The organism is Stenotrophomonas maltophilia group sp. SKK55 (assembly GCF_057179845.1).
The window spans coordinates 1-56,194 of record NZ_JBXUHP010000007.1 but is presented as its reverse complement, the minus strand read 5'-3'; the positions used below and the strand labels follow the sequence as shown (position 1 = coordinate 56,194).

Below are 56,194 nucleotides of genomic sequence, written 5' to 3'. Positions count from 1 at the left end.
GAGATCCGCTCGAGTTGATCGCCCGCATGCTCGTCGGTGGAAGTTTCCGCGAGCCATCGAACGGCCGGTCGTCCATACAGCCACTGACGTCCTCCGACATTGCAGCTGCCGTCGGGCTGATGCGGGATCCAGTTGCCAAGCAGGTAGCCGTAGCGGTTGCGCTGCGGGGACAGGGAGTGTCCTTAGCATCGCTAGGGTGGAAGCTAACTAGGCGTGTGATGCGACAGGTCCAGTGCGAGCGTCGAAATGGAGCCGCGTTTGCGCTACGACTGGATGAGCCAGCGGACCGTTGGCGGATGCGTTTGGTGCTGCAGGATGCCGTTAGCGATTTGGTGTGGCCGGAAAAGAAGATCGCATCGCAAGCAGCCGCGAAAGCGGCAAAGATGCGAAAAAGCGACTACCTTCGCGTCTATTCTTTAGCTACTTCTGTGATCAGACAGGCTCTGGAAGATGGTCGGGCCGAGTTTAGGCTGCGGGTGTTTGGGGAATGCCGGCATGTTTAATAGAACGTTGTTGTGTGGGACCATTCGGTCTGGACTACATGCGGTCCGCTCGGGGGGACTATGGAAGATGAGAAAGGGGCGTTGGTTAGTACATGGCACTGGCTAAGGAGCCGACAGTGGGGTGCTATTGTCATCTCTCTGGCAGCCATAGCCATCGTCGTTGTTCGTGTCCGATATCCGGACAGTATCAAGCTCGAAGCAGTGGACTTGGCTTTTGTCGCTATCGCCCTGCTTCCATGGCTGCGCTCGGTCGTGAAGTCAGTGGAACTTGCTGGTGTCGGCAAGCTGGAGCTGCAAGACGTTAATAGTGTGGGCGACCGCATCGAGGAAGCAGATCTTCCGCGCCCTGGCGATGCCACAACTGCGGGGGCGGAGCCGCACGTCGAGGAAGTCGTGTCTAAGCCTGAGGAACGCCGCACTGATGAATCGTATGCCAAATGGGCAAAGGAGGAAGTGGATTCAAAAACCACCGGAGAAGGCGAAGCTGATCATTTGTTCAGATCAAACTGGTCGTTCTATAAAGACTACTTGAAGGAAAAGGAATCAGTGTTCGATGACCTTCGGAATGCAACATCGACACTTCCCGACGAATCGAAGAATCATGCTCGAATTGCCGGACTCAAGATGCTTCTAAAGCGATCCTTGCGGGAGCTTTGCAGGGCTAACGACATCGCTCCGCGGGTTTCGACTAGGGCGATCATTGAAAGTCTCAGCCGTGCGAAGGTCTTTACGCCAAAGCAAGCCAACGCCGTTCATGAGGCGCTCCAACTCTTAGATGCTGCATTAGGATCGGTTGGGAGCAGCTTGGCCATGGCGCGAACTATTGATATCGCTCACAGAGTCCTAGAATCTCTGAACTTTATGATTGCAGCGGCTGATGGGGCGAAAAAGTCTCCCCAAGATTCGTCATTCTTCAAGATTAATACTAGCCTGAGATCAACAAGGGTTGAATCGGATCAGGCTAAATCAAGCCTTGGTGGGCCGGACCCACGAGGGGGCTGAAGACGCTTTTCTGTAAGGAACCTTACCGCAGTCGCCGCGAAACTTACCGCATTCGCGCGAATGCGGTAAGGAACCTTACCGCAGTTGCAGTAGGAACCACAGTTCGTGTCCAATTGGGACCATGGGCGACAAAGTGCATAACGGGGTGTACGACTGCAATGGGCGCTGGGCCCTCGGTCGATGCTACGTATACGTGTTGATGGCTCGCGACGCGCAAGGCCCCATGTACGTGAAGATCGGAGTAAGTGACGATCCTTACTCGCGAATTGGAGCGATCCAGACGGGATGTCCAATCCCTTTGGTCAGGGCGGGCATGGTCAAGTGCATGAGTAGGGCACAGGCCAGATTGATTGAGAAGGAACTTCACGTTGAACTGGCGCCGTTCGGCTCCAATGGTGAGTGGTTCCGATTCGATTGGGCTAATGTGGCTCACAAGCAGGCACTAAACGTCGCCATCGAGGCCCATATGTCCAGAGTCAAGGACTGGGCGCTTGAGGATGTGGACCTTCAGAAGGTTTTTGCCATGAAGCGTCTCATCGAGGCTCATCGGAAGAACGCATATCGCGAGAAGCGCCGACGAACGACAGCTGTAAGGACTGCGGCCGGAATCTAGAAGGTTGTGGCGGCCGCAGGCCTGGACTCGGGAGGTCCAGGCCTGCGGTTCGTTGTTGCTGAGTGCGAAGCCCGATCATCAAACAGAGCGACGCCCCGATGCCTGCCAGCAGCGGGGCGCCGCCGCAGTACACGCGTTTCAGCCGCGTGCCATTGGCCTAAGCTCTGCCGCTCTCCGGAGAGCGCGCGCAGTTTGCTTAACGAATGTCGCACAGGTTGAGACTTGAAGACAAAGACATTGTTCCCCTGGCCGGGCGGTAAGACACGCCTGGCGAAGCACCTGCTGCCGCTGATCAACGAGCGGCCCCATACCTGCTACGTCGAAGCCTTTGCTGGCAGCGCCGCCATGCTGTTCGAGCGTGCACCGGCCAAGATTGAAGTTCTGAACGACACGCACGGAGAGCTGGTGAGGTTGTACCGAGTGGTCGCCAACCACCTGGACGAGTTCGTTCGGCACTTCCGGTGGTCGCTGACCAGCCGGGAAATGTACCGTTGGGCCCAACTGCAGCACGTCGACACGCTTACCGACATCCAGCGTGCCGTGCGGTTCTACTACCTGCAGAAACTGAGCTTTGGCGGAAAGGTAGATAGTCAGTCGTTGGGTGTAGGCCCGACGGCAGTGAAGCGCATCAACCTGCTCCGGTTGGAACAGGATCTCAGCGATGCCCACCTGCGGCTGCAAGGTGTAGTGATTGAGCAGTTGCCGTGGCAGCGCTGCATCGAGAAGTATGACCGACCCGAGACGTTGTTCCTTCTCGATCCTCCCTACTGGGAGACGACGGGCTATGGAAGCGAGTTCGGTATGGATCAGTACGAGCTGCTGGTAGAAACCATGGCCCGGCTCAAGGGCAGGGCAATCCTGACCATCAACGATCATCCCGCTATGCGGGCACTGTTCGACCGCTTCACTCGCGTCAGTGTCCCAATCCGCTACACCGTTGGCGGCGGTGTGGGTGTTGCGCGGAGCGAGCTCATTTATACAACCTAGCCGGACATCGGGTCTGGCTGGGTCTCGTGCTCTGCCTACGTGGCGGGGCTGAACCTATGCAGGAACCAAAATGACGCAGATCACACCCCAACAGGCTGGCGGCGTGAACGTCGTGGCCTTTCTCGACATGCTGGCTTGGTCCGAAGGGACAGACAACGGCAGGCAGCCCACGAACGACCGCGGCTACGACGTGCTGGTCGGTGGCGGCTTGTTCCGGGGCTACGCCGACCATCCTCGCGTGCTGGTGGACCTGCCGAAGCTCAAGATCCAGTCGACCGCAGCCGGCCGCTACCAGCTGCTGCGCCGCTACTACGATGCCTACAAAAAGACGCTCGGCCTGAAGGACTTCTCGCCTCTGAGCCAGGACCTGATTGCGTTGCAGCAAATCCGGGAGCGCCGCGCGCTGCCGCTGATCCAGGCGGGCAAGATCGAGGACGCCATCAAGGCCGTCCGCAAGATCTGGGCGAGCCTGCCCGGCGCGGGGTACGGCCAGCACGAACACAAGCTGGCCGACCTGCTGGCGGTTTACCGCAAGGCCGGCGGGACGGTGGCGCCATGATCGGGGTCGACGTGGATTGGCAGGCAATCGGCACCGCCGTCGGCGGCCTGATGGTTGGGGCTGGCGGTGTGGCGCTGTGGTGGCGCAAGCAGTTCGTAGAGACAGCCAGAGAAGGAGCCGAGGTCAACGTGATCCAGCTGATGCGCGAGGAAGTGACCCGGCTGGGCGAAAGGGTTGGCCGCATGGAGGCCAGGGAACTGCGCCTGATCCGCCACATCTACCGGCTGGAAGGGTTGATGCGCGCGGCCGGCTTGGAGCCGCCGCCGTTTGACCCGGACAGCGACACCATCAGGGCAGGAGGGTCCGAATGAACCGAATCACCATCGCGGTTGCTGCCTTCGTCCTGTGGTCAGGCGCAATGTTCGGTGCTGGCTGGGCGTGGCGTGGCGACCGGGCCGATGCCAGCGACGCCACCCTGCGCGCCGCCGGCGCATCGGCAGTCGCCGACCAGGTGAACGAGACCCGTGCCACCGAGCAGAGCAAGGCTCTGCAGCTGGCCGACATTGGAGCTAAGCATGAAGAAGACCGCACTGCGGCCGCGACCGTCCCCGCTGCTGTTGTGGCTGACCTGCGCGCTGGGCGTCTCCAGTTGCGCGACGACCTCGCCACCTGCCACACCGCTCGCCTGTCCGAAGCTGCCGCCGGCGCCGCCGAACGTGATGCGCGAGCCGAATTACGTCCAGAGGTTGTCGGAGCTGCTGTTCAGATCGTCACCGACGCCGACGACCAGCTCCGAGCATGCCAAGCAGTGATCCGGGTGGATCGCGATCAGCACTGACCGAAATCTGGAGTCAACTTTTATCTGAGGGCCGCCTTGAGCGGCCCTCTGCCGTTTTGGTGCCTCGGATAGGCCGTTGCACCGACTACCGCCGCAAAGGCAACAACTAAGGAGCAATTCAATGAGCAAGAACGAACACAAGGACGACTACATGATGCAGCGCGCAGGCGGTGGCACGATCGATCAGCCGATGGACGATAGTGGCTGGCAGGTCAGCGGCAGCGTCGTGAACGAAAATGGGCGCCCCGTGGGTGCGAGCTTCACCGGCAACATCGACGGCACCGCCGTCAGCGGTGAGGTAAAGACGGGCAATGCGCAGGTCAAGGTGGGCGAGAACGACTCGTTCCTGAATCTGAAGTACCAGAACGAACGCGTCACTGGTACGGTCGGCTACGGCGTGGGTAACGAAGAGGCCCGACTGACCGGCACCTTCGACAGCAACGGCAAGCTGTCTGGCTCCGCCAAGGTCCAGTTCAAGAACACCGCGATCGACATCTCCCCTGCAAGTGCCGGCATCACGTATGACTTCGGCGGTGGTTGGTCCGGAAGCGTCCGACAGGAGTTCGGCGGTGGCATGGGAATCCAGTTCTCCGGCGGCTCGTCCTTTGGTGGTGGCAGCAGCTTCAGCCTGAGCCTGGGCGCTTCGGGGGGCGGTGGCGGCTCGTGGGGCGTGAATGCCAAGTTCCAGCTGATCGTGCTGACGAACTAAGGCCAGGCCCGGCCAGCGAAAGCGCTGGCCGGGCATCTACTTCTGGCGTGTCCAAGCGCCTCAGCAATGCAGGTGACAGATTCCGAGGTGCTTCGTCGATGGGACGAATTAACGGGATGGAGCGCCACATGCTGGCGCTTGGCCGGCTGAAGACCGGCGAGATGAACAAGACCGAGGCTGCGTATGCCGCGCGGCTGCGTGCGCTGCAGGCTGCGGGCGAGGTCCAGTGGCACCGGTTCGAGGGCATGAAGCTGCGCCTGGCCGACAACACGTTCTACACCCCGGACTTTGCGGTCATGGCTGCCGACGGCGTCATGGAGTGCCACGAGGTGAAGGGGCACTGGCAGGACGACGCACGGGCCAAGATCAAGATCGCAGCTTCCATGTAGCCCTTCCGCTTCATCGCCGTGAAGATCAGGCGTAAGCGGGATGGCGGTGGTTGGGAAGTGGAGGAGTTCTGATGGACCGCATTGACATCAGTGTGCGGGCAGGGCGACGGCTGCCACACGAGCAGGCGCGGGTTCTGCGGACGGGGCCCCCGAGGCTGTCCACAGCAACCGGGGGGAATTCGGACCCCGGTCAAAGACAGTTTTTCGGCCTCTGTGGTGCTCCACCACAGGGCACGGTTTTGGCGGGTTTTCCCGGGAGAAACCCAATTTTCATAGCTGAATAGGTTGCGCATCGAGTAGCACATGGCCGACATCCACGAATTCACCAAGGGCTGGTCCGTGGCCAGGCTGGCGGATGAGTTCGGAATGGACCGCCGAACGGCCAGCAAGCGGCTGAAGGAGGCCGGCGTCCCGCCGCTGACCAAGCGCGCTGGGCACGACGTCTATCGTCTGGCCGATGCAGCACCGGCGCTGGTGAACCCGGGTGCCGCGGCGTTCGGCGCGGAGGGCGTGGTCGATCCGCGCGACCTGCCGCCGATGGAGCGCCGCGCCTACTACCAGTCGGAGAACGAGCGCCTGAAGGTCGAGTCGACCATTGGGCAGCTGGTGCCGGCCGCAGAGGTCGAGGCCGACTACGCCGAGCTGGTGAAGAAGGTCGTGCAGTTCTTCGACACGCTACCTGACGTGCTCGAGCGCAAGGCCGGGCTCACGCCGGAGCAGGTGGTCAAGGTGCAGGACGAGTGCGATCGCGTCCGGCAATCCATGTACGAGGGCATCACCGATGACGACGTACGCGACAGCGCGTAGCGTGCGCCAAGGCGTTGCCGAGATGATCCGGCCGCCGCGCCGCATCAGGGTGAGCGAGGGAGCGCGCGTGCTGCAGGTGGCCAATGCCGCCGGCGCAGCCGGATCTTGGGATCCAGACACGACGCCCTACATGGTCGAGCCGCTGGACACGACCGGTAGCCGCCACTACGAGGCGGTGGTGTTCGTAGGGCCGGCGCGGTCTGGCAAGACCATCTCGCTGATCGATGCGCGCTTGGCCTACCTGATCACCTGCAACCCGGCCGACGCCATGGTTGTGCAGATGTCCAAGGATGCGGCCGAGGACTACAGCAAGACCCGTATCGCCCGCAGCATCGCCGCCAGCCCGGAGCTGCGCTCCAGGCTGAGCCCGCGTGCTCACGACGACAACATCCTGCTGAAGTTCTTCCGGTCGGGAATGTCGTTGCGCATGGGCTGGCCGTCGGTGTCGGTGCTGTCGGGCAAGGACATCCACGACGTCCTGATGACGGACGTGGACAACTACACCGGCGACCTGACTATCGACGAGTGCTTCGGCCTTGGCCTGAAGCGCACGCAGACCTACATGTCCGCCGGCATGGTGGTGGCCGAATCGAGCCCGGCAACCGACTACGCCGACGGTGCGTGGAAGCCTCTGCACCCACACCAAGGCCCGCCGGCGGCCGGCATCGCGGCGCTGTACGCGCGCGGCGACCGCCGACGCTGGTACTGGCCATGCCCGGAGTGCGGCGAGCGGTTTCAGGCAGCGCCAGGCTATGACGGCTTCGCGCTACCGCCGATGGAGGAACTGCTCGAACGGGTCGTGCTGGACGACGTGCAGAAGATGGCGCGGCATTACTCGCTTCTGCACTGTCCGCACTGCGGTGTGGGCCTGCAGCACCGGTGGAAGGACGGGATGAACCGCGGCGGCGTGTGGGCTGCGGAGGGCCAGGTCGTGCACGCCGACGGAACGGTCACCGGTGAAAGGCCGGAAGCGCGCATCGCCAGCTACTGGCTGGGTGGTGTTGCAGCCGCCTACCAGTCCTGGGAATCGCTGATCGAGCGCTACTTCCAGGCGCTGCGGACGTTCGCCACCACCGGTGAAGAGCGGCCGCTGAAGACCACGCACAACGTCGACGGCGCGATCAACTACGTGCCGATGGCAGCGCGCTCTGCCAGTGATCCGAACGAGATGCAGGAGCGGGCCGAGGTCTGGCCTGCGGGTGCTGTGCCGGCGGGCGTGCGTTTCCTGCTCGGTGAGGTCGACGTCCAGGCCAACCGGTTCGTCGTGCTGGTGCTGGGCTTCGGCATCGGGGAATCCGGGCAACTGGAGCGGTGGGTGGTCGATTCCTTCACCCTGCGCACCTCCAAGCGGGAGGACGGTTCGGGCGGCTTCCTGCCACTGGACCCGCCGAAGTACCTGGAAGACTGGGAACGCCTGGTCGAGAAAGTCATCTGCCGGCGCTACCCGCTGGACGATGCCACCGGCCGCAGCATGCCGGTGCATGCGGTGGGTATCGACTGGGGCGGCAAGTCGGGCACCTCGGTGCGCGCGCTGGAGTTCTGGCGTTCGCTCAGGGCCAGGAAGCTGCACGCCAGGGTCAGGCTGATCAAGGGCGACGCGCGCCGCGAGGGTGGGCTGTTCCGGGAGACCTTCCCGGACAGCAGCAAGCGCCGGGACCGCAAATCAGGGTCGAAGGGCGATGTGCCACAGCTGCTGCTCAACGTGGACCGACTGAAGGACACGGTGGACGCCAACATCAAGCGGGCCGAGCCCGGGCCGGGCTACTACCACTTTCCCGACTGGCTGCCCGAGGCGTTCTACGCGGAGCTGACGGCCGAATCGAGGACGGCACGAGGCTGGGAAAACTTGGCCAAGCGCCGCAACGAAGCCTTCGACCTGTGCGGCTATGCCGAAGGCATGGCGCTGTGGCTGAAGGTTCCGGCCATCAACTGGACCGCGCCGCCGGCATGGGCCGCGCCGTGGGACGACAACCCAGACGTGAGGGCAGACGACGTCGCGCCGGCGCCAACGCCGCGCACGCGAACCCGCCGCGTCATCCGAAGCAAGTACCTGGGACGCTGATATGGCATTTACCAAAGAACAGGTCGCGAAGCTGGAGGCAGCTATCTCGGCGGGCGTCCTGAGCGTCCGCTACGCCGACCGAACTGTGACTTACCAAAGCCTGGACTCGATGCGGCGGCTGCTGAAGCAGATGCGGGACGAGATTGGCCAAGCATCAGGCGCGCCACGGCGTCGCCGCATCGTGCGCCTCTACCAGTCGGGGACCGGAAATGTCTGATATCGCCGAAGGCCCTTACCGCGCCGCCGGCAATGGCCGACGCCTGCGCACTTTCCGGCCGACCTCGCTCGGGCCCAATGCCGCATTGACGGGCCTGTCCACATTGCTGGCCCGGGCACGGCATCTGGCCCGCAATGACCCGTGGATGGTCAGTGCGCTCAACAAGAGCGTATCCAACGGCATCGCCACGGGCATCCAGGCAAAGCCAGTTTGGGGGTCGAAGGAGCACAAGAAGAAGCTCACCAAGCTGTGGACCCGCTGGGGCAAGTACGCTGATGCAGACGGCGTGCTGGGCTGGGAGGGCCTGCAGGCGCTGTCCTGGCGCGAGTGGAACGAAGCCGGCGAGGTGTTCGCCCGGCTCCGCTACCGGCGGCCCGAGGACGGCTTGCCGGTGCCGCTGCAGGTGCAGCTGATCGAATCGGAGCAGTGCCCGCAGCACTACAACGGCGTGGCCAGCAACGGAAACGCGATTCGACAAGGCATTGAGGTCGATCGCATCGGGCGCCGTGTGGCCTACTGGATGTACCGGGAACATCCCGGGGATCTGCAGCAGACCGTCAACGGCAACGAGTTGGTGCGTGTGCCTGCGGAGCAGGTGCTGCACCTCTTCCGGCCGAGCCGCGCCGGTGCGATGCGGGGCGTACCACGCTCCGCTCCGGCTCTGCTGCGCATGTTCAACTTGGACCGCCTCGATGACGCTGTGCTGGAACGGCAGGCGCTGGCCAACCTGTTCGCAGGCTTCATCACATCAGATGCCAGCGTTGATGGCGACGAGGGCGATGCCGTCGGAGATCTGATCACCGGTGAGGACGCCGATGGGACGGCCATCGGTGGCCTGGAACCCGGCACGCTGCAGGAGCTGCCACCGGGTCGGAAAATCGACTTCGCCAATCCGCCCAGTGCCGGCTCTGACTATGCGGAGTTCCTGCGTGGTCACCTGCTGGCGATCTGCGCCAGCCAGGACGTGCCCTACGAGGTGCTCACCGGCGACCTGCGCAACGTCTCCGACCGCGCGCTGCGCCTGATCCTCAACGAGTTCCGCCGTGTCATCGAGCAGGACCAGTGGCTCTACATGATCCCCATGTTCTGCCAGAAGGTTCGCGACGCCTTCATTGATCAGGCGGTGCTGGCTGGTCTGTTGAAGGTGCCACGGTATGCGGCCCTTCGCGACGACGTGACCGAAACCCTGTGGGTGCCCGAGGGTTGGCCGTGGAGCCACCCGGTGCAGGACGTGACGTCCGAACTCAAGGCTGTGCGGGCCGGCTTCAAATCACGCAGCAAGGTGGTGCTGGGCGCTGGCGAGGATCCCGAACAGGTCGACGCTGAGCAGGCGCTGGACAACGAGCGCGCAGACGCGGCCGGGCTTCGCTACGACAGCGACCCGAGGCGTACGAACGCCTCCGGTGCCCGGCAGGACGACAAACCCGGCGCCCCTGGCGCCAACAACGATGAAGGGAATGACGATGACGAGTAAGCCTGGCCTCTTGGCCCGAATGCTGGGTCGCGGCAGCCGTGCGCCTGTGGTGGCCTCGCTCGCGGCCGCGGTCCTCAATCAGCCGTTGCTGGTGCAGCCGACCATCGGCGAGGCACTGGTGGGCGGCTATCTGGAAGGGAAGGTCACCAGCGACGACAGCGTGCTGAAGGCCGACCGCTTCGAAGTGTCCGGCGCCGACGGGCAGCCGGTGGGCGTCGCCCAGAAACTGATCGGTGTGATCAACCTGTCCGGTGCAATGGTCAACCGGCCGATGCCCGGCGCCAGCGGCCCAGGTCCGGTGAGCTACGCCGCGGTGCGCGACTTCTTCGATGAACTGCTCAACGATGATGCGGTGACCTCCATCATCCTGCGGCTGGACACGCCGGGCGGCATGGCGTCTGGCTGCTTTGACCTGGTCGACCACATCTTCGAGGCGCGTGGCAGGAAGCCGATGTATGCACTGGTCGATGACCACGCGTACTCCGCCGGATTCGCCCTCGCTTCGGCGTGCGACGAGATCTGGGTCAGCCGCACCGGCGGCGTCGGGTCGGTGGGCGTGGTCCGCTTCCACCATGACTGGAGTGGCAACAACGCACAGATCGGCCTGAAGGTCACCCCGCTTTTCGCAGGTGCCCGCAAGGTCGACTTCAACCCCAACTTCCCCCTCAGCGAGGAAGCGCACGCAGAGGCAATGGCGGATCTGGAGGACATGTACACGCTGTTCGTCGATACCGTCGCGCGCAACCTCGACATGGAAGCCGAAGCGGTGCGCGCCACCGAGGCGGCCTGCTACCGCGGCCAGGCCGCTGTGGCGGTGGGTTTTGCTACCCGGCTCGGCACCTGGCACGACCTGATCGCGCACCTCGGCGCGGCCGAAGCGGCACCGCCGCCCGCGCCGGGCGGCCCGGATCCGGACGACGAGCCGGAGGCAGCGGCAACGCCGTTGGTACCCGAGGCCGCACTCGCGCCGCCGGTAGCCGTCTTGGAGAACCCGGCAGCCGCGCTGGCTGCCGCGGTCGCTTCCAGCGATCTACCGCCGGCGCTCGCTGTGGCATTGCTGCGTCGCCCGATGCAGCAGGGTGAGCAGGCGGCAAGCGCGATCGAGTACGCGACCGCAGTCCAGGATGCATGCGCGGCTGCACTGCGTGGCGATGACACGATCGCGGCCAGCTTCATCGAGAAGAACACCGACCTCGACACGGTGCGTGCACAGCTGTTGTCGATGAAGGCGGAAGAGGGCCGGAATACTCAGGTCGTCACCGCACACCCGGCCTCCATGGCCGATCAACGAGCCGCCGAAATGAAGGCGCAGCTGAACCCCAACAACATCTACAAGAACCGAGGTAACTGACGATGGAAATCTCTCTGGCCGGCACCCGCACCGGCGAATTCCTGCTGTCCGAAGCAGCCGGCGAGCGCAGCCGCGAACTGATCCGTCTGCCGGCCGGGCAGGGCATGCTGTCCGCCGGCACCCTGCTCAAGGCCGACAATACCGTGGCCGCCAACGGTGCCGATGCAGTGAAGGTGCTCTACGGCCCGGTGGATACCGGTGCGAACGCTGGCGAGCTGCCGGTGAAGGGCGCAGCGATCGCACGCGATGCAGAGGTCTTTGGCGAAAAGCTGGTCTGGGCTGACGGCGTTACCGACGATCAGAAGTTGCTGGCCGCGCTGAGCCTGGCTGAGTCGGGAATCATCACCCGCTGGACCCAGCAGCCGATCGCGTCGAACGCAGCCGATCACCTGGTGTTCGTGTCCGAACCGCTGACCGGCACCGCCGGGGTTGCGCTGGGCCCGATCGTGGTACACGTCAAGGACGTCTTTGGTGCCCTGGTCACCGGCAGCACCGTCAGCGCCACTCTGGCCAAGGCCAGCGGCACCGGAAACCTGGCCGGCGGCGGTGCGAAGGCGGCCGTGGGCGGCGTCATCACCTGGGATGCCGCGACGCTGAGCGCAGCGGGCGACTACACCCTCAAGGTGACGGCCACCGATCTGGGCGAAGCCATCAGCGACACCATCACCATCGCAGCCGCTGCCGGCGGCTGACCGCCGAGCAGCTCCCTCTTCACCCGCTGACCCCTGGCCCCGCTTTCGCGGGGCCTTTTCGTATCCCATTCCAAGAGAGAAATCACCATGGATCTGCAGACCCTTCTGGCTCTGGGCGTGCTGAGCTTCGACGCCCTGAACGCCTACATCAACAACCTGCCGCGCATCTCCACGCGGCTGGCCGACATGCGCCTGTTCCAGGAAGATGGCCTGGTCGGCACCACCATCGTCAAGGTGGGTATCAAGGGCACCAAGCTGGTGCTGGTCCCGAACGTTCCGCGCGGTGCACCCGGCCAGCCCAAGGGGCTGGAGCGTGGCAAGGTGAAGCTGCTGGAAACCACCCACCTGCCGCAGAACTCGACGGTGATGGCTGACCAGCTTCTGGGCGTTTATGACCCGGCCGACCCGGAAGGCGCCAACGTTGCCGCCGTGGTCAACGCGCTGCAGGCGGTGCACAAGCGCGACCTGGACTTCACCATCGAATACCACCGTATGGGCGCGCTGCAGGGCAAGCTGCTCGATGCCGACGGATCGGTGATCATCGACTTCTACGAGGAATTCGGTGTCAGCCAGATCGTCATCGGCATGGAGCTGAACAAGGACGCCACCAAGGTCCGCGCGAAGTGCATGGCCATCAAGCGCGCAATCGAGGAAAAACTGGGTGGCATTCCGTACACCGGCATCCATGTGTTCTGCAGCGCCGGCTTCTTCGATGCCCTGACCGACCACCCGGACGTCCAGAAGGCCTACGAGCGCTGGCAGGACGGTGCTGCGCTGCGCGATGACGTCCGCAAGGGCTTCGTGTTCGGCGATATCACCTTCGAAGAGCTGCCGGGCAATACCGGCGGGAAGCTGGCCCTTGCCGACGGAGAGGCCATCGCGTTCCCGTTGGGTGTGCCGGACATGTTCCTGACCCGCTTCGCGCCGGCGGACTACCTGGAAACGGTGCGCGGCATCGGCCTGCCGTACTACACCAAGACCGCCCCGATGCGCATGAACAAGGGCATCCAGCTGGAAAGCCAGTCCAACCCGCTCAACATCAACACCCGACCGGACGCGGTGATCCGCCTGAAGGCCGGCGCGAAGTAAGCCAACAGTGCCTGGCCCGCTCCGGCGGGCCAGGCAGGAGGGTGTATGGCCCAGATCAGGATCGGGGTCGACCCCGACAACGTCTTCGGGCGACAGCTGACCGCGCTGGAGCAGTCCCAGCTGCCCTACGCTGCATCGCAGGCCGCCAACAAGGTGGCCTACGAGATCCGCGAGAGCTGGAAGCGCCAGGCGCCGCGGGTGTTCGACCGGCCCACGCCGCTGACAGTCAACGCAGCGATGTACCGCAAGGCCACCAAGGCCCAGCCGTACGCCGAAATCTACCTCCGGGACGAGGCCTTCAAGGGCACGCCGCCGGCGAAGTACCTGCTTGCCGAGGTGGATGGTGGTCAGCGCCGCCGGAAAGGCTTCGAGCGGCTCCTCCAGAGCCGAGGCCTGTTGTCGCCGACGCAGTTTGCGGTGATGGGTCGGGGCGCTCAGGCGAACCAGTACGGCAACGTTCCGGCCGGCCAGGTGACCAAAATCCTGTCGCAGCTGGGCGCCCAGCGGGACCGGTACCAGAACGAGACCAGTGTCAGCCGGAAGCGGCGACGGGGCAAAGGCAACAACCGTGATGGCGAGTACTTCGTGATCACCAAGCGCCGCGGCGTGCTGCGCCCGGGCATCTATGAGCGAATCGGACGCGGATCGGGTGTCCGATCCATCTTCATCTTCACCAACACCGCCGCCTACACGCCGCGCTACGACATCTTCGGCATGGCCGAGGACACCTGGAAGCGGCTGATGCCGTTCTTCCTGAAGCGCGAGCTGGAAAAGGCCATGGAAACCGCGAGGCCCCTGCCTTGAACCAGAAAGCCTTCATGCAGGCCTTCGACGCAGTCGCGTTCGATGCCTTCCGCGCAGCCGGCGTCGCCGATGCTGCCCACTACAAAGATCCGGGCGGCACGGTTGAGGTGCCGTGCACAGTGCTGCTGGACGAGGCCGTGGAGCAGTTCACGCCCGACGATGTGGCGCCCGTCGCGACTACGGTTGATCGGGTGACGCTCCAGTTGGCCGAAATCAGCCCTCGCGCGGGCGGTGTGGTGCGGATTGAGGGCACCGGCCGCCGGCTCAAACTGGTCCAGAAGATCCACGCCGACGAATCGACGGCGGTGTGGGAGGTGGCCAATGTTTGATCGCACCCCCAGCCCGCGGAAGCAGCTGCTGCAGGCGATGGGCAAGACGCTGCAGCTGATCAGCACCGACAACGGCTACCTGACCGATGCCGGTGCCGGTTGGACACTGGAGCCGAAGCCCGGTGATCAGGACACGCAGACTGTGCTGACGGCCGTGATCGAGAAGCAGCAGCGGGCGGAGAGCCCCTCGAAAGTTAACACGCACCGGCTTACCACCGTCAGCGTCATCGCCAAGGTTCCCACCGACACCGAGGGATACCAGCAGGCGCTGGACGACCTGGTGACCGATATCGAGGCGGCCATGGATAGCCAGTGCGTAGCCCGCAACTTCCCCGACGGCATCCAGGTACCGGTGTACGTCGGGATGGAACCGCTGATGCCGGAGAAGGCCAGCGCCGGCTGGGTCGGCGTGCTGATCACCTACCAGACCCACATCCCCAAGAAATAACCCGCCGCACAGCGGCAACCCAACTGGAGAGCCATCATGGCCGAAGACTACAGCTACCTGGGCGCAGGAATCGTCCTGATCCGTGAGTGGAACACCGCTGATCCATTCTTGGAGATCGGCAATATCTCAGCCTATACCGTGGCGCCGCAGACCAATACCATCGAGCTGGCCGACTACCAGAACCCCGGCGGCGGCACGGCCAACCGTGTCGATCGCGTGACCGGCTACAACCTCAATTACACGTTCCACGACTTCAACCCGGAGAACTTCGCCCGGGCAACTCGCGGCAAGGCCAGCAGCATCGCCGCGGGTACCGTCACCGATGAGCCGGTGCTGGCCGTGCCGGGCAGCTTTGCGCCACTGTCGCGCCTGGCCACGGAGGTGACCGCCGTGAAGCCAGCAACCGGAACCACCGCCTACGAGGCCGGGAAGGACTATCGTTTCGAGCGCGGCATGCTGTTCATCCCGGCAGGATCTGCGATTGCAGCACCGTCCGCGGTCGGCACCCCGAACATCAAGGTCACCTACAAGAACGCGGACCTGGGCCACGTTGAAGCTGCGGTCACCTCGCAGAAGTTCTACGAGATGCAGTTCTACGGTGCCAACGAGGCACGCGGCGGCAAGTTGGTCCGCCTGGTAGCGCACAAGGTGGCCGGCGGCGTCATTGAGAGCATGGGCCTGATCGGCAACGAGTTCGGCGCGGGAAGCGTGCCCGGCGCGCTGCTCAAGGACTCGTCGAAGGCCACGGGCAACGACAAGTCGGCCTACTTCTACTTGCAGCAGGAGAAGTAAGCCGTGGCCGATGATGACGTGATCGCCCCGCCGACGCGCACGGTTCTTGTACGTGGCGAGAAGGTGGTTGTGGGTCCCCTGCGCCTGGAACAGATCGGTCCTTTCATCACGGCCAGCCGCACCATCATCGCCCGAGTGGCGATGATGGCCGGTGTGGTCGAGGGCGCCGATCGTGCTGGCGTCGGTGCCATCCTGCTCGACCTGCTCGAGCAGGACAGCAACGAGATCGCCGCGGCTTTGGGGGTGGCAATCGGACGCGAGGCGGAATGGGTTGCGGGGGCAACGCTGGACGAGATCGCTGACTTGCTGGAGGCGGTTGTCGGGCTCAACAGGGATTTTTTCGCCCTCCGCCTGCGGCGGCTTCTGCTGCAGGCGAAGCTCCCGGCGGAAGAGAGTACGGCCTCGCCGACCTGATCCAGTACCTCATCGCCCACGGACACTCCCGCGCGGAGGTGATGACCTACACCCTGGCACAGCTGCGAGCCTTCACCGCCGCAGCTGCGCAGGTTGAGCGCGATCGCATCGCGGAGTTCGCCGTGGCCACGCGCATGGCTATGGCCGCCCCGGCTGCCGACTGGCAGATGTACCTGGCTGCTCTGCGCGGCCAGGCCCCGGCACAGCAGCGACAAGGAATATCGAACGATGGCTGATCCTTCAGCAAATCTGCGCGTCCGCATCAGCGCGGACCTGGCCGACATTCGGCAGGGCTTGGGCGTGCTCACTCGCCAGCTGCGCGAGGTACGCACGGAAGCGGCCAGGCCGCTGCCGACGAAGAACAACATCACGGAGCTGGGGGTCTCTGCAGGGCAGACGGCGCAGGCGATGCGCCAGCTACCGGCGCAGTTCACCGACATCTTCACCAGCCTGCAGGGCGGCATGCCCTTCTTCACAGTGCTGGTGCAGCAGGGTGGCCAGATCAAGGACAGCTTCGGGGGTGTGGAGCCGGCATTGAAGGGGGTCTCGTCGGCGCTGCTGGGGATGGTGAATCCGTATACCGTGGCCGCGGCGGCTGTCGGATTGGTGGTCTACGCCTGGTATGACGCCGAGCAGCAGGCCCAGGCCTACACGAAGGCACTTGTCCTGTCGCGCAATGAGGCGGCCGCGACGACCCTGACGCTCGTCAGCATGGCTCAGAAGACCAGCGACGCGCTGCAGGTTGCCGCCGGCGTTGGTGCCGAGGCGGCTCAAGCCGTCGGCTCGAACGGGAAGATTGCCGCGCAGAACCTTCAGGACGTAGCCAATGCGGCCGTGGCGATGAAGGAAATCAGCGGGCAGGCGCTCGATGAAACCATCGCCCTGTACGCGAAGCTGGCGGAAGACCCGGTCAAAGGAATGCAGAAGCTCAACGAGCAGGTCAACTTCATGACTTTGGCGCTCTACGAGCAGGTGAAGGCGTTGCAGGAGCAGGGCCGGAATCAGGACGCCGTGACTGTGATCACCCGTGCAGCAGCGGATGAAACCGTCATGGCGCTCGCTCGGGTCCGCGCCAGCCAGAACCCGGTGATCCGGGGATTCAAGGACCTGTGGGTCGAGGCCACGAAGGCGTGGTCGGCGATGCAGGCGAGCGTGGGCCTCGGGCCGGCGGCGGCGCAAATGCAGCAACTGTTGGCTGAGAACCAGCAGGAACTGGAGAAGCTGAACAATCTGGCTAATGGCACCCAGCGGGGCCTGCCGTTGGCCCGGAATCCCATTGCCCTGGCTGCGATGGAGAAGTCCATCAAGGACCGGTCGGAGAAGATCAAGGCGTTGGCTGTCGACCTGATCAAAGAGCGAAAGGATGCAGAAGTAAAGGCTGCGCAGGACGCCAGCGCGGACTACGTGCAGCAGCAGGACGCGATCATCGAGGCCCAGGCCACGAAGGAGCAGAAGAAGAAGAGGGAAATTGCCCAGATCAACGGGCAGGCCGAGGTCGTCCGGCGAAAAGCTGAAGCGGCCGGGCTCGTGGAAGAGGTTCGTGCCATTGAGGAACGCCGCGCCGCAGCCGTCGCCGCTATCGAGAAGAAGTATGCGGAGAAGCCCAAGGCACCCAGCGGGTCGGCTTCCAGGGCGGCAGGGCTGCAGGGCTACAAAGACGATCTGCTGGCAGAGCAGGCGCAGATCAATGCCGCTACCCAGATGCTGCGTGCTCAGTACTCGGCGCGAGAAATCACGGCGGGCGAGTATTACGGTCGAATGCGGGAGCTCGTTCAGAAGGGGACCGACGCGCAGGCGAAATCGTTGGAGCGGCAGATTGCCTTCCTCCAGCGACAGGCGGTGACCGGAAAAGAAGCCATCGGCGTGAATCGACAGGTCGGGGATCTGGAAGCACGGCTCGCCAAGGTCCGCACCGAGGGGGCCGGCGCTCTGCAGGTTCTGGCGACTGAGGAAGCGGCCGCGGTAAAAACGCGCCTGAATGCTATCGCGGCGTATGGAAACGCCTTGGACGCGAGCAATCAAGCACTACAGCGACAGCTCTCAACGCAGGCCCAGCGCGTTGGGATGGGTGATCGTGAGTACGAGATTCAGCAGCGCATCAATGACGCCTACGCCGACCAAGCGGACAAGCTGCGAGAACTGCAGTTGCAGTTGAACGCGGGACAAATCGACCAGGAAACGTTCGAATCCGAGAGAGCGCAGCTGCTGTCGAAAACGCTCGATCGCCTGCAGATGATTCGAGACGGGTACGACGAGCTCCAGCAGGCCGAGGGAAGCTGGCTGGCAGGCGCCAGGGCTGCCTGGGCGAACTACCAGCAGGAGGCCGGCAATGCCGCGCGGCAGATGGGCGACGTGGTCGGAAACGCCATCGGTGGCTTCGAAGACGCGTGGGTCAAGTTCACCACGACCGGGAAGCTGAGCTTCTCCGACCTCACCAAGTCGGTCCTGGCCGATCTGGCGCGCATCGCCGCGCGGCAGGCGGCAATGGGAATAGTGAACATGTTCGCCAGTGCCTGGGGTGGCGGTGTCACCGCTGCGGGTAACCAGGCGGTCACCTCCGGCACCAGCAGCATCAATAACCAGCTGTTCCAGAACATGAGGGGCGGCTACTCCACCGGCTGGTACACGGGTGACGGTGGTGTTCTTCAGCCGGCCGGGGTAGTCCATAAGGGCGAGGTGGTCTGGTCGCAGAGGGATGTGGCGCGCGCGGGTGGCGTCGAGGTGGTCGAGGCGATGCGCAAAGGGCTGAAGGGCTATGACTCGGGCGGAGCTGTGGCTACTCCGGTCGGTTCCGGAATGGCCGCCGGCGCGATCAATGTTCGCGTGATGAACGCGCCAGCGGGCACCACCGCCAGCGCGTCTCGCAACAGTCAGGGCGGCTTCGACATTGAGGTTCTGCTGGGCCAGGTCGACAGCTACATCGGTGGCCAGGTCGCCAGTGGTCAGGGATCAACGTATGCAGCGATGGGGAGCCGATTCGGCTTAAAGGACTCGGTGTGATGACAGCATTACCTTCAGTGGCACGTGTCATGTTCGAAGGGCAAAAACGAACCTTCGATCCCTCAGTTCTGAGGACCGAAATGGAACGCGGTGCGCCCAAGCAGCGCTTGGAGAACAGCCAGGTGCTGATCAAGCAGGCCATGACGCTCTACTTCGCCAGCATCGCGGACGTGAACACCTTCGATGCCTGGTACTTCGGCGAGATCAAGCGCATTGGGTGGTTCACCCTTGTGCACCCATACACGGGGGAAGTGATCACGGCGCGCTTCGAGAACGGTGCCCTCGGCGACCTGGTGCCCGAAGAGAAGCTGCCCGAGGACTACAGGATGGATGTGGTCGTGGAGTACATGCGATGAGCAGTTTCACTGAACGTAAGCAGCGCATGACCGACACCAGTGGGACGCTGCTGTTCCTGTCCATCACCTCGCCGTCGCTTCCGGGTCCGCTGCGCATCGTCAACGACACCCAGGACTGGGTAAGCCAGGGCATTCCCTACATGGGCGTGCCTTTTGGCTTCAAATTGCCCGATGACACCCGCGGTCAGTCCCCGCGTGCCCAGCTGGTGCTGGACAACGTCGGGCGCGGCATCTCCGAGGACCTGGAGGCGCTGGGGCCGAACGAGCTGATGATGGCGCGGCTGATGCTGTCGGACCGTGCAGACCCCAACCTGTACGAGCGGGATTACTACCTGCCGATCACCAGCGTGTCGGTGGCCGGCGCCACCGCCACCGCTCAGTGCGGTGTCGACTACCTGATGCGGCAGCAGGCCGTGCGCCTGCGCGCCAACCCGTTCACGCTACCGGGGATCTTCTGATGCGGCTGGCAGACGTAGAAGCCTTGGTGGGCGTGCCGTACTGCGAGCACACGTGCGATTGCGCCGATTTCGTGGTGCTGGTCCAACGGCAGCTGTTCGGGCGCGCCGTTCAGCTCCCCAACGGCCGCCCGAGAGGCGTGGTGGGCCAAGCCTCCATCGGCGAGCTGTCGAGGCCGTATGGGACCGCGGTGGCCGTGCCAACGGACGGTGACCTGGTGCTGATGGTCGAGCACGGGCAGAAGCGCGCCGGCCACGCCGGCGTCTACTTCCACCTGGCCCATGAGGGGTGGGTGCTGCATTCCAACGAAAAGAACGGCTGCAGCGTACTGCACCGCGTTCGTGACCTGCCGGAGTTCGGCTTGAGGATTGAGGGTTACTACAGATGGGCCTGATCAAGGACGCGCCGCTGATCATCACACCGCACCCGGTGACGCTGGAGGGCCAGCGTACCCTGGCGGCGCAGTTGCAGGAGGGGGAGCGGCTGGGCGGCTTCCTGGCACGCGTGGTGCCTGACTACTCCAGCGACCTGTGGGAGGTGCGCATCAATGGGGTGGTCGTGCCGCATGAGGTCATGGACCGCGTGCGCCCGAAGGACGGAACGGTGATCGAGGTTCGAGGCGTGGTCAAGAAGACCGCGCTGATGATCGTTGCGCTGATCGCCCTGACCGTCTTCACCATGGGTGTCGGTACGGCCATCGTGGCCGCCGGCTACAGCGCAGCCGTCGCCGGTCTGGCGCAGGGCGCGATCTACGCCGCAGGGGCGCTGCTGATCCAGAAAGTGCTGGGGCCCAAGCGGCCCAAGCCCAGCGCCAGCGATGCCAGCCCGGTGTACACCATCGGCGCGGCCCGGAATCAGCCGCGCCCGTACCAGCCCCTGCCGCTGCTGCTGGGCGGGCCATTGCGCATCGCGCCGGACGTGGCCAGCAACCCCTATACCTGGTACGAGGCCGACGACCAGTACCTCGCCATGACCCTGACGGCGGGCATCAACGTGGGGCGCGTGGAGGCCCTGTACAACGGCGATGCGCTGTTGTCGTCCTTCGAGGGCGTCACGGTGTGGCACAACGGCTTTTCCGAGATGCCCAGCGAGGCCATCCCGCTGTACAGCAATGCCGACACGATCAACGGCGGCGCGCTGGAGGCGGCGAAGGGCCAGGCCAGCCCGTGGGTGCAGCGCACCAGCAGCCCGAACACGATCCGCCTGAAGGTGGACGTGGACTTCATGCTGTTCGACACGACCAGCAAGGGCAAGCCGAAGGACAACCGCGAGACGATTGAGATCCAGTACCGCGCCGTCGGCATTGCCAACTGGAGCTTCTTCGGGTCCTATTCGATCGTCAGCCGGTCGCAGAAGCAGCAGCGCCGCAGCTACTCCCGAGACGTACCGGAGGGGCAGTACGAAGTGCGGGTCCGCATTGCCGGCCACAACACCGATGGCAGCGGCGCCACCAGCGACTTCACCTGGTCCACCCTGACCAGCATCCAGAAGGACACCGCCGACTACGCCGGTCTGGCCCGAATCGGCATCCGGATCAAGGCAACCGGGCAGCTCAACGGCCAGCCGGACGAGATCCGCTGCGTCGCCTACGCCGAGCCGGCACCGGTCTGGACGGAGGCGGGGTGGGCGACGAAGGAGACCAACAACCCGGGCGCACTGATCCTGGCCTATGCCCGCGGCTTCAGGGACGAGCACGGCAAGCTGATCGCCGGCATCGGCCTGGACGATGTCCAGATCGATATCGAGGCGCTGAAGGCCTTCATGCTGTTCTGCCAGGCCAACGGCTACGGCTACTCGAACTACATCAAGGATGTCCGCAACCACGACGACGTGCTCAACGCCGTCGCGCTGGCCGGGTTCGGCCAGATCACCTGGGCCGGCGGCCGCCTGTCGGTGGTGTGGGCCGGGTCGGAGCAGCCACTGTCCGGCGTGGTCAACATGGCCACGATCAAGAAGGGGCAATTCCAGGTTGACTACACCCTGGCCAACGCCGCCGACGGGATCGAGTACAGCTACTACGATGCCACCGACTGGACGACCAAGACCCTGCGCGTAGCCGCGCCCGGCGTAACCACCATGCTCAACCCGGCCACGGTGGAGGGCGAGGGCATCACCAACGAGGCTCACGCCGCGCGGATGGCTCGCTATCACCTGGCGCAGTCCCTCTATCAGTACAAGGACATCACCTACAGCACGGACATCGAGCACCTGAGCTATCGTCGCCTGTCCCTGCTGGCCCTGCAGCACGACCTGACGCAGTGGGGTGCCGGCGGCCGGATCGTTTCGGCCACCGCGGCCAACGGCGTTGTCACGCTGCTGCTGGACGAACCGGTCCAGGCACCGACCAACGGCAACGCCTGGATCGGCCTGCGCATCCCCGGCGAGCGGGTGTACCGCGTGTTCGGCGTGCAGCCGTTCACCGGCACCAGCGACACCATCCGCCTGACCGGTTCCTGGCCAGGCGATGCGCCGCTGCCCGGCGACACACCGGACAACCCGGCTCACGACACCATCTGGATCTACGACTTCAGGCAGACACCGGGGTACCGGGTCCGTGTGGTTGGCATCGAGCCCGAGAGCGACCTGAAAGGCGCCAAGGTGTCCGTGGTACCCGAACCACCCGAGTTCTGGAACTACGTGCTCACCGGCGAATACGTCCCGCCGGTCAATACCAACCCGATCACCAGCCGCCCGATTGCCAGCGGCCTAGCCATCACTGAGCAGCAGGTGGTGCAGGGCGATACGGTGTTCACCGAGCTGACCGTCACCTTCGAGATCAGCGGCCCGGTCGGCAACATCGTGGTGCTGGCCGCCGGCAGCGACGGCGTGCTCTCCGAGGTGGCCCAGACCACCACCCGCACGGCCACCTGGCGCATCAGCCATGCGGACCAGTACACCGTGGTGGTCCGACCGTTCAGCCCCGACGGCCGGGCCGGCGTTGCAGCGTCGGTGACCTACATCACGGCCGGTGCGGATGTCCCGCCGCGCTTGGTGGACTTCTTCGACGTGGACGAGCTGTCCGGCGGCGTGCGCATGTACACCTGGGGATTCCTGGCCAACAGCATCCAGTCGCCGGACTTTGCCGGCGTCGAGATCCGCTATATGCAGGGCGCGGTGCTGCGACCGGAATGGGAGCAGATGATCCCCATCGGGGGCAGCGGCTACCACGCAGTACCCTTCGAAGCCGTTGTGCCGGAGTCGGGCGACTGGACTTTCGCCTGCCGGAGTGTGAACACGTCGGGGGAGCTGTCCACCGAGGCCCGTGTCATCACCAAGAAGCTCGGCGCCAACCTCGGCCAGGTGATCGACAAGACCATTCAGGAGCTCATCGACGCGCAGCAGCGCATCGACCAGGAGAAGATCGAGCGGTTCAACGAGGATGCCCGTGTCGCGAGTGAAGCCGCGGCCGACGCAACAAAGAAGGCCAACGACGCGATGGCAGCGGCCATTGCGCACGCCGATGCCATCGGAGCGATCGTCGCGGATCTGACCGAGGCCGACGAATGGGAGGCTGGGAAGACCTACCCGGTGGGCGACTTCACCCGGCACGACGGGAAGCTGTACCGGGCGCTGCGCGAGAACACCGACGCCGAGCCTGGCGCCTCCCCGGATGATTGGCAGCTGGTGGGCAACTTCTCTGGCGTGGGCGAGGCGTTGGCTGCGTCGATCGACATGGCCTACCAGAACGCTTCGGACCTGGCGGCCGAGGCCGGCCGCATCAACGCCATCGCCGCGCGTATGCCGGCCGGTGACGGCAAGGTAGCGTCGGTCGAGGCGGTCGACGCGGTCAGCGGCCGGGTGGAGGAAACCGAAGAGGGCCTGCGCGCGGTCGGAGACCGCACATCGTCGCTGGAAGCGCAGATGACGTACAAGCACGCTGGCGACCGCGACTGGAACGCCGGCGACCGGAACGTCTACGCAGGCGTGCGCACCTGGCAGTCCGTCATGGTCCAGGGTGATCGGGCGGTGGCCAAGACCGTCGATTCGCTCAACGTCGAGCTGGGCGACTTCAAGGCTAGTGCCACGAAGTCCATCGAGCTGATCGCAACCGAGCAGGCCAGCCAAGCCGAACAGATCGAGCACGTGGGCGCAGAGCTGGAGGGCAAGGCATCATCTGACTACGTGGAGCGCATTGATGCCCGCGTGGCCGTCACCGAGGACGGCATAGAGGCCGTCACCGGCCAGCTTGCGTCGGTGAAGGCGGAAGTGTCCGGCAAGGCCAGCGCCGAAGTGGTCCAGGGCATGGAGGCCCGTGTCGTTCAGAACGAGAACGGCCTGACCCAGGTGTTGGCGCGGGCGTTCCTGAACGTCATCGCCAACAGCGGCGCCGGACCGCTGATCGGCGGCATGGTCATCGACAACAACGGCCAGGTCATCAACACCCGTTTCGCCAGCAACACGTTCGAGGTCATCTCGCCCGGGGCCAGCGAGGGCATGGAGTGGCGCGACGGCTTCCTGCGCGTCTGGAAGGGCGCCGCCCAACGCATCATCGGTACCAACTTCGGCGCTGCCGGCGACAACCTGGTTGACTACTTCGGGCCGAACGTCGGCGCCGGGGCCGCGGCGAAGTCCAACGCGGTCATGTGGATGGACGCCAACGGCAGTGCCTACTTCGGTGGCCAGCTGTCGGCGGGCATCCTGCGTAACGCGGTCCAGACGACGACCACGCAGACAGTCGGCGTGGAGCTGGTCAACGGCCCGTTCGCCACCAATGGCCGCGTGCGGAGCGTCACTGTCAGCTTCTCCCGCCGGCACATCCGGACCAAGACCACCTATGGCAGCGACGGCTTTGTCGCGGGCGCGGGCCAGAACACGGCACGCGTTGAGATCTATCGGCGGGTGGGGGAGGGGGCTGAATCGCTTTGGCAGGTACTGAACGTCAGCGGTTCGGTGATGATCCTCAACGAGCAGGACGGCCCGGACAACGCCACGTCCACCTGGGGTGGGTCATTCACCGTGAACGACACCAGCACCAGTGCGCAGACGATGACTTACCGCGCGGTGATCACCAGCTTCACCGAGCAGACCGTGACGCACACCTCCGGTTCCTTCCAGCAGCAGTCCATCACGCAGAGCCTGTCGATCATCTCGGTCGAGAACTGAAACCGCACAAGGCGCGGGCCGGCATGTCCGGCCCGCTTTGCCGTGGGCGATCAACACCAGAGAACATATATGCCGCAGAAATTGATTGATCAAACGACCATCCAGCCGGATGGCAGGCCAGGCGACGACGCATTCACCGCGTTTGCGACCTGCAACGACAACTTCGAGGACGCCGAACAGCGTCTTTCCGCGCTGGAAGGTGGGTCATCGAACATCGGCCAGGATGTGGCCGACCTGAAAACGGGCTTGCAGCAGGAGACGCAGCAGCGCGCCGATGCCGATGCCGCCCTCTCGCAGGCCATCACTGCAGAAGTGACCGCACGCCAGAACGCCGACACTGCGCTCGGTGCACGCTTCATCGGAAAGAACCGGCTCATCAACGGTTCGATGCGCTGGTGGCAGCGCGGGACCAACTTCACTGCGCCGGGCTACTCCGTCGACCGTTGGTACTTCAACGCGGGCGGCGTGGCAACGCCGAGCTTGTCACGGAACACGGTAACGCCAGGTGCATTCGATACCGAATGTATCTATCTTGCCAAAATCGCATACGGTGCTGTGACTGATGCTGCAAACCATTACGTTGTGCTTGAACAACGAATGGAGAATGTGACCACGCTCGCGGGTCGAACGGTAACCGTGAGTTTGAAGGTGTTCAACAGTGGTGCGGCAGGCCGACAGATTGCCATCGAATTTGGTCAAAGCTTCGGTGCTGGCGGAAGTGCGCAGGTTTCGGGGATCGGTGCTGCGAAGTACAGCCTCGCAGCTGGAATCAATACCGTCACTCATACCGTGCAGATTCCGTCTATCAGCGGTAAGACTGTGGGTGCCAACAGTTCTCTGATTCTGACTCTTTGGGCAACAGGCGGAAGCAACTTTAACGCTCGCAACGCATCTCTTGGTGCGCAAGCTGGTGATGTGCATTTCACGCAGGTGCAGGTCGAAGAAGGTTCTTCAGCAAGCGCTTTCGAGTACCGACCTGATGGACTGGAATTGACTCTCTGCCAGCGCTTCTATTGCAAGTCATTCCCCGTAGGTACCACCCCCGCCGTTGCGCTTGCGGCAGCGACAGCACAAGGGGCGACCGCGTGGAGCGGCTCAGATGTACGTACAGGCACAGTCCATTTCCCGGTCGAAATGCGCGCCACCCCTGCGTTGCTGCTCTACACCAGCAATGACGCAAACTCGCAGGGTAATGGCGCGGCTTTGTGGAACGGCGCAGTGTGGAACTCTAACGCCTCTTGGAGCTTTGACAGCGCTTCAAGTAGGGGGTTTGCGGTGAATGGCGTATTTGGTTCGGGTTTGACTGTAAACGGGTCATACCTGACGCGTTTCAATTGGACTGCAGACGCGGAGATTTAATCATGTACCAGCTTACCGATGACCCGGACGTCATTCGCTGCGTCGAAACGGGTGCTTTCATCCCGCGCGGGCACTACCTGTGGCCGACCGAATGGCTGGAACGGAACACACCGCTGCCGGCGTCATCGCCCGGCCTGGGCTTCGAGTTGCACACGCCCGCGCACTACCGCTACATCCGCGACCAGGCGTTCGCGTGGATGCGCGCCGAAGCGGTAGAGCGTGGCTACGACAGCATCGAGTCGTGCGCCAGCTACTACAACAGCGGCGTGGCCCGATACCGCGCCGAGGCGCGGGCGATGGTGGCCTGGCGCGATGCTGTGAACCAGGCGCTGGAGCAGCTGGTGCTGGCGCCGCCGGAAGGCATCGAGACCTGGGAGCAGGTGCGCGCGCTGTTGCCGCAGCCGGAGACGTTCGCCTGGCCGGAGAAGGCGGAGTTGCCGCTGGATGGACTGGCACCGCAGCCCGTGACTTGATCCTCACGCGGCGGCAACGGCGCTTGCGGCGAGATGGCAGCCATGTGCTATTCCGCCCAGATCACCGCCGCCTATCAGAAGCTGGTCAGGATGACCGGCGCCACCCTGTCGCTGCAGGAGTTCGCCGCGCTCTACGCGCACGACCCGGGCAAGAAGCGGCCCAAGACGCCGAAGGCCATGGATGACGCCTTCCGGGCCGGCGAGAGCGCGGCAGAGCTGGCAGTGTGGGCCGAGGTCGAGCAGTGGAACAGGGCCGAGGCCGCCATCTTGGAGCAGGAGCTGTTCGCCAACCGCAAGCGTCTGGCCGACGCTGAGCGGGCGCTGCAGCTGAAGGAGACGAAGAAGGCCCGCGAGGACGTGCGGATTGCCGGCAACAAGATCGAGCGGGCCAAGGCGCGGCTGGCGGACCTGCAGCGCGTCGAGCCGAGGGATCGCGACAGCCGCATCTTCCCCGGCGTGTACGCTCCGGTGATCGTCTCCGAGGGCGGGAAGCTGGTCATCAAGCCGATGCGCTACCAGTGCCGCCTGGCCGGGAAGCCGGCCAACTACGACCAGCGCTTCCCCGGCACCTACAACGCCCGTCGCGACAGCCTGGAGAAGTTCTGGGCGCCGGCGTTCGGGCACACCCACGGCCTGATGGTGGTCGACACGTTCTACGAGAACGTCGAAGGCCCGGACGGGAAGAACCAGGTGGTGCAGTTCACCCCGCGCACGGGCGAGCCGATGCTGGTCGCGTGCTTGTGGTCGCACTGGAAGGACCCGGCCGGCAAAGAGTCGGATCTGCTGTCGTTCGCTGCCATCACCGACGACCCCGAGCCCGAGGTGGCCGCCGCCGGCCACGACCGGACCATCATCAACATCAAGCCCGAGCACGTGGATGCGTGGCTCCACCCGGATCCGGCCAACCTGGCCGCGCTCTACAGGATCTTCGACGACAAGCGGCACCCGTTCTACGAGCACCGGCTGGCGGCCTAGGGAAACCCCGGTTCTGGGGCGCGCGGTTGCCCGATGGCCCAGGCGAGTCGGGGAGGGCATGCTGGCCCTGCCGGACCCGGGGCCTACGGCAGCTCAACCTGGGGGCGTCTGAGCCGCGCCACGCCGGCACCGTTGTCAGGCTTGCCCGCGAACGGTGTTCGTGGCATATCTGGCTATGGCGGCCTTCTGCCGACTTCGCGCCCTTCAGGTGACATCGACGCAGAAGGGGTAACATATTGGGTCGGCCACACTGGGCCAGTCGTTCCCCCTGCACACTGGACGTTTGGGTGAGGAATCTATGCTTGTAGAGTGCTCACAGCAGCCCGAGATGAACCAAGTCTCTGACTATTCAATTTTTTCGGCACCACCGATCGAGCTCCGTCGCGAGATGGCCGCTTATGAGTCGCTGTGGCTGGGGCAAGGTGCTTGGTTCAAGAACATTGCACAACTGTTCGCCGAGAACCCTGGTCGGGTTCCGTCAGAGTTGGTGTCAAAGCTGGAAGTGCGGGACACGTGGAAGAGGCTCCTGGAGGAAGTCGGAGCTGATCGCCTGAAGGAGGTCGGGGTCCGCGTGCATGGCGCCGGCGAGTACCCGGCCAAGCTCCGAGAGGCAGATCACCCGATTGAGCTTCTCTATTACAGAGGAGATTGGGAGCTGGTCGATACACGTGGCGTCGCCGTCGTCGGCACGCGTAATCCCTCTCCCGAGGGAGCGGCCAATGCTCGTCGCATCGCTATCGCGTTGGTCAAGCACGGTTTCACGGTGGTTTCCGGACTGGCGCGCGGTATTGACTCCGCCGCCCACGCCGGGGCGCTGGAGGCCGGCGGTCGAACGATCGCTGTCATCGGGACGCCGCTCTTTGACTACTACCCGCGAGAGAACGCCGCTCTGCAAGAGAGTTTGGCCAAGGATCATCTTGTGATATCGCAGGTGCCGTTCTTGCGATACAAGCAGCAGCACTACAAGGCGAACAGCCTGTTCTTCCCTGCGCGAAACGTGACGATGTCTGCTCTCACCGAGGCAACGATCATCGTAGAGGCTGGGAATACCTCTGGAACTCTGGTCCAAGCGAGAGCTGCCCTGGCCCAGGGGAGGAAGCTCTTCATCTTGGACAGCTGTTTCCGCCGAGGTGATTTGAGTTGGCCCAAGAAGTATGAGGCGCAAGGCGCCATCCGCGTTCGCAATGTGACCGAGATCATGGAAGCTCTGGGTAGTTATGCGCCTGCAGACCCTTGAACCAAAGAACTACACGTATCTGGAAACTGGCGATCAGTGCTTTCACTATGGGGAATACACGAGTGAAGGCGGCTACCAAGCCAGTGACACCAACCAGCAAATTCTGAACTTGAAGAAGAAGCCGACCGCGAGTGAGGGTCAGCTCTACTACAAGAGGTTGGCGATTGAATATTGGGGTCGCGCGCTAGCAAGCGTAATCGACCTTAGAAAGACCATTGGTTCGCACACCTTCGTGCCAATGCCTGGATCAAAGCCGGCTGGACATGCCGACTATGATGATCGAATGCTGAGGGTGCTCAAGCGCATGGCTGTGGGCGTGCCGAATGTAGATATCAGGCCGTTGTTGGTTCAGACGGTGGAGCGCGATGCGCAGCATCATGGTCACCGACTTACGCCGGATGAGCTCTGTGAGACATTGGCAGTAGATCCCACGTTCCTGGCGCCGCCCTTGTCGCAGAACATCATCGTGGTGGATGACGTAATCACTATGGGGGCGTCTTTCGCAGCGGCAAAGCGGCTCTTGATCGGCCTTCCCAATGTTAGGAGCGTCGTGGGTATCTTCCTGGCAAAAACCGTTTGGCCGGCGCCGGATTTTCCCGTGCTATCTCCCGAGGAATTTCGTCGTATTTTCCAACCTGAAGTTAAGCGGTCGAATGAATGAGGATCTGAAGTGTTGCTAGCTTCTGTCCGTTAGTGGATATGGGCTCAAACGCGCATCGCTCGGCTGCTGGTCAGCAGCGAGCTGGTGGTATCTCGTGAATGGAAGTTGTGTAGTTTGGTGAGAGCATGTGTTGCCGCATGCCCCAGGCCGGCCGAGCCTGCCAACCTGACGCGCCCAGTCCTGCAGTTCCTCGCCCGAACTTCTGGTTGATCCGGTCCATGGTGGCCATCAGCCGTTCGTTGCCTACCACCGTGGGTCCGAACAGATCCGCCTGCAGCTCTTCCGGCCGGGCTAGGTCGAGCAGCGCCACACCGGCCTTCTTGTACCCGATGCCCTCCCGCAGCAGGCCGCCCAGCAGCCGGCGGACGACACCCAGCACCACGGTCGTGTCAGCGGTCGACGCCGATAGGCTTACAGACCGGGTGGCGTTGTGCTGCCGCAGCTCCGGGCGGAACGTGTCGGAATGCGCGAACACCCATACCCCGGCGGTGACAAGACCGCGCGCGCGGAGCTTCTCGCAGGCCCTGATGGCGAAGGTAGCGAGCGCCTGAGCTACCGCGTCATGGTCTTCCACCCGATCCGCAAAGGACCGGCTCACCATGATCTGCTGCCGATCCGGCTCAACTTCCTCCAGTTCCATGCACGGATGTCCCTGCAGTTCACGTTGGGTGCGTGCCAACGTGACGCCGAAGGTGGTCAGGATGTCGTCCGCCGGCGCGTCGCGTAGTGCCGCGGCAGTGCTGATGCCCATGGATTCCAACCGCGGTGCCAGCCGGCGCCCTACGCCCCATAGGTCACCGACGGGGAACGTCCGCAGCACCGTGTCCCGGTAGGCCGCATTGCCGAGGTCGATCACACCGTCAGCACTCTTGGCCACCTTGTTGGCCAACTTGGCCAAGGTCTTCGTGGGGCCAATGCCGATGCAATTCGGTATGCCGGTCCACCGGTGCACACGTTGGCGTAAATCCTGGGCGAACCGCTCGCGATCCCGAATTCCGTCCAGGTCGATGAAGCTCTCATCGATGCTGTAGACCTCCACCCGCGGCGCGGCCTCCCGCAGAACGCTCACGACCCGGGCGCTCATGTCTCCATAGAGCCCGAAGTTGGCCGAGCGCATCTGCAGGCCATGCCGGCGCACCAGGTGCTTCAGTTCGTGAGCAGGCTGGCCCATTTTGATGCCCAGCGCCTTGGCCTCGGCCGAGCGCGCGATCGCGCAGCCGTCGTTGTTGCTCAGCACCACCAGCGGAACGCCGCGAAGACCCGGCTGGAACACGCGCTCGCAGCTGGCGTAGAAGTTGTTCCCGTCAACGAGCCCGAACACGGCCGCTCCGGCGTTTGATCTGGCGGACCACTCCCACGACGGCGAACACTTCCACCTCGGTGGATTGCTCCAGCACGATGGGCGGGAAGTCCGGATTGGCCGAGTGCAGCTCCATGTGGTTTTCAAACAGCTGTAGCACCTTGCAGGTGGGCTGGTTCCCGTCCCAGATGGCAATGACCAGGTCCCCCGCCTGGGGCGTGACCGACCGGTCGACCACCAGGATGTCCCCGTCGCTGACGCCGGCGCCGCTCATGGACCAGCCATCGGCGCGGTACAGGAATGTGGCGGCGGGGTTGCGCACCAGCAGGCGATGCAGGTCGATCGCATCGTCCATGAAGTCGTCGGCCGGCGAAGGGAAGCCAAGCCGCGCGCGCGCTGCGGCAAGGGGCACGAACTGCGTCGGGCCATCGATCATGGCCGGGCCGATTGGGCGGGCCAGCGTGTGGGAGTGGGGAAGGAACTGCATGGGCGTACTCTGGTAGCGGCATGTCTCACAGGTCGAGACGGGGCGCATGTTAGTACAATTACTAATTACTGGCCGTGATCGTCGCCCTCGGATTCCTGAACGCGTTCCGCACAGAGGCCCAGGCGCCGCGGCAGTCGCGAACTGCGCGACGCTCAGCAGGCATCCTGCAGCGATGGCGAACTGGCAAAAGGACCCGGCCTCATTGGAGGCCAAGGCTGCGGCCAAGCTGCAGCAGGCGTCGGACCTCGAACGAGATACCTCTGGAAGTTGGCGTTGCCGCGCGCGCCGCCGGCAGAGCGCGCAACGTCTGCGCGCTACGGCCAGCAGTCATCAACGCGCCGCAGGCCGCCTGGTAGGCCTGGATCTGCCCGAGGACCTGCCGTTCTAACGGCTCAGGCCCTTGCGCATCGGCACCACCGTCGCACCGGCGCCGGTAAGCAGTTCGTACAGGGCCTCCACCGCAGCGCGTTTCTCCGCGTCGTACTCGAAGAAGTTGTAATGCCGCTTCTGGACGCCACTCAGGCCGTGGGATTGCAGGTGGCCACGGACTTCTTCCGACAGGCCCAGCGCAGCGAGCCGAGTCTCCACCGTGCGTCGTAGATCCCCCGGCGTGAACGGCGATGTCAGCTCGCCGGCGGCCACCATGCTAGCCACCACCGGATCCATGATTCCCCGGAACTCGTCATAGGTGGCCGGCGCCTTTCCGGCGGTGAGCGAGAACAGGTGCGGCCTGGTGCCGTCGCCGCCGCCTTCACTGTCATCATCGCCGCGCAAGACGGCGAGATCCGCAGCCATCAGCGGGAGCAGCGGCACCAGGTGCACGCGAGGCACGCGGCGACGCCCCTTGATGTCGAGCAAGCGGACGGATCCGGTGCCGGTGTCCGTGTCGTGATCGTGATCTGACCACTTCAGCCGGATCAGCTGTGCAATGCGCTGCCCGCCAGTCAGCAGGTGGAAGCGCACCAGGGCGCCCTCCCTCCCAGGCATCGCCTCGATCCGGCGCCAATAGGCACGAAGCTCGGCCACCGAGAGAACCCGGTCGCGCGGCTGCCCGCTGTCGAGCGTGGCCAGGTCGCGCGCCGGGTTTCTGGATACGTTGAGCACGCGCAGAGCGTCGGGGGCTGCCGCATCCTGCTTCGCTGCGATCGCTGCTGCATACGCCGCCCGCAGATACGACCGGATCTTGCCGCCCTCGCGCAGCTTCTTGGAGCGCACCAGTCGCGACAGGATCGGAAGCAGGTCATCCAGCTCAAGCTCGGACGCCGGGCGCGCCCAGAGGGCAGGCCACGGATCCTCGATGTGGCGCTTGATGGAAGCGCGCGTCGCGGCGGCAGAGACCTTGCCAGCGTCCTCCAAGCTCTGGGCATAGGCTGTCATCAGAGCTCCCAGCGTTGCACCTGATCGGCGTGTCGATTCGGCCAGGGCCTCAGCCTTCGCGCGTTCAGCCGCCGCTGCCTCGGCCGCGATCGCGTCGCGCAAATCGCGTTCGCCGGCCTGATACCGTCGTGACAACGCCGCCGCCGCTTCGCGCGCTGCGGTCAGTGCCAGGCCGGTGCCGATCAGCAGACGGTCGCGTTGCCCGTTGGACTTCGTGTACCTGTAGTAGAACCGCAGTTGCCCGCCGGCCAGCTTGCGCACGTCCAGACAGCCCGCGCCGCGCGGCGCCGGATCTGAGGCCCATTCGCCGGCTGGCAGTGCGGCCAGTCCCTTCGCTGTAAGCATTCCCTTTGATGCGCCCATTGGTGACCGCTCGGTGACCGTTTGTCCGTGGAAAGAGGTGGACGATGATGGGCGCAGGTGGTCGCACAGCCTGAGAAAATCAACGACTTAGCATAAAGCTGGGACGCCTGTGGAAGCGCGTGGAAGCCCTATAGAGGCCTCATAATCCCTTGGTTCCAGGTTCGAATCCTGGTGGGCCCACCATCGAATCAGGCACTTGGAATTATCTGCAGTGTCTTTTCGTCGAGCCAGCGCAACCCGGTGGCATGCACAAAGCTCCGCCGCCTGAGCGAGCGTCATCAGCTTGTTAGCCTGATCCATCAGCGCTTCCCCTTCGTTGGTCACAGCGGCTCAAGCGGGCAAGAGCCTCTTCCACCCGCGCAGACCTCGGTGCAACAGATGGAGTGTTGGAGCCAACACGCCCACGCATGGCCCAGTGGCTGGCATTGTGAATAGCCCTATACAGTTCACTCTTCTCATAGAGCTGCTTGCCCATGAAGTTCCTAGGGACAAGGCCGAGATCAGGAGCGTTCTTCCGGAACTGGCCGGACGACAGCCGCAATAGTGCGCGGCCTCGTCAACAGTGAGCCACTCCTTGCCTGAAATATGAAACGAAGGACCGCCAACCGCTGGCGGAGAGCTTTGATCTCGTCCTGCAGGGAAATGTCGGGTTCAGAGGTATCCATTTAGATCTTCGCCAGCGTGTCCCGACCACCCCGCCGCAGTACGGGCCGTGCCGGAACCCAGGAGATCGGCGAACGGGATTTCAGGGACAGTCACGTCGCCTCCACCGGACGTTCGCCGGGCTGTGCGCCAGTGGCCTACGCCCCTGTGCGGCCCATGGTGCTCCACGCGCACGCTCACTCACCAGTTCCGCATCAGGTACACAGCCAAACCCAGCAGCGCGCAGCAGGCTAATACCTGGATGACACCCCGTTTGAAACGGAACAGGGCCACGACGGCGAACAGCGTGAGCAGCGCCGATGGCCAATCGAACGGGCCGACAAACCCCTGCGGCCAGAACACGTGGTAGCCAAAAAACAGGGCCAGGTTGAGGATCACGCCGACCACGGCGGCGGTGATGGCCGTCAACGGCGCGGTGAACTTCAGTTCGTTGTGCGTCGATTCCACCAGCGGGCCACCCGCGAGAATGAGCAGGAAAGAGGGCAGGAAGGTGAACCAGGTGACCACGCTGGCAGCCACCGCGCCAGCCAGGAATGCCTGACCAGTACCCACTGCATCAGCGGCATGCCCACCGACGAAGCCGACAAAGGCCACCACCATGATCAGCGGCCCCGGCGTGGTCTCGCCCAAGGCCAGGCCGTCAATCATCTGCGTGGGTGTCACCCAGCCGTAGTGGACCACCGCGCCCTGGTAGACATAGGGCAGCACCGCATAGGCGCCGCCAAAGGTCAGCAGTGCGGCCTTGGTGAAGAACCAGCCCATCTGGGTCAACGTGCCTTCCCAACCAAACAGCGCGGTCAACACGCCCATGGGCAACGCCCATAGCGCCGCGCCTGTGGCCGCCAGCACGATCAGGCGCCGCCAGCGAAAGCGCGCATGCGCCGGCGCAGGGGTATCGTCGTCGATCAGCGCAGGTCCGAACGTCTGCCGCGGGGCACGTTGGTCACCATCGGCGCCGAACATCCGTGGGGCGAATCGTCCGCCGCAATAACCGATCAGCGCAGCACCCAGTACGATCAGCGGGAAGGGCAGACCGAAGGCGAAAATGGCCAGAAACGAGGCAGCGGCGATCACCTGCAACCAAGCATTCTTCAGCACGCGCGTGCCGATGCGATAGGCGGCATGCACCACGATGGCCGTGACGGCCGGCTTGATCCCGTAGAACAACCCGGCCACCACGGGCATTTCACCGAACGTCACATAGAGCCATGACAGCCCGATCAGGATGAGCAGCGAGGGCAGCACGAACAGCATCCCGGCAACCACCCCGCCCCAGGTACGGTGCATCAGCCAGCCAATGTAAGTGGCGAGTTGCTGGGCTTCCGGCCCGGGCAACAACATGCAGTAGTTCAGTGCATGCAGGAAGCGCCGTTCGGAAATCCAGCGCCGACGCTCGACCAGCTCCTGGTGCATGATCGAAATCTGACCGGCGGGACCGCCAAAACTGATGAAGCCGAGCTTCAGCCAGAAGGCAACGGCCTCCCGGAAGCTGACCGATCGCGGTGGCTGCAGCGGATCCTGCGTGTCCTGCACTGTGTGCTTCACGTTGAGACGATTCCCTGACGAGGTTGGCCAGCCAGCCGTCAGCAATGACGGAAGTCGCGGTCAGCCGTTGATCGTCCTGGTCCAGTGCCTCCCGCATCCGGCGAGGGTACTCTCGCTGCCCTGGTCTGGCGTTACAGCTGCGTGCGCCGCCCACGCCCATCGATGCTGTAGCGCCCGGCTCCGGTGCAGGCCAGCAGCAGGAAGCCACCGGCCAGGCCCAGGTTCTTCAGGAACATGATCTGCTGGGTCTGATCGGCGAAGTTGTGGTGGAAGATGAAAGCGGTGACCAGGCTGAAGCCTGCGAGCACGACCGCCACCAGCCGGGTCTGGAAGCCGAGCAGGATGCACAGGCCGCTGCCGATTTCGAAGGCGATGGTCGGCCAGAGCAGGATGCCGGGTACTCCCATCGCCTCCATGTAGCCCTGGGTACCGCTGAGATCGCCGAGCTTGCCCAGCCCGGAGACCAGGAACAGGGCCATCAGCAGGATGCGTGCAAGCAGGTAGGCGAGCGAATGCGATGAAGTGCTCACGTCGAGGTCCTCGGAGATGGCCGACGCAGGCGATCGGAGCCCACCGGCGGTGAAGCCCGTGTCTACGCGCCGGGCAAGGCGCCTTGACAGCTGCCGCGCTGCAGTAGACCTTTCCCGCATGACGATCGATATTGAATCGCTCAGCCTTCGCGAGCTGGGTGCCCTGGTGGTTGCCGCTGAACAGCGGAAACAGCTGATTTCCAGCCGCCGTCCGGCCAGTGCGGTGCGGCGGATGCTGAAGGCCGCCGCCGCCGAAGCCGGCTACACCCTCGAAGAACTCTTCGGCGGCCAAGCCTCGGAAACACCTGCGCCCGCCCGCAAACCCGCCCGCCGTAAATCCGGCAAAGTCGCGCCCAAGTATCGCGACCCGGAATACAAGCGCCTGACCTGGACCGGTCGCGGGCGCATGCCGCGCTGGTTGGCGTCCAAGGTGTCGATGGGCCACAAGGTCACCGATTTCCTGATTCCTGGCTTGGCCAGGCCGACCGCTGGCAGGACCAGCACCATCGGCAAGCGGACCGTCATCAAGAAGGGATGAGGCTGCAGCACTGCTACCCTGCCCGGGTCTTTCAACCAAGGAACACGGGATGGCACACGCGAGTGGCATGACGATCACGCCGAAAGTCCTGCACGCCGCCGCAGGCGCGGCCGTGCTGGTCAGCCTGTTGGCCTGGGCGGTGGAATGGAGCGGGATGGCCTATGTCTGCCCGTACTGCCGCGTGCAGCGCACGGTCATCGGCGTGCTCGGCCTGCTGACGCTGTTCGCGCGCCCGGGGAGCCTCATCGTGCCCTGGTTGTCGTACACAGCGGGTGGCTTCGCCTTCGTGGTCGCAGCGATGCAGCACTTCAACGGTTGGAAACGCATTTCCGCAGGCGACTTCAGTTTCAATGAGCAGTGGTACATCGACCCTTGGCTGTTGTCGGGCTGCGCGATGCTGATCCTGGTGGCGCAGCTGATGCTGGTGCAGGCCGCCTGCCGGCGCAGCTTGCGCTGAGTGTTTCCACGCATGGCGTGGAACTACCCGTTCTGGAATACCGCCAGCTGCGCGGCGAAGGCGCGCTGGTAGGCGGGCCGCTGCGTCGCGCGGGCCACATAGGCGGCCACCGTCGGATACTCGTCGAGCAGCCCGCTGCTCTTCAGGCGCAGCAGCACCGAGACCATCATAAGGTCGCCCACGCTGAACTCGCCGTCCAGCCACAGCGCCTTGGCCAGCCATGTCGACAGTTGCGCCAGTCGCGCCCGAACCCGCTCATCCAGCATCGGCAGCCGTTGCGCGTACCACGGCTGCTCGCGCTCCAGCACCCAGGCCATGGAGCGCTCAACGATGGGTGGTTCCACCGTGTTCAGCGCAGCGAACACCCACATGAGCGCGCGCATGCGGGCGTCCGGATCGCGCGGCAGCAGGCCGGGGTGCTGTTCGGCCAGGTGCAAGACGATGGCGCCGGATTCGAACAGGGTCCGGTCGCCCTCCTGCCAGGTGGGAATCTGCCCGAACGGATTCCGTGCCAGGTGCGCGGGCTGCTTCATTTCGGTGAAGGTGAGCAGTTGTACGTCATAGGCTACGGCCAGTTCCTCCAGTGCCCAGCGCACGCGCATGTCACGGGCCAGGCCCTGGCCGCGGTCGGGGGAGGTGGCGAAGGCGGTGAGGATGGGAGGCATGGGGGCAGTCCGCGGTCAAGGATGGCTTTGATGCTCTGACGAGCGAGTGCGCCGTAAATCGACATGCGGGCGGTGCCCTGCACGTTGCCTGCACGTGTTCTGCACGCACGCACTGTCCTGGATACATCAGTCTGCCGGGGTCATCCGCAGAGACAGGTAACAGGCATGAATACCCCCGGAAAACCGAAGCCCAGTTGGCGCCAGAGAAACGTGCTGATGGGAGCACTCGTTGCGGTCCTGGTGATCGTGCTGATCATCCTCTTTGTTCCTTGGTGACCCTGCCCAGGATCGCTCGATGTGATCCACGCGCCACCGCCGCGTGAAAAAGTCAGTGCGGGTTGGGTGAAATGATGTACGTATCAATCGTTGCTCACCTGCGAACCACACGAGTGTGTCCAGAGTGGATCCACAGGCAGCGCGGTCGAGGCTGCTTTTCTCCCCCGAAACGACGATACAGGAGCAACGCCATGAGCACCCAGTCCACCATCGAACATCGTCTCAACGACCTGATCGAGATCGCCCGTGACGGCAAGTCGTTCTATGAAGAAGCGGCGACCAAGGTGAAGGATGCCGAGCTGTCGGCCCTGTTCACCCGCATCGCCGGCGTCAAGGGCCGCATCGTCGCGGCGCTGAGTGGTTCGGTGGCTGCCAGCGGCGGCAAGCCGGCCGAGCATGGCACCGTGGTGGGTTCGATGCAGCAGTTCTACGGGAAGGTGCGTGCAGCCTTCGGTGACACCAACTATGGCTATGTGGCCGAGCTGGAAGAATCGGAGGACCGCCTGCTGGGCGCGTTCAAGGACGTGCTGAAGGACAACGAGCTGCCGCCGGCGGTACGCCAGGAAGTCACCCAGCTGTTGCCGGAAGTGCAGGAGTGCCACAACGTGATGCGCGCGCGCAAGCATGCGATGAAGGCGGCCTGACGATCAGCGGCGTCCCACTCCCCAGGGTCGCCGCGGCCGGGGCGGCACCGCTGCCCCGGCCACCCTTGCCGGTGTGCTGCTAGAAGGGGGCGGCCATCAGGCCGCCCCGATGCTTCAAGCGCACATTTTCGGAATCAGAACCGCACCGACCAGCGCACATTCGCACTGTGGTCGCGGCTTTCACTGCCGTACTGGCCGCTGTAGCCCAGTTCCAGCTGCTGGCGCTCGGTCAGCCAGGCCGACAGACCCAGTTCGGCCACCACCGCGTTGTCGGCGATCGGCGCGCCGTTGACCGCAAACGTCGTGCTTCCGTTGGCGAAGGCCAGGTTGGCGACCTGGCTGCGATCACCGGAAGCGCGGCGATAGCCGACGCCACCGCGCAGGTGCAGCCAGCTCTCCTGCTGGAACGAAGCCTTCAGTCCCTTGTCGAAGCGCAGGCCGGCAGTGGCGATCGTGGTTCCGGTATCGTCCACCTTGCCCTGCAGTGCCGCTGCTCCGCCGCGTTCGTTGACGCGCTTGAGGTCCACTTCCACGCGTGCGACCTGCAGGTAGGGCTCCAGCCCGGCTTCCGGGCCACCGAAGCGGTAGCCGGCTTCGATGAAGGCCTGGCGGGTACGGGCGTCGTAGCGCGCGCTCAGGCTGTCGCTGAAGCCTGCGAAGGCGACATCACGCGTGCTCTTCACCTCGTGCCTGCTCCACGCCACACCACCGCGCAGGCCGAAACCGCCCCAGTTGTGGCTGGCGTAGGCACCGAAGTGCGTGTTGTCGATCTTCGACTTGGCGCGACGCTCCTGCTGCTTCACGTCGGTGCGGCCCGTACCGGCCAGCACGCCGACCTGCCAGCCGGAGAACTCGCGGTCGATGCCGACCAGCAGGCCGTTGCTGTTGGCTTCGGTGCGGGCAGTGTTGACGTCACCGTCCAGCTTGCTATTGCCACCGATGGCCTGCACCCATGCACCCGTCGCGTCACCCACGTCGCTACCGGGCGCGGCGGCGCCGACACGGCGTGACAACGCGGCATCGCGCACGTAGCGGCTGCCCTCGACCAGGGCGATGGCCGTGGCCGGATGCAGCTCGCCGCTGAGGCCATCGAGCACGCCTCCAACCTGCTGCGGGAACAGCTGGGTCAGTGGTTTGGGCAGGCCCTGGGCGATCGGCAGCAGGTCGGCGGCGGCTGCCACGGCACGCTGGTTGGGCGTGTTGGCAGCCGTGGTCAGTGAAGCGCCACGGGCGACGTCGATGCGCGTGCCGTTGGTGCCGTAGGCCAGGCTGAACTGCAGGAACGGGGAGAACGCGCTGAAGTCGGTCTTGGCGAACTGGCCGTTGATGCCTCCGTCGGCACGCAGGAAGTTGAACTGCTCGCCGAGGTAGTACACACCCGGCTCCGGCAGCGCGACCAGCGTGCCGCCAAGGGTGGCGGTGCCGGTCACGTGCAACTGGTCACTGCGGCCACCCGGGGCCAGCTCGGCGGCATAGACGCCGGTGGCACCCTGCACGTAGTTGCCGTTGATGGTCAGCGTGCCGATCGAGTTGCCCGGCGCGATGATGCCGTCCACGCGGGTATGGCCGAGCGTGCCGACGCCCTTCAGCAGGCCGTTGGCGCCGACCGTGGTGGTGCCGCCGGTCTGCGTGCCGTTGAAGGACACCACGCCGCCGTTGATCACCAGGTTGCTGTTGTTCAACACGCCGCTGGCGCTGACCGTGCTCACGCCACCGGTAGTGGTCAGTGCGGTGGAGACCAGGCTGCCGTTGAGCAGCAACTGGCCGCCCTGTACTTCGACCGCCGAGGCAAGCGTGTTGGCGCCGTTCAATTCCAGCGTACCGTCCTGCAGTACCGCGCCGTTGAAGCTGTTGTTGCCGCTCAGGCGCAGCCAGCCGATACCGGATTTGGTCAGCTTGCCAGGGCCACCGATGTCGTTGGTCCAGTTGTCCCAGGCATCGCCTTCCCAGACTTTCAGGCCGCCGGCCTTCTGGTTCATCACCACGTTGGTGTCCACGCGCAGCGAGCCGTAGCCCTCGATGGCCTTCTTCAGGTCCACCATGCCCCAGCCGTAGATCGGATCGATGCCTGCTGCACCCAGGTCGCGTGCGGTGGTCAGCAGCACGTCGCGCACCTGCGCGTTGTCCAGATAGGGGAAGCGCTCCATCAGCAGGCCGAGCGCGCCGGTGATGTGCGGCGCCGCCATCGACGTGCCGGTCTTGGTGCCATAGACGTACTGGGTGTTCTCGCTGTCGATGATCAGCCGCACATAGGCGGAGGTGTTCTCGACGCGGCCCTGGATATCGCCGGACACGATGGTGCTGACGATGTCGGTGCCGGGTGCCGAGATGCACCAGTTGGCGGCAACGCCGCAGATGCTGGAACTGCCATCGATCACATAGTCGGTTTCGCCCGCAGCGGCGTTGGGTCGGCGGACGTTGGCCACGGCCAGCCAGTACGGTTCCAGTTCGGGCTTCCAGCGCGGCATGGCGGCCGTGATTCCGGCGACGGCGCCGCTGCCGTTGCCAGCCGACCACACCTGGATGAGGGTGGAGCCCGGGGTATCGCCATTGCTGGCGTAGATGCTGCCGTACACGCCGTAGTCGGCACCGATGTTGGCGTACTGCTGGTCCAGCGCGGCGGCGGTCATGTTGCGCGTGGAGATGCCCCAGCTGTGGTTGATGGCACGCACGCCCTGCGCCTGGATCTGTGCATACATATCCAGCGTGGCGGCGTCATCCGGATCGGTGCGGTACACCGCGCGCGGGCGATAGTAGTTGTCCGGATCCAGGCGCCACTCATAGTAGGTGTCGCCGAACACGCGGGCGGCGGTGAGATCCGCACCAAAGGCCACGCCATGCATGCCGGTGCCATTGCGGTTGGCGCCGATGGTGCCAAGCACATGCGTTCCGTGGTCGGCGTAGCTGAAGCCATAGGGCTGGCCGGCCGCGATCAGGCGTGCCGCGAGTGCGGCCGGAACGCCGGCACCGAGGCCGTAGTAGTTGTAGCCGGGCTGTTCGCCGCGGGTCTGCCCGCAGGCACCGGTCCCCGCGACCACACCCGGCGTCGCGCAGTCGGCACCGATGGTGATGCTGGAGGTATTGCGTCCTGCAAACTCCGGATGCGCCAGCGCGGAGCCCGAATCGAACAGCGCCAGGCGTACGCCCTTGCCGGTCAGGCCGCGTGCATAGGCGTAGTCCGCGCCCATCGCAGCCAGGCCCCAATCGGCGTTGAATTCATCGCTGCGCCAGCTGGCCGGATCGCCCGGGTTGCCAAGAACGGCGGTGCTGCTGGCGGCAGGTGCAGCGGCCGTCGCTGCGGGTGCAGCGTTGGCAGCAGGCTGCGCCCATGCAGCCTGCATCTGGCGCTGCTGCTGCCAGGCCTCGAGTGATTCGCTGGCCATGGCTGGCAGTGTGGTGGCCAGCAGCAGCGAGCTGGCGACGGCAAGCGCCAGCGGGCGGTGCGACAGGGAGCGGGACGAACGGCCGTACAGCGGGTGATTCATCGGACAACTTCCTTGGTTGACGGACAACAAGGCCGTTAACGGCAAGGCAAGGCGACATCCCCCAGTGATGTGAAGACAATTTTATGAACGCGTTAATTTTCTGTGACGGGCATCTGCGGCGGCTCCGCCGGGCAGCGCACCGTGACTCTCTTTCGAGGTGCTGGAGCCGTCTTGCCGGGGCCGGTGGCGGGTCCGATGCGCTGCCGGACAACCCGCCGGACGAGCGCGGCAATTCGCCGATCCTGCCGTGGCGCAACATTGATGAGCTGGCCGGGCAGCTGCGTGTGCTGGGGTTGCTGCACCGCTGAGTCGAGCGGCATCGGCCTTCACCCAGCGTCCCGTGTGCAGCGCTAAGGTGGCCCGGCCTGGGATCACCAGGCTTATCAAGGAGCGATGTCGATGCGTACTTTCGGGAAAGTGATCGCCGGTGTTGTGTTCGCGTTGGCCTGCAGCGGCTCGGTGGCCGTGGCCGGACCGGTCCAGCCCTGCGATCTACCCTGCTGGAAGGGTTACCAGGCATGTGTGTCCGGTGGTGGTGATGCCATGGAATGCCAGTACGAATACGATCGATGTGTCATGGAGCGCTGCGGCGCGGTGTAAGCCCAGCCATGCTCGGCTGAAGACGGGCCCCGTCCGTGACGGGGCTCTTCTGTTCGTGCGCAAGGTCGGGCAGTCTCGACACATTCTTCCTGGTGGAGTGGAACATGGCCGTCAAGCGTGTCGTCGCCAACATCGCCACGCCCGATCCCTCACGCGCCGCTGCGTTCTATGGCGAGCTGCTCGGCATGCCGGTGGTGATGAACCATGGTTGGATCGTCACCCACGGCGGGCAGGGCAGTGCGCTGGCGCAGGTCAGCTTCGCCAGTGAAGGGGGTTCGGGCACGCCGGTGCCGGACCTGTCGATCGAAGTGGACAATCTGCAGGACGTGCTCCAGCGCATGCGCGCGGCCGGCATCGCGCTGGAATATGGCCCGGCCGACGAACCCTGGGGCGTTCGGCGCTTCTTCGTCCGCGATCCGTTCGGTCGGCTGTTGAACATCCTCGCCCACGCCTGAGCGGTGGATGGTGCCTCAGGCACGCTTGGCGGTGCGCGCGGGACGATGACCGTCCACCGGCGTGCTGGCCCTGCTCGCGGCATCCGGGCTGCTCCGGCAGCACAGGCGCGCCTGAACGCGCCGCGGTCAGCCCTGCTGGCGTTGTGGACCGTCCCCCGTTGGCGTCTCTTCGGCCGCTTGCCGCTGCTGCCGTGCATTGGCGTGGCGAGCGTGCCCGCCTTCGCGGCCGATCGCTGCCATGTGCTGGCGGTTGCGGCTGATCGCCTCGCCGCCCTTGCGGCCGGCCACGCGTGCCTCGGCCGGGCTGAACTCATGTGCATTGCCGGACGCATGCGCGGCGCGTCCTCCCTTTGCGGCGATCGCGCGCTGCTTGTCCTGGTCCATCGAGGCGAAGCCACGATGGGAAGTGCCGTGGTGCTGGTCGGCCATGGGAAGGCTCCCGTTGCATGGAAGGGAAGCTCATCCTTGCCGGTGCCCGGCTAACGGAGTGTCCGCACCAGTGCGGCTGCCTTCACGCCGCACCGTACTGCTTTTCACGGCGCAGGTACGCCGCTGCGCGCATCGCCCTGCGTGGCTAGGACGAACTGCACCCTTTACCCAGGCCGGCGTGATGGGTTCGTCCACGTTGAACGCGTGGACGCAGCGGCCGGCCAGGACGATTGGTTGATGGCCTGGCGCGCCGATGCCCGCAGCAATGGTGCCGGCGTGCGCGAGGTGCGGGTGATGGAGGGCAACATCCGCTACCTGCGCCTGAGCACCTTCTACCCGCTCGATCTGGCCCGGCCGAAGCTGGCCGCCGCCTTCACCCTGCTGGCCGACACCGATGGCCTGGTGCTGGATCTGCGCCAGAACGGGGGCGGCGACGATGCGAGTGCCGACCTGCTGGTACGCACGCTGCTGGACGCGAAGATCGACGCGGTGCAGCAGCTGGACCAGCGCGGCCGGCGCACGCCGGTACCGCTGCCGCCTGCCAGCCTGCCTGCGTACCTGAAACCGCTGGTGGTGCTGATCGACCGCCGCACCGCTTCGGCGGCCGAATTCGTCGCCTATTCGCTGCAGGCACTGGGCCGCGCGCGGATTGTCGGCACGCGCAGTGGCGGTGCCGCGCATATGTTTGGTGATCCTGTGCTGCTGCCCGATGGCTATCAGATCAGTATTCCCGACCGGCAACCCATCAATCTGCGCACCGGTGGAAACTGGGAACGTACTGGCGTGAGGCCTGATGTGGCCGGCGGCGACGATCCGCTGTTCATCGCGCGGCAACTGCTGGCGCCTGCGAAGTCGTCAAGATGAACGCACGATTGCATGGCTGTCCTATCGCGGATGCGCGATTGCATGCCTAGAATCGAAGCATCCCGGTAGTTCCCGGGCGCTTCGAGTGAATGGACTCAATGAAGATTCTGTTGACCGGCAGTTCCGGCCGCATCGGGCGCGCGATCTTCGGTGCGTTGGCGGCTGCCCACGAAGTGGTGGGGCTGGACCGCAGTCCGTTTGCCACCACGCGCATCATTGCCGATGTCAGCGATCGGCAGGCCGTCGCGCGCGCGGTGCAGGGCGTGGATGCAGTCATCCATACCGCGGCCCTGCATGCCCCACATGTCGGCCTGGTGCCGGATGCGGTGTTCCAGCAGATCAACGTGGAGGCCACCGCACACCTGCTGCAGGCGGCACGCGAAGCCGGTGCACGGCGCTTCGTGCTGACCAGCACCACTGCGTTGTATGGCCATGCCGTGGTGGCCGGTGGCTGCCGTTGGATCGACGAAGACACCGAGCCGCTGCCGCGCACGATCTACCACCGTACCAAGCTGCAGGCAGAGACCCTGGCCGAAGCCGCCGCCACGCCGGGCTTCAGCGTTCGCGTGCTGCGCATGGGCCGGTGTTTTCCGGAACCGCCCGAACGGATGGCGATGTTCCGCCTGCATCGCGGTATCGACGCCCGCGATGTGGCCAGCGCACATGCTGCACTGCTGCTCGACGAAGGCGCCCGGTTCGCGCGCTACCTCGCCTGTGCCCCGACGCCGTTCCGGCGCGAGGACTGCCTGGAGCTGGCCACCCACCCGCGCAGCGTGCTGGCCCGTCGCGCGCCGCAGCTGCTGGCCGAATTCGAACGCCGTGGCTGGCCGCTGCCATTGAGCATCGACCGTGTCTACGACAGTGCCCGCCTGCGCGGCGAGCTGGGCTGGCAACCGTGCTTCGGGCCGGACGACGTGCTTCAGCAGTATGCCGTCGGCAGCATCGAGGTACTGCCGCGGGCACAGTGGATCAAGGACCGCGTGGCCGAGTGAGGGCATCGCGAGAGGGGGAGCGTTGAGCCGACTCTGAGCGGATTCAGGAATGTGCAGGCCGACCGCCTCAACCTCGTTGGCGGGCGGCCGCTAACCCAGTGCGCTTCCAGCGCCGGGCGCGCCCCGGCGGCCGGTGGCCTGCGCGACGGATCGCGCGCCTGCGCGGTGCCCTCGTGGTGCCGGTCGTCCTGAACTGCCTTGCGGACCCTCCCATGTCTTCTTCCCGCTCTGCCGCTGCCCAACGCCCGGGCAGCATCGCCCACAAGTTGATGCTGGGCACCGCCGTGATCGCGCTGCTGTGCTTCGGCCTGACCGCCTTCCTGATCTACCGGCAGGCCAGCGCCAGTCTGATCAGCGCCTCGCGCCAGACCATGACCAGCGAGGCCAACGCTGAGGCGCGCCAGGTGGCGGCTGATCTGGGCACCGCTTTCGCCAGCAATGACGCCATGGTCGAGGCCGTGCTGGCCCAGCGTGCCCGTGGTGATATACCCGACCGCGCCAGCTTGGCGGCGGTGCTCGGCGAACAGCTGCGTGCTCATCCTCAATGGCTGGGCAAGAGCACCATGTGGGAGGCCGATGCCTTCGACGGCAAGGATGCGGAGTTCGTCAATACCGAAGCACACGATGCCACCGGCCGCTACATGAGCTACTGGGCCTGGCAAGACGGCAAACCGCAGCAGTCGGTGATGACCGACTACACCGAGACTGCCAGCGGTTCCGGTGACTGGTACATGGTGCCCAGCCGCGACAAGCTGCCGAAGGTCAGCGAACCTTACGCCTATGACATCGCCGGCCAGAAGGTGCTCATGAGCACCCTGAGCACGCCGATCATCGAGAACGGCAGATTCCTGGGCGTGTTCACCGTCGACTTCTCGCTGGCAGCGCTGCAGAAGCACCTGTCAACGCTGAAGCCGATGGGGGCTGGCCGCGTCGAACTGCTGTCGCCCAAGGGCGTGGTGCTGGCCTCGGCCAATGCCGCCGAGATCGGCAAGCCGCGCAACGATGCCCTGACCCGCAGCATGCTGGCCGACATCGCCGCCGACCGTCCGTTCGAGGCCTTCAGCCCCGACGCGGCCGGCAATGTACGCGTGTATGTGCCGCTGCGCGTGGGCGACGCCCCGCAACGCTTCGCGCTGGGCGTGGTGATGCCGCATGCGGTGATCGTGTCTGAGGCACGCCAGCTGCTGTGGCTGACCCTGCTGGTCGGCGTGATCGCCGCGCTGACCCTCAGCGCCGGCGTCTACGTGCTGCTGCGCCGCCTGGCAATCCGCCCGTTGGCCGAAGCGGTACGCGTGGCCGGAGATGTCGCCGCCGGCAAGCTGGACAGCACGCTGCCGGCGCGCAGCAACGACGAAGTGGGGCGCCTGCTGGACGCAATGCAGGGCATGCGTGGGCAGTTGCAGTCGGTGATGGCTGCGCAGGCCGAAATGGCGCGCCGGCACGATGCCGGTGAACTCAGCTATCGCATGGATGCTGCGGCCTTCCCGGGCGAGTACGGCCGCATGGTGGCCGACAGCAACCAGCTGGTGGCCTCCAGCAATGCGGTCACCCAGCGCCTGGTTGAAGTGATGCAGCGCTATGCCGTGGGCGACCTCAGCGTGGACATGGAAGTGCTGCCGGGCGAGAAGGCGGTGTTCACTGCCGCAATGGCGACCACCAAGCGCAACCTGGCCGCGATCAACGAGCAGATCCAGCAACTGGCCGCCGCCGCCGCCGCCGGTGACTTCGCCGTGCGCGGTGATGCACTGCGCTTCGAGCATGATTTCCGCCGCATGGTGGAGACCCTGAACACAATGATGCAGGTCAGCGACCACAACCTGGCGGCACTGTCGACGCTGCTGCGCGCGATCGCCGCCGGTGACCTCAGTGCGCGCATGCAGGGCGACTTCCACGGCGTGTTTGCGGTGATGCGCGACGATGCCAACAGCACCGTGCAGCAGCTGACCCAGATCGTCGGCCAGATCCAGCAGTCGGCGGCCAGCATCCGCCTGGCCGCCGGTGAAATCGCCGCCGGCAACAGCGACCTGTCGCGCCGCACCGAACAGCAGGCCGCCAACCTGGAAGAAACCGCCGCGTCGATGGAAGAACTGACCTCCACCGTGCGCCAGAATGCCGACCATGCGCTGCAGGCAAACACGTTGGCCGGTTCCGCAGCGGGCGTGGCCAGCGAAGGCGGCCAGGTGGTCAGCCAGGTGGTGCACACGATGGAGCAGATCGAGGCGTCTTCGCAGCGTATCGCCGAGATCATCTCGGTGATCGATGGCATCGCGTTCCAGACCAACATCCTGGCGCTGAACGCCGCAGTGGAAGCGGCGCGCGCCGGTGAACAGGGCCGTGGCTTCGCAGTGGTGGCCAGTGAAGTGCGGGCGCTGGCGCAGCGCTCGGCGGGTGCTGCCAAGGAGATCAAGGAGCTGATCGACGCCTCGGTGGCCCAGGTCGGTGCCGGCGCGCAGCTGGTGCACGGTGCGGGGCGCACCATGCAGGACATCGTCGGTCAGGTCGGCCGGGTCAACGAGATCATGGCCGAGATCTCGGCCGCGTCGCGCGAACAGTCGGCCGGAATCGAGCAGGTCAACCAGACCGTGGTGCAGATGGACGAAACCACCCAGCAGAACGCCGCGCTGGTGGAGGAAGCCAGTGCCGCCGCCCGTGCGATGGAGGAGCAGGCCGAGCAGTTGGCAGTGGCGGTGTCGCGCTTCCGCCTGCAGGCCGAGCCGGAGGGCATGGCCCGCCGCGCGGCTTGATGCCGGAAACGAAGACGCCCGGCGGCTGCCGGGCGTCGGATGCATCCTTGCCGCGCATCCCGCGCAGGTCTGATGGCTCAGAACATTCCTTCAAACGGATTCCAGCTGGCGCGTCCTTCCACCTTTTCCAGGTAGTAGCTGTAGTTGGTGCTGGAGGCGACCAGCAGGTTCATGGCGATGAACAGCATGCGCCCGACGACATCCGGCAGGAACATGCTGACGATGGCCAGCGCGATGTTGATGCCGATCACCACCAGTGCCTTGCGCCACATGCCGAGAATCAGCAGGTAGATGGCGCCGAAGAACAACGCGAAGAAGTTCAGGTTGATCTTCAGGCGGTCACCAAAGGACAGTGCCTTCCAGGCCTGCTTGAAGCCGGGGTTCTTGGGGGCGCCGTGCTGGCGGAAGAAGTTGAAGCGGAACTGCCACTTCGGGCTGAACTGGGACAGGTCGGTGGTATTCATTGGGAAACATCCCTGTGAGAAAACGTTTTCATGATAGGACAAGTCCTATTCAGGATCCAAGCGCTAGCGTCAAGAATGTGACGCCTGCCTTGTTCCCGCGCCTGCGGCCAAGCGCCGCGCCGTCACCCACCCGCCTTGTTTTTAGGATAGGGTGCGCAGTTCCGCTGCCGCCCCGGCTGAACCCGTGCGGCGGCGGGATGTCCATGGAGGTTGCATGACCACACCTGCTACACCGGAAAACGCACCGGGACCGGTGCTCCTGCCGACACCTGAAGTGGTGCAGGCACAACAACTGCTCGCACGCCAGCAACTGGCGGTGGCGATGGACCGTGCGCGCACGGCCGCCACGCGGGATGCGGCTCCGGCCGCGCTGGAAAGCGAGTAACCCGCAACACCGTCGATCGCGCTGGCATGTCGCCAGCGCGATCACGGCGCGTGCCGCCGGTCAGAACCGCGCGGTCATGCTCAGGAAGTAGCTGCGCCCGGCGACGAAGTAGTCGGTGGAGCCTTCCGCATACAGCTTCTTGTCGGCCAGGTTGCTGACGCCACCGCGCAGGGTCAGCACTTCGTTGACGTTCCATGCCGCGGTCAGGTCATACAGCGTATAGGCCTTGAGGAAGGTCTTGGCGGTGCCGGTCTGCCTGCCGGTGTACTGCGCCGACAGGCTGCCGGAAAACACCGTGCTGGGCGCCCAGTCCAGCGACGAATAGCCGGAGAACTCCGGTGTATCGATCAGGTTGCGGCCGGTGGTCAGGTTCCTGGCTTCCTTCATCCAGGTCGCCGAGGTGCGCCAGCGCCACTGCTCGCCGAAGCGGACGTTGAGGTTGCCTTCCATGCCTCGGGTGCGCGCGCGCTGTACGTTGCTCATGCGCGTCCACCAGATGCCGTTGAACCGGCCCAGTGGTGCGTACTCGATCTTGTTCCGGAAGTCGGTGTGGAAATAGGTCACGCCGACATCGATCAGGTCATTGTCGAAACTGATGCCGATCTCGCGGTTGGTGCTGGTCTCCGGATCCAGGTCCGGGTTGCCGGCCATGTAGCACCCGCCGCGGGTGTAGCCCAGCGGGATCAGCGAGGTGCAGCCGCGGCCCCCGGACTGGGTAGCGGCACTGGCCGAGTTCTCGGTCAGGCTGGGCGCACGGAAGCCCTTGGAGACGCCACCGCGGATCGTCCACTGTTCGGCCGGGTGCCACACCAGGTACGCACGCGGGCTGACGTGGCCGCCGAACTGCTCGTGATGGTCCAGGCGCGCGCCCACGGTCAGGGCCAGGGTGCGGTGCAGTTTCAGCTCGTCCTCGGCAAACAGCGCCCAGGTGTCCACGTCCAGAGTGGAGCCGCTGACCGCGTTGCCGGCATAGTCGATCGGCGCGCGGCCGATGGTGTCGGTGTTGGTCAGCTCCTGCCGCTTCCATTGGCCGCCTACGGCGAACTGGTGTTCAACGCCGAGGGTGAACGGCGTGGTCAGGCTGCCCTCGATGATCGTATCGGTCGCTTCGGAACGGCCGGCAGCACCGATGTCGTTCCTGTACTCGGTCCAGTACGCACTGATCTTCGAATTGCCGAAGCGCCACTTGCCATCGTGGTTGAGCGCCAGCGAGCTGCGCTTGAGCTCACTGGCACCCCAGGCACCTTCGTCCTGCTTTTCCAGCGACGCATCGATGAAGGCCTGCTGCACGCCGTGCCCGGCTTCCAGCGACAGTTCCTGTGCGTCGCTCAGCTTCCACTGCAGCAGCGCATCGACGTTGCGGTCCTTCTCGCCGGCATAGGCGTTGCCGTAGACACCGCCGTTGGAGCGGTCCGAATCGCGGCGCATGCTGTTGGCACCGATGCGCAGGCCGAAGCGTTCGCCCAGCGGTCCGGAGAACGTGGCGCCGATCTGCTGGGTATCGCCGCGCTTGCCGTCAGCCGGGCGGGTGTAGCTGTGGGTGGCGCTGCCGTTCCATTCGTCGCCGATGCGCCGGGTGATGATGTTGATCACCCCGCCCATCGCATCGGAGCCATACAGCGACGACATCGGCCCGCGCACCACTTCGATGCGCTCGATCTGGTCCGGCGAGATCCAGTTCAGGTCCTGGCGACCGAGGTCGGGGCGATAGTGGGTCGAGGCCGAGCTGCCCATGCGCTTGCCGTCCACCAGCACCAGCGTGTAGTTGGACGGCATGCCACGCAGCTTGATCTTGGACTGCTCGCCGACGGCGCTGAGGCCGCCGGTCACGCCCGGTACGCGGCTGAGCAGGGCGGCCAGGTCCGGTACCGGCTGGCGCTCGATGTCCTCACGACTGATCACGCTGATGCTGGCCGGGGCATCCTTGATCCACTGCTGGCTGCCTGAAGCCGTGACCACTACGGTATCCAGGTCCTTGGTGGAGGCATCGGCGGCGGCCTCTGCGGCGGCCAGGCCGGGCAGGGCCAGCAGGCAGGCGGTGGCCAGGCGGGTGCGCGGCAGGCGCGCGGAACGGGAACGGGACGACAGGGACATGACGGCTTCCATGGGAGGTGGGGTGACCCGGTGGAAGCAGCAGGCGCAGGCAGACAGCAGGCAGCCCCCCCTTCCGTGGGTCGTCGGGTGCGCGGTCAGGACCGGCGCAGCTGGGTGGGTCGCGGCCGTGCGGAGGACGGTGACCTGCCTGGTTGATTAAATGATAACCGTTCGCGTTTGTTACGATCCAGTACCGGGGGCGATGCAGTGACATCTGGCCATGCCCTGGCGTGATCGCCTGCTATTTGCTGAATGGGGACAAATCCCGGTGTAGACCTTCGCACCCGGCTTACATTCTGCGCCCTAGACTGGGCCGCATTTTCGATTCCGCCCCGTTGGAGATCGTGTGGGTTCCGGTAGTGACAGACATCGACTGTGCGGCGTGAGGCCGACACAGCCAGGACAAGTGCGGGCGCCGGGAAAGCGCGCCGGGAACCTTGGTGCATGCAGCCCGGCCGGGATGGCCGGCCGTGCCGACGGCGCGGAGTAAGCGACGATGGGGGTGCAGACCATCCATGCGGAAGCAGGAACGCCCCGGCTCGATGCCGGCTGGGCGCTGCTGCCCGCTGAATCGCCGTTGCCGATGCCCGAACAGACCCTGCGCGAAGGCGCGCTGAAGGTCCGGCGGCATCGCACCTCGCCACGCTTGATCGGCCTGCGCCGGCTGTACCTGTTTGGTGGCACGCTCGGCATGACCGCCGTGGCTACGCGGATGATGTGGCGGGTGCTGTCGGCCAATGGCATCAGCGTGCTCGAAGCCTGCCTGCTGGTGCTGTTCGTCGGCCTGTTTGCCTGGATCGCGCTCTCCTTTGCCAGCGCCCTGGCCGGCTTCCTGACCGCTGTGTTCGACCGGGGCTATCGGCTCGGCATCGACCCGGACAAGCCGTTGCCGGCCGTGCACAGCCGTACTGCGCTGTTGATGCCGACCTACAACGAAGACCCGCGCCGCCTGCTGGCGGGCCTGCAGGCGATCTACGAGTCGGTGGCGGCCACCGGCCAGCTCGACCGCTTCGACTTCTTCGTGCTCAGCGACACCCGCCGCGAGGACATCGCCGCTGCCGAGGAACAGGTGTTCGCCGAGCTGCGCGAGCGTGTCCCGGAGGGGCAGACGCGCCTGTTCTATCGTCGACGTGGTGACAACAGCGGGCGCAAGGCCGGCAACATCGCCGACTGGGTCCGCCGCTTCGGCGGTGCCTATCCGCAGATGCTGATCCTTGATGCCGACAGCCTGATGACCGGCGACAGCATCGTGCGCCTGGTGGCCGGCATGGAACACAACGCCGACGTCGGACTGATCCAGACCCTGCCGTCGGTGATCGGCGGCCGCACCCTGTTCGCGCGCATGCAGCAGTTCGGTGGCCGCGTGTACGGGCCGGTGATCGCCCGCGGCGTGGCCTGGTGGCACGGTGCCGAGAGCAATTACTGGGGCCACAACGCCATCATCCGTACCCGTGCCTTCGCCGACCACGCCGGCCTGCCGGCGCTGCCCGGGCGCAAGCCGTTCGGCGGCCACGTGCTCAGCCACGATTTCGTCGAAGCGGCGCTGATGCGTCGTGGCGGCTGGGCCGCGCACATGGTGCCCTACCTCGGTGGCAGTTACGAGGAAGGCCCGCCGACGCTGACCGACCTGCTGGTGCGCGACCGCCGCTGGTGCCAGGGCAACCTGCAGCACGGCAAGGTGGTCGGCAGCCGCGGGCTGCACTGGATCAGCCGCACGCACATGCTGATCGGCATCGGCCACTATTTCACCGCACCGATGTGGGCCATGCTGATGCTGATCGGCATCGCCATCCCGCTGTTCCAGGAAGGCATCGATTTCAACGCCCTGCTGCACCTGTCGCCCAGCGTGTACTGGCGCGCACAGGATGAAGAGCAGGTGGTGCGCCTGTTCGCCGCCACCATGGCGGTGCTGCTGCTGCCCAAGGTGCTTGGCTACCTGGCAATGCTGCTGGACCCGGTCGACCGCCGCGGTTGTGGCGGTCCGATCCGTGCCTTCGTATCGATGCTGGTGGAAACCGTGCTCGCCGCGCTGATGGCGCCGGTGGTGATGTACGTGCAGTCACGCGGCGTGGCCGAAGTGTTGTCCGGGCGCGATTCCGGCTGGGACGCGCAGCAGCGTGACGACGGCGGCATCTCGTGGATGGCGTTGATCCGTGGCTACGGTGGCCTGGGGGTGTTCGGCGCCTTCATGGGCGTGCTGGCCTGGGCGGTGTCGCCGTCGCTGGCGGCCTGGATGGCGCCGGTGGTGATCGGCATGGTTCTGGCCGTTCCGGTGGTGGCGCTGACCTCCTCGCGCGGCCCCGGTGCTTTCCTGCATCGCCTCGGCCTGCTCGATATTCCCGAAGAGAACATTCCGCCACCGGTGCTGGTACGCGCCGCGCAGCTGCGGCGGGAAGCGGCCGAGCAACCGCCGCTGTACTGATTGCCCCGCGCCAGCGGCATAATGCGGCTCGAACTTGAAGGAGCCGCATCATGCTGCAAACGGTGGAACAGGAAACCGGCGCCTCGCCGCAGTGGTCGGTGATCTGGTTGCACGGCCTCGGCGCCGACGGCCATGATTTCGCGCCGATCGTGCCGGAACTGGTGCGGCCGTACTGGCCGGCGCTGCGCTTCGTGTTCCCGCACGCACCCGTGCGGCCGATCACGATCAACAACGGCGTGCCGATGCGCGGCTGGTACGACATCGTGGGCATGGACTTCCGTTCGCGCGCCGACATGGCCGGCGTGCAGGAATCGGTGGTGCAGCTGGACGCACTGATCGCGCGCGAGATCGAGCGCGGCATCGCGCCGGAGAAGATCTTCCTGGCAGGCTTCTCGCAGGGTGGGGCGATCATCCTGACGGCCGCGCTCTCGCGTACCGCGCCACTGGCCGGCCTGATCGCGCTGTCCACCTATCTGCCCGAAGCCGACAGCGCCACGCGTGTTGACGGCGCGGTGCAGGTGCCGGTGTTCATGGCCCATGGCAGTGGCGACCCGGTGATCCCGCAGGCCGTCGCCGCGCACAGCGCGCAGGCACTGCGTACGCTGGGCCTGGATGTGGCGTGGCACAGTTACCCGATGGCCCACCAGGTCTGTGCCGAGGAGATCCAGGCACTGGGTGACTGGCTGCAGGAACGCCTGGGCGCCGCCTGAGCCATGTCGCCGGCCAGCACACCGCCGTGGATGCCGGAACTGTGCCGCCTGCCACGGCTGGCGGCGATGCTCGGCCTGGCCGAGCTGGTGGTGGTGGTACTGGCGCTGGCGCCGGACGGCAGCCGTCACTGGACCTTCGGCGAACTGCTGTCTGCCAGCGGATTCGCGCTGTGGCTGGCGCTGGCGGTGACCGCCAGCCTGTGCCTGCTGCGGCCGACCCTGTCGCGGCTGCCGCCGGTGATGGGCGCCATTGCGGCGACCGTGCTGGCCACCCTGATCGCGGTGGTCTGCGCCGGCATCGTGCACGCGCTGTACGCGGTGCTGGGCGACAACTTCGCCAGTGGCATCAGCTTCTGGCGTTTCACCCTCGGCAGCGCGGCAACCACGGCGCTGATCGCCGCGCTGGCGCTGCGCTACTTCTACGTAAGCGATCGCTGGGCCGCGCAGGTCCAGGCCAACGCGCGCGCGCAGGCCGACGCGCTGCAGGCGCGTATCCGCCCGCATTTCCTGTTCAACAGCATGAACCTGATCGCCAGCCTGCTGCATCGTGACCCGGCAGTCGCCGAGCGCGCGGTGCTGGACCTGTCCGATCTGTTCCGTGCCGCGCTGGGGGCGGGCGAGGGCGATTCCACCCTGCGCGACGAATGCGAGCTGGCCGAGCGCTACCTGTCGATCGAATCGCTGCGCCTGGGCGAACGCCTGCAGGTGCGTTGGCAGCGCGACGAGCCGCTGCCATGGGACCTGCCCTTGCCAAGGCTGGTACTGCAGCCGCTGGTGGAAAATGCCGTGCTGCATGGCATCTCGCGCCTGCCCGACGGCGGCACCATCGAACTGCAGCTGGCGCGCGAGGGCAATGAGCTGCAGATCCGCGTACGCAACCCGGCACCCGATCCGCAGGCGCCGGGGCTGGCGCTGGCACGCGGCGCCGGCCATGCCCAGCACAGCATCGGCCATCGGCTGGCCTGGCGCTTCGGCAGCGCCGCGCGGATGACGGCTGGCTGGAGCGAGGGCTACTATGCCTGCCAGGTGACAGTGCCGATCCAGTGAGGGAACGATCGTGAGGGTAGTCATCGCCGACGACGAACCGCTGGCGCGCGAGCGCCTGCGCAGCCTGTTGGCGGCACAGGACGGCGTGGACGTGGTGGCCGAGGCCGGCAACGGTGAGCAGGCCCTGCACGCGTGCGCGGAGCTGCAGCCGGACCTGGTCCTGCTGGATATCGCGATGCCCGGGCTGGATGGCCTGGAAGCGGCCCGCCACCTGGCCAGCTTCGAACCCCGGCCAGCGGTGGTGTTCTGCACCGCCTACGATGCGCATGCGCTGTCGGCGTTCGAGGCCGCAGCGATCGACTACCTGATGAAGCCAGTGCGTGCCGAACGGTTGGCGGCGGCGATCGCGCGTGCGCGCACGTTCCTGGCCGGCCGCGGTGGCCGGCCACAGGAGCACAGCGGGCAGCAGGCACGCAGCGTGCTGTGCGCACGCCTGCGCGGCAGCCTGCGCCTGATTCCGCTGGACGATATCCACTACCTGCAGGCCGAGGAGAAGTACGTGGTGGTGCACCACGCGCGCGGCGAGGACCTGATCGAGGAATCGCTGAAGTCGCTGGAAGAAGAGTTCGCCAGTCGTTTCATCCGCATCCATCGCAACTGCCTGGTGGCGCGCCACGAGCTGGTGGAGCTGCGTCGGGGCTCGGGCGGGCAGGTGCAGGCGGTATTGCGGCATGGCAAGCAGCCGCTGGAAGTCAGCCGCCGGTGCGTGGCGACGCTGAAGCAGGAACTGCGGCATCTGTGAGTGGTCCGCGCGGCCTGCGGCCGCGACTGCTTGCGAGCAACGTCTGAAGCAACAGCAACAGCAACAGCAACAGCGTTTCATGGCTCGGTGTTGCTACGTGCTGGGTCGGGCCGGGGTGGGGGCGCGGGACACGCCGTAAACCCTTCCATGGGGGCTCGATGGCGCCATCCATGGCGCCAACTGATCTGGCCCCCTGAAAACGGACGCCATGAAGCCGTTTCAGGCGGCAGCCCGGAGCTGCCGGGCGTAGTTGTTAGGCGAGTGGTAGCCCAGCGCC

General features: G+C 65.3%; 56 protein-coding genes and 1 pseudogene. 47 read left to right on the top strand and 10 right to left on the bottom strand.

Features of this window, described 5'->3' with window-relative positions:
• Positions 1–296 precede the first annotated feature (296 nt).
• From AC2A1N_RS04260 to AC2A1N_RS04105, 32 genes are all read left to right on the top strand, one after another.
• Positions 297–503: a hypothetical protein gene (locus AC2A1N_RS04260; protein ID WP_484371589.1), complete on the top strand. Its 207-nt coding sequence runs from the start codon at positions 297–299 to the stop codon at positions 501–503.
• Positions 504–563: 60 nt separating this feature from the next.
• Positions 564–1,505: a hypothetical protein gene (locus AC2A1N_RS04255; RefSeq protein ID WP_484371587.1), complete on the top strand. Its 942-nt coding sequence runs from the start codon at positions 564–566 to the stop codon at positions 1,503–1,505.
• 121 nt (positions 1,506–1,626) lie between these two features.
• Positions 1,627–2,118, top strand: coding sequence for a GIY-YIG nuclease family protein (locus tag AC2A1N_RS04250; RefSeq protein ID WP_484371585.1), 492 nt, complete (start codon positions 1,627–1,629; stop codon positions 2,116–2,118).
• A 222-nt stretch (positions 2,119–2,340) separates the two neighbouring features.
• Positions 2,341–3,105, top strand: coding sequence for a DNA adenine methylase (locus tag AC2A1N_RS04245; RefSeq protein WP_484371583.1), 765 nt, complete (start codon positions 2,341–2,343; stop codon positions 3,103–3,105).
• Positions 3,106–3,175: 70 nt separating this feature from the next.
• The gene (locus tag AC2A1N_RS04240; protein WP_484371581.1) at positions 3,176–3,664 is read left to right on the top strand and encodes a glycoside hydrolase family 24 protein; all 489 of its coding nucleotides are present in this window, start codon (positions 3,176–3,178) and stop codon (positions 3,662–3,664) included.
• The gene (locus AC2A1N_RS04235) at positions 3,661–3,975 is read left to right on the top strand and encodes a hypothetical protein (protein ID WP_032129818.1); all 315 of its coding nucleotides are present in this window, start codon (positions 3,661–3,663) and stop codon (positions 3,973–3,975) included. Before AC2A1N_RS04240 ends, AC2A1N_RS04235 begins: the two co-directional genes overlap by 4 nt.
• A complete protein-coding gene (locus tag AC2A1N_RS04230; protein WP_484371579.1) occupies positions 3,972–4,442 on the top strand; it encodes a lysis system i-spanin subunit Rz in 471 nt (156 codons plus the stop codon). The genes AC2A1N_RS04235 and AC2A1N_RS04230 overlap by 4 nt, the downstream gene beginning before the upstream one ends.
• A gap of 121 nt (positions 4,443–4,563) precedes the next feature.
• Positions 4,564–5,151 carry a hypothetical protein gene (locus AC2A1N_RS04225; protein ID WP_053497189.1) on the top strand — a complete coding sequence of 196 codons (588 nt, stop codon included), beginning with the start codon at positions 4,564–4,566 and terminating at the stop codon, positions 5,149–5,151.
• A 128-nt stretch (positions 5,152–5,279) separates the two neighbouring features.
• On the top strand, positions 5,280–5,540 hold the full coding sequence (locus AC2A1N_RS04220) for a DUF1064 domain-containing protein (RefSeq protein ID WP_484371577.1): 261 nt from the start codon (positions 5,280–5,282) through the stop codon (positions 5,538–5,540).
• Positions 5,541–5,843: 303 nt separating this feature from the next.
• A complete protein-coding gene (locus tag AC2A1N_RS04215) occupies positions 5,844–6,347 on the top strand; it encodes a DUF1441 family protein (protein WP_008265668.1) in 504 nt (167 codons plus the stop codon).
• 22 nt (positions 6,348–6,369) lie between these two features.
• Positions 6,370–8,409 carry a terminase gpA endonuclease subunit gene (locus tag AC2A1N_RS04210; protein ID WP_484371575.1) on the top strand — a complete coding sequence of 680 codons (2,040 nt, stop codon included), beginning with the start codon at positions 6,370–6,372 and terminating at the stop codon, positions 8,407–8,409.
• 1 nt (position 8,410) lies between these two features.
• Entirely contained in the window at positions 8,411–8,626 is a 216-nt protein-coding gene (locus AC2A1N_RS04205) for a phage head-tail joining protein (protein ID WP_049461274.1), read from the top strand.
• Positions 8,553–10,100 carry a phage portal protein gene (locus AC2A1N_RS04200; RefSeq protein ID WP_313286937.1) on the top strand — a complete coding sequence of 516 codons (1,548 nt, stop codon included), beginning with the start codon at positions 8,553–8,555 and terminating at the stop codon, positions 10,098–10,100. The genes AC2A1N_RS04205 and AC2A1N_RS04200 overlap by 74 nt, the downstream gene beginning before the upstream one ends.
• A complete protein-coding gene (locus AC2A1N_RS04195) occupies positions 10,090–11,451 on the top strand; it encodes a S49 family peptidase (protein ID WP_484371572.1) in 1,362 nt (453 codons plus the stop codon). The genes AC2A1N_RS04200 and AC2A1N_RS04195 overlap by 11 nt, the downstream gene beginning before the upstream one ends.
• Positions 11,452–11,453: 2 nt before the next feature.
• Positions 11,454–12,143, top strand: a complete 690-nt coding sequence (locus tag AC2A1N_RS04190; protein WP_478489653.1) for a head decoration protein — start codon at positions 11,454–11,456, stop codon at positions 12,141–12,143.
• An 87-nt stretch (positions 12,144–12,230) separates the two neighbouring features.
• Entirely contained in the window at positions 12,231–13,232 is a 1,002-nt protein-coding gene (locus tag AC2A1N_RS04185; RefSeq protein ID WP_180890523.1) for a major capsid protein, read from the top strand.
• 45 nt (positions 13,233–13,277) lie between these two features.
• Positions 13,278–14,036, top strand: a complete 759-nt coding sequence (locus AC2A1N_RS04180; RefSeq protein ID WP_484371569.1) for a hypothetical protein — start codon at positions 13,278–13,280, stop codon at positions 14,034–14,036.
• Positions 14,033–14,365 (top strand): head-tail joining protein, encoded by a 333-nt coding sequence (locus tag AC2A1N_RS04175; protein WP_235643172.1) that lies wholly within the window; start codon positions 14,033–14,035, stop codon positions 14,363–14,365. The genes AC2A1N_RS04180 and AC2A1N_RS04175 overlap by 4 nt, the downstream gene beginning before the upstream one ends.
• Positions 14,358–14,813, top strand: coding sequence for a hypothetical protein (locus tag AC2A1N_RS04170; RefSeq protein WP_235643171.1), 456 nt, complete (start codon positions 14,358–14,360; stop codon positions 14,811–14,813). Before AC2A1N_RS04175 ends, AC2A1N_RS04170 begins: the two co-directional genes overlap by 8 nt.
• Before the next feature lie 36 nt (positions 14,814–14,849).
• The gene (locus tag AC2A1N_RS04165) at positions 14,850–15,605 is read left to right on the top strand and encodes a phage tail tube protein (protein WP_484371566.1); all 756 of its coding nucleotides are present in this window, start codon (positions 14,850–14,852) and stop codon (positions 15,603–15,605) included.
• A gap of 3 nt (positions 15,606–15,608) precedes the next feature.
• Complete coding sequence (locus AC2A1N_RS04160; RefSeq protein WP_064239306.1) at positions 15,609–16,019, top strand: SDR family oxidoreductase; 411 nt, start codon at positions 15,609–15,611, stop codon at positions 16,017–16,019.
• 41 nt (positions 16,020–16,060) lie between these two features.
• On the top strand, positions 16,061–16,255 hold the full coding sequence (locus tag AC2A1N_RS04155) for a hypothetical protein (RefSeq protein ID WP_064239305.1): 195 nt from the start codon (positions 16,061–16,063) through the stop codon (positions 16,253–16,255).
• Positions 16,248–19,019 carry a phage tail tape measure protein gene (locus AC2A1N_RS04150; protein ID WP_484371563.1) on the top strand — a complete coding sequence of 924 codons (2,772 nt, stop codon included), beginning with the start codon at positions 16,248–16,250 and terminating at the stop codon, positions 19,017–19,019. The genes AC2A1N_RS04155 and AC2A1N_RS04150 overlap by 8 nt, the downstream gene beginning before the upstream one ends.
• Positions 19,019–19,375, top strand: a complete 357-nt coding sequence (locus AC2A1N_RS04145) for a hypothetical protein (protein ID WP_064239303.1) — start codon at positions 19,019–19,021, stop codon at positions 19,373–19,375. The genes AC2A1N_RS04150 and AC2A1N_RS04145 overlap by 1 nt, the downstream gene beginning before the upstream one ends.
• Positions 19,372–19,833, top strand: a complete 462-nt coding sequence (locus AC2A1N_RS04140; protein ID WP_484371561.1) for a DUF1833 family protein — start codon at positions 19,372–19,374, stop codon at positions 19,831–19,833. The genes AC2A1N_RS04145 and AC2A1N_RS04140 overlap by 4 nt, the downstream gene beginning before the upstream one ends.
• Positions 19,833–20,225, top strand: a complete 393-nt coding sequence (locus tag AC2A1N_RS04135; RefSeq protein WP_484371559.1) for a peptidoglycan endopeptidase — start codon at positions 19,833–19,835, stop codon at positions 20,223–20,225. The genes AC2A1N_RS04140 and AC2A1N_RS04135 overlap by 1 nt, the downstream gene beginning before the upstream one ends.
• Positions 20,216–24,934, top strand: coding sequence for a host specificity factor TipJ family phage tail protein (locus tag AC2A1N_RS04130; protein WP_484371557.1), 4,719 nt, complete (start codon positions 20,216–20,218; stop codon positions 24,932–24,934). Before AC2A1N_RS04135 ends, AC2A1N_RS04130 begins: the two co-directional genes overlap by 10 nt.
• A gap of 69 nt (positions 24,935–25,003) precedes the next feature.
• A complete protein-coding gene (locus AC2A1N_RS04125) occupies positions 25,004–26,293 on the top strand; it encodes a hypothetical protein (protein WP_484371555.1) in 1,290 nt (429 codons plus the stop codon).
• A 2-nt stretch (positions 26,294–26,295) separates the two neighbouring features.
• Positions 26,296–26,766 carry a hypothetical protein gene (locus AC2A1N_RS04120; protein ID WP_484371553.1) on the top strand — a complete coding sequence of 157 codons (471 nt, stop codon included), beginning with the start codon at positions 26,296–26,298 and terminating at the stop codon, positions 26,764–26,766.
• A gap of 42 nt (positions 26,767–26,808) precedes the next feature.
• Positions 26,809–27,741: an SOS response-associated peptidase family protein gene (locus tag AC2A1N_RS04115; protein WP_484371551.1), complete on the top strand. Its 933-nt coding sequence runs from the start codon at positions 26,809–26,811 to the stop codon at positions 27,739–27,741.
• 328 nt (positions 27,742–28,069) lie between these two features.
• Complete coding sequence (locus AC2A1N_RS04110; RefSeq protein ID WP_478440970.1) at positions 28,070–28,978, top strand: DNA-processing protein DprA; 909 nt, start codon at positions 28,070–28,072, stop codon at positions 28,976–28,978.
• Positions 28,959–29,639: a phosphoribosyltransferase gene (locus tag AC2A1N_RS04105; protein WP_484371549.1), complete on the top strand. Its 681-nt coding sequence runs from the start codon at positions 28,959–28,961 to the stop codon at positions 29,637–29,639. The genes AC2A1N_RS04110 and AC2A1N_RS04105 overlap by 20 nt, the downstream gene beginning before the upstream one ends.
• A 70-nt stretch (positions 29,640–29,709) precedes the next feature.
• Here the strand turns inward: AC2A1N_RS04105 and AC2A1N_RS04100 are convergent, their stop codons facing one another.
• Positions 29,710–30,960 (bottom strand): Y-family DNA polymerase, encoded by a 1,251-nt coding sequence (locus AC2A1N_RS04100; RefSeq protein WP_484371547.1) that lies wholly within the window; start codon positions 30,958–30,960, stop codon positions 29,710–29,712.
• Positions 30,944–31,426, bottom strand: a complete 483-nt coding sequence (locus AC2A1N_RS04095) for a LexA family protein (protein ID WP_484371545.1) — start codon at positions 31,424–31,426, stop codon at positions 30,944–30,946. Before AC2A1N_RS04095 ends, AC2A1N_RS04100 begins: the two co-directional genes overlap by 17 nt.
• 172 nt (positions 31,427–31,598) lie before the next feature.
• Between AC2A1N_RS04095 and AC2A1N_RS04090 the strand changes: the two genes are divergently transcribed.
• Entirely contained in the window at positions 31,599–31,814 is a 216-nt protein-coding gene (locus tag AC2A1N_RS04090; protein ID WP_143569536.1) for a hypothetical protein, read from the top strand.
• On the opposite strand, the gene AC2A1N_RS04085 is transcribed toward AC2A1N_RS04090, so the two are convergent.
• From AC2A1N_RS04085 to AC2A1N_RS04075, 3 genes are all read right to left on the bottom strand, one after another.
• Positions 31,811–33,064, bottom strand: a complete 1,254-nt coding sequence (locus AC2A1N_RS04085; protein WP_484371543.1) for a hypothetical protein — start codon at positions 33,062–33,064, stop codon at positions 31,811–31,813. The two genes, AC2A1N_RS04090 and AC2A1N_RS04085, sit on opposite strands and share 4 nt — an antisense overlap.
• A gap of 945 nt (positions 33,065–34,009) precedes the next feature.
• Complete coding sequence (gene chrA / locus AC2A1N_RS04080; protein ID WP_180871088.1) at positions 34,010–35,374, bottom strand: chromate efflux transporter; 1,365 nt, start codon at positions 35,372–35,374, stop codon at positions 34,010–34,012.
• Between the two features lie 131 nt (positions 35,375–35,505).
• The gene (locus tag AC2A1N_RS04075) at positions 35,506–35,904 is read right to left on the bottom strand and encodes a DoxX family protein (RefSeq protein WP_061478119.1); all 399 of its coding nucleotides are present in this window, start codon (positions 35,902–35,904) and stop codon (positions 35,506–35,508) included.
• A 118-nt stretch (positions 35,905–36,022) separates the two neighbouring features.
• Between AC2A1N_RS04075 and AC2A1N_RS04070 the strand changes: the two genes are divergently transcribed.
• Positions 36,023–36,442 (top strand): H-NS histone family protein, encoded by a 420-nt coding sequence (locus AC2A1N_RS04070; protein ID WP_061478118.1) that lies wholly within the window; start codon positions 36,023–36,025, stop codon positions 36,440–36,442.
• A gap of 49 nt (positions 36,443–36,491) precedes the next feature.
• Positions 36,492–36,899: a hypothetical protein gene (locus AC2A1N_RS04065; protein ID WP_061478117.1), complete on the top strand. Its 408-nt coding sequence runs from the start codon at positions 36,492–36,494 to the stop codon at positions 36,897–36,899.
• A 23-nt stretch (positions 36,900–36,922) separates the two neighbouring features.
• Here AC2A1N_RS04065 and AC2A1N_RS04060 read toward each other — a convergent pair whose 3' ends face one another.
• Positions 36,923–37,564 (bottom strand): glutathione S-transferase family protein, encoded by a 642-nt coding sequence (locus tag AC2A1N_RS04060; protein WP_061478116.1) that lies wholly within the window; start codon positions 37,562–37,564, stop codon positions 36,923–36,925.
• Positions 37,565–38,031: 467 nt separating this feature from the next.
• Between AC2A1N_RS04060 and AC2A1N_RS04055 the strand changes: the two genes are divergently transcribed.
• A complete protein-coding gene (locus AC2A1N_RS04055; protein WP_005419568.1) occupies positions 38,032–38,484 on the top strand; it encodes a PA2169 family four-helix-bundle protein in 453 nt (150 codons plus the stop codon).
• Positions 38,485–38,618: 134 nt separating this feature from the next.
• Here the strand turns inward: AC2A1N_RS04055 and AC2A1N_RS04050 are convergent, their stop codons facing one another.
• The gene (locus AC2A1N_RS04050) at positions 38,619–41,969 is read right to left on the bottom strand and encodes an autotransporter domain-containing protein (protein ID WP_242889989.1); all 3,351 of its coding nucleotides are present in this window, start codon (positions 41,967–41,969) and stop codon (positions 38,619–38,621) included.
• Between the two features lie 83 nt (positions 41,970–42,052).
• Between AC2A1N_RS04050 and AC2A1N_RS04045 the strand changes: the two genes are divergently transcribed.
• The 3 genes from AC2A1N_RS04045 to AC2A1N_RS04035 all read left to right on the top strand — a co-directional run bounded on the left by AC2A1N_RS04045 (position 42,053) and on the right by AC2A1N_RS04035 (position 43,024).
• Positions 42,053–42,277, top strand: a complete 225-nt coding sequence (locus tag AC2A1N_RS04045; protein WP_231352307.1) for a hypothetical protein — start codon at positions 42,053–42,055, stop codon at positions 42,275–42,277.
• A gap of 91 nt (positions 42,278–42,368) precedes the next feature.
• Complete coding sequence (locus tag AC2A1N_RS04040) at positions 42,369–42,569, top strand: hypothetical protein (RefSeq protein WP_134968115.1); 201 nt, start codon at positions 42,369–42,371, stop codon at positions 42,567–42,569.
• A gap of 104 nt (positions 42,570–42,673) precedes the next feature.
• Positions 42,674–43,024: a VOC family protein gene (locus AC2A1N_RS04035; RefSeq protein WP_242889991.1), complete on the top strand. Its 351-nt coding sequence runs from the start codon at positions 42,674–42,676 to the stop codon at positions 43,022–43,024.
• A gap of 126 nt (positions 43,025–43,150) precedes the next feature.
• Here the strand turns inward: AC2A1N_RS04035 and AC2A1N_RS04030 are convergent, their stop codons facing one another.
• Positions 43,151–43,453, bottom strand: a complete 303-nt coding sequence (locus AC2A1N_RS04030) for a KGG domain-containing protein (RefSeq protein WP_061478111.1) — start codon at positions 43,451–43,453, stop codon at positions 43,151–43,153.
• A 180-nt stretch (positions 43,454–43,633) separates the two neighbouring features.
• Between AC2A1N_RS04030 and AC2A1N_RS04025 the strand changes: the two are divergent.
• The 3 genes and pseudogenes from AC2A1N_RS04025 to AC2A1N_RS04015 form a co-directional block, all read left to right on the top strand.
• Positions 43,634–44,317 (top strand): annotated as a pseudogene (locus AC2A1N_RS04025) (S41 family peptidase); the annotation flags it as partial.
• Positions 44,318–44,415: 98 nt separating this feature from the next.
• Positions 44,416–45,309 (top strand): NAD-dependent epimerase/dehydratase family protein, encoded by an 894-nt coding sequence (locus AC2A1N_RS04020; RefSeq protein ID WP_061478110.1) that lies wholly within the window; start codon positions 44,416–44,418, stop codon positions 45,307–45,309.
• A gap of 212 nt (positions 45,310–45,521) precedes the next feature.
• Positions 45,522–48,053 carry a methyl-accepting chemotaxis protein gene (locus tag AC2A1N_RS04015; protein ID WP_061478109.1) on the top strand — a complete coding sequence of 844 codons (2,532 nt, stop codon included), beginning with the start codon at positions 45,522–45,524 and terminating at the stop codon, positions 48,051–48,053.
• 77 nt (positions 48,054–48,130) lie between these two features.
• Here AC2A1N_RS04015 and AC2A1N_RS04010 read toward each other — a convergent pair whose 3' ends face one another.
• Entirely contained in the window at positions 48,131–48,517 is a 387-nt protein-coding gene (locus tag AC2A1N_RS04010) for a DUF2628 domain-containing protein (protein WP_014648516.1), read from the bottom strand.
• Positions 48,518–48,731: 214 nt separating this feature from the next.
• On the opposite strand from AC2A1N_RS04010, the gene AC2A1N_RS04005 reads away from it, so the two are divergent.
• Positions 48,732–48,902, top strand: coding sequence for a hypothetical protein (locus tag AC2A1N_RS04005; RefSeq protein WP_005419553.1), 171 nt, complete (start codon positions 48,732–48,734; stop codon positions 48,900–48,902).
• A 60-nt stretch (positions 48,903–48,962) separates the two neighbouring features.
• On the opposite strand, the gene AC2A1N_RS04000 is transcribed toward AC2A1N_RS04005, so the two are convergent.
• Positions 48,963–50,996 (bottom strand): TonB-dependent receptor domain-containing protein, encoded by a 2,034-nt coding sequence (locus AC2A1N_RS04000; protein WP_242889995.1) that lies wholly within the window; start codon positions 50,994–50,996, stop codon positions 48,963–48,965.
• A 496-nt stretch (positions 50,997–51,492) separates the two neighbouring features.
• Between AC2A1N_RS04000 and mdoH the strand changes: the two genes are divergently transcribed.
• The 4 genes from mdoH to AC2A1N_RS03980 are packed head-to-tail and all read left to right on the top strand — an operon-like array spanning position 51,493 to position 55,917.
• Positions 51,493–53,418 carry a glucans biosynthesis glucosyltransferase MdoH gene (mdoH, locus tag AC2A1N_RS03995; protein ID WP_005419550.1) on the top strand — a complete coding sequence of 642 codons (1,926 nt, stop codon included), beginning with the start codon at positions 51,493–51,495 and terminating at the stop codon, positions 53,416–53,418.
• Positions 53,419–53,468: 50 nt separating this feature from the next.
• Positions 53,469–54,128: an alpha/beta hydrolase gene (locus AC2A1N_RS03990; protein ID WP_242889997.1), complete on the top strand. Its 660-nt coding sequence runs from the start codon at positions 53,469–53,471 to the stop codon at positions 54,126–54,128.
• 3 nt (positions 54,129–54,131) lie between these two features.
• A complete protein-coding gene (locus tag AC2A1N_RS03985; RefSeq protein ID WP_061478105.1) occupies positions 54,132–55,175 on the top strand; it encodes a sensor histidine kinase in 1,044 nt (347 codons plus the stop codon).
• A gap of 10 nt (positions 55,176–55,185) precedes the next feature.
• Entirely contained in the window at positions 55,186–55,917 is a 732-nt protein-coding gene (locus tag AC2A1N_RS03980) for a LytR/AlgR family response regulator transcription factor (protein WP_061478104.1), read from the top strand.
• Positions 55,918–56,194 lie beyond the last annotated feature (277 nt).

Coding starts and splice junctions, on each gene's coding strand:
- AC2A1N_RS04105 (WP_484371549.1), top strand. CDS start 28,959: ATGCGCCTGCAGACCCTTGAACCAAAGAACTACACGTATCTGGAAACT.
- AC2A1N_RS04250 (WP_484371585.1), top strand. CDS start 1,627: ATGGGCGACAAAGTGCATAACGGGGTGTACGACTGCAATGGGCGCTGG.
- AC2A1N_RS04235 (WP_032129818.1), top strand. CDS start 3,661: ATGATCGGGGTCGACGTGGATTGGCAGGCAATCGGCACCGCCGTCGGC.
- AC2A1N_RS04165 (WP_484371566.1), top strand. CDS start 14,850: ATGGCCGAAGACTACAGCTACCTGGGCGCAGGAATCGTCCTGATCCGT.
- AC2A1N_RS04020 (WP_061478110.1), top strand. CDS start 44,416: ATGAAGATTCTGTTGACCGGCAGTTCCGGCCGCATCGGGCGCGCGATC.
- AC2A1N_RS04215 (WP_008265668.1), top strand. CDS start 5,844: ATGGCCGACATCCACGAATTCACCAAGGGCTGGTCCGTGGCCAGGCTG.
- AC2A1N_RS04140 (WP_484371561.1), top strand. CDS start 19,372: ATGAGCAGTTTCACTGAACGTAAGCAGCGCATGACCGACACCAGTGGG.
- AC2A1N_RS04090 (WP_143569536.1), top strand. CDS start 31,599: ATGGCGAACTGGCAAAAGGACCCGGCCTCATTGGAGGCCAAGGCTGCG.
- AC2A1N_RS04260 (WP_484371589.1), top strand. CDS start 297: ATGCGTTTGGTGCTGCAGGATGCCGTTAGCGATTTGGTGTGGCCGGAA.
- AC2A1N_RS04055 (WP_005419568.1), top strand. CDS start 38,032: ATGAGCACCCAGTCCACCATCGAACATCGTCTCAACGACCTGATCGAG.
- AC2A1N_RS04120 (WP_484371553.1), top strand. CDS start 26,296: ATGTACCAGCTTACCGATGACCCGGACGTCATTCGCTGCGTCGAAACG.
- AC2A1N_RS04185 (WP_180890523.1), top strand. CDS start 12,231: ATGGATCTGCAGACCCTTCTGGCTCTGGGCGTGCTGAGCTTCGACGCC.
- AC2A1N_RS04065 (WP_061478117.1), top strand. CDS start 36,492: ATGGCACACGCGAGTGGCATGACGATCACGCCGAAAGTCCTGCACGCC.
- AC2A1N_RS04180 (WP_484371569.1), top strand. CDS start 13,278: ATGGCCCAGATCAGGATCGGGGTCGACCCCGACAACGTCTTCGGGCGA.
- AC2A1N_RS04135 (WP_484371559.1), top strand. CDS start 19,833: ATGCGGCTGGCAGACGTAGAAGCCTTGGTGGGCGTGCCGTACTGCGAG.
- AC2A1N_RS04210 (WP_484371575.1), top strand. CDS start 6,370: ATGATCCGGCCGCCGCGCCGCATCAGGGTGAGCGAGGGAGCGCGCGTG.
- AC2A1N_RS04005 (WP_005419553.1), top strand. CDS start 48,732: ATGACCACACCTGCTACACCGGAAAACGCACCGGGACCGGTGCTCCTG.
- AC2A1N_RS04225 (WP_053497189.1), top strand. CDS start 4,564: ATGAGCAAGAACGAACACAAGGACGACTACATGATGCAGCGCGCAGGC.
- AC2A1N_RS04155 (WP_064239305.1), top strand. CDS start 16,061: ATGACCTACACCCTGGCACAGCTGCGAGCCTTCACCGCCGCAGCTGCG.
- AC2A1N_RS04205 (WP_049461274.1), top strand. CDS start 8,411: ATGGCATTTACCAAAGAACAGGTCGCGAAGCTGGAGGCAGCTATCTCG.
- AC2A1N_RS04050 (WP_242889989.1), bottom strand. CDS start 41,969: ATGAATCACCCGCTGTACGGCCGTTCGTCCCGCTCCCTGTCGCACCGC.
- AC2A1N_RS04125 (WP_484371555.1), top strand. CDS start 25,004: ATGCCGCAGAAATTGATTGATCAAACGACCATCCAGCCGGATGGCAGG.
- AC2A1N_RS04000 (WP_242889995.1), bottom strand. CDS start 50,996: ATGTCCCTGTCGTCCCGTTCCCGTTCCGCGCGCCTGCCGCGCACCCGC.
- AC2A1N_RS04045 (WP_231352307.1), top strand. CDS start 42,053: ATGAACGCGTTAATTTTCTGTGACGGGCATCTGCGGCGGCTCCGCCGG.
- AC2A1N_RS04195 (WP_484371572.1), top strand. CDS start 10,090: ATGACGAGTAAGCCTGGCCTCTTGGCCCGAATGCTGGGTCGCGGCAGC.
- AC2A1N_RS04110 (WP_478440970.1), top strand. CDS start 28,070: ATGAACCAAGTCTCTGACTATTCAATTTTTTCGGCACCACCGATCGAG.
- AC2A1N_RS04040 (WP_134968115.1), top strand. CDS start 42,369: ATGCGTACTTTCGGGAAAGTGATCGCCGGTGTTGTGTTCGCGTTGGCC.
- mdoH (WP_005419550.1), top strand. CDS start 51,493: ATGGGGGTGCAGACCATCCATGCGGAAGCAGGAACGCCCCGGCTCGAT.
- AC2A1N_RS04035 (WP_242889991.1), top strand. CDS start 42,674: ATGGCCGTCAAGCGTGTCGTCGCCAACATCGCCACGCCCGATCCCTCA.
- AC2A1N_RS03985 (WP_061478105.1), top strand. CDS start 54,132: ATGTCGCCGGCCAGCACACCGCCGTGGATGCCGGAACTGTGCCGCCTG.
- AC2A1N_RS04130 (WP_484371557.1), top strand. CDS start 20,216: ATGGGCCTGATCAAGGACGCGCCGCTGATCATCACACCGCACCCGGTG.
- AC2A1N_RS04010 (WP_014648516.1), bottom strand. CDS start 48,517: ATGAATACCACCGACCTGTCCCAGTTCAGCCCGAAGTGGCAGTTCCGC.
- AC2A1N_RS04190 (WP_478489653.1), top strand. CDS start 11,454: ATGGAAATCTCTCTGGCCGGCACCCGCACCGGCGAATTCCTGCTGTCC.
- AC2A1N_RS04015 (WP_061478109.1), top strand. CDS start 45,522: ATGTCTTCTTCCCGCTCTGCCGCTGCCCAACGCCCGGGCAGCATCGCC.
- AC2A1N_RS04095 (WP_484371545.1), bottom strand. CDS start 31,426: ATGCAGTTCCTTCCCCACTCCCACACGCTGGCCCGCCCAATCGGCCCG.
- AC2A1N_RS04255 (WP_484371587.1), top strand. CDS start 564: ATGGAAGATGAGAAAGGGGCGTTGGTTAGTACATGGCACTGGCTAAGG.
- AC2A1N_RS04170 (WP_235643171.1), top strand. CDS start 14,358: ATGTTTGATCGCACCCCCAGCCCGCGGAAGCAGCTGCTGCAGGCGATG.
- AC2A1N_RS04070 (WP_061478118.1), top strand. CDS start 36,023: ATGACGATCGATATTGAATCGCTCAGCCTTCGCGAGCTGGGTGCCCTG.
- AC2A1N_RS04115 (WP_484371551.1), top strand. CDS start 26,809: ATGTGCTATTCCGCCCAGATCACCGCCGCCTATCAGAAGCTGGTCAGG.
- AC2A1N_RS04240 (WP_484371581.1), top strand. CDS start 3,176: ATGACGCAGATCACACCCCAACAGGCTGGCGGCGTGAACGTCGTGGCC.
- AC2A1N_RS04030 (WP_061478111.1), bottom strand. CDS start 43,453: ATGGCCGACCAGCACCACGGCACTTCCCATCGTGGCTTCGCCTCGATG.
- AC2A1N_RS04230 (WP_484371579.1), top strand. CDS start 3,972: ATGAACCGAATCACCATCGCGGTTGCTGCCTTCGTCCTGTGGTCAGGC.
- AC2A1N_RS04220 (WP_484371577.1), top strand. CDS start 5,280: ATGCTGGCGCTTGGCCGGCTGAAGACCGGCGAGATGAACAAGACCGAG.
- AC2A1N_RS04060 (WP_061478116.1), bottom strand. CDS start 37,564: ATGCCTCCCATCCTCACCGCCTTCGCCACCTCCCCCGACCGCGGCCAG.
- AC2A1N_RS04145 (WP_064239303.1), top strand. CDS start 19,019: ATGACAGCATTACCTTCAGTGGCACGTGTCATGTTCGAAGGGCAAAAA.
- AC2A1N_RS04150 (WP_484371563.1), top strand. CDS start 16,248: ATGGCTGATCCTTCAGCAAATCTGCGCGTCCGCATCAGCGCGGACCTG.
- AC2A1N_RS03990 (WP_242889997.1), top strand. CDS start 53,469: ATGCTGCAAACGGTGGAACAGGAAACCGGCGCCTCGCCGCAGTGGTCG.